This is a genomic window from Microcoleus sp. B6-A1 (assembly GCF_036705085.1).
In the GTDB taxonomy this organism is placed as follows: domain Bacteria; phylum Cyanobacteriota; class Cyanobacteriia; order Cyanobacteriales; family Microcoleaceae; genus Microcoleus.
Genome location: NZ_JAUBTU010000002.1, coordinates 57672 through 115342, shown reverse-complemented (window position 1 = coordinate 115342; position 57671 = coordinate 57672). Strand labels below are relative to the sequence as shown.

The 57671-nt window shown below is 44.3% G+C and carries 42 protein-coding genes (2 of these 42 cut by a window edge); 23 read left to right on the top strand and 19 right to left on the bottom strand.

Annotated elements, in window-relative coordinates; translation table 11 throughout:
- Nucleotides 1–578 carry the beginning of a lipid-A-disaccharide synthase-related protein gene (locus tag QUB11_RS01235; RefSeq protein ID WP_333199243.1) on the bottom strand. The gene continues 808 nt to the left of window position 1, outside the view, so 578 of the gene's 1386 nt are visible here — the first part of the coding sequence; it begins with the start codon at nt 576–578; the stop codon falls past the left edge of the window.
- Between the two features lie 208 nt (nt 579–786).
- On the opposite strand from QUB11_RS01235, the gene QUB11_RS01230 reads away from it, so the two are divergent.
- The gene (locus QUB11_RS01230; RefSeq protein ID WP_333199242.1) at nt 787–1350 is read left to right on the top strand and encodes a Uma2 family endonuclease; all 564 of its coding nucleotides are present in this window, start codon (nt 787–789) and stop codon (nt 1348–1350) included.
- A gap of 249 nt (nt 1351–1599) precedes the next feature.
- Here the strand turns inward: QUB11_RS01230 and QUB11_RS01225 are convergent, their stop codons facing one another.
- The 3 genes from QUB11_RS01225 to QUB11_RS01215 form a co-directional block, all read right to left on the bottom strand.
- Nucleotides 1600–6795, bottom strand: coding sequence for a PAS domain S-box protein (locus QUB11_RS01225; RefSeq protein ID WP_333199239.1), 5196 nt, complete (start codon nt 6793–6795; stop codon nt 1600–1602).
- 406 nt (nt 6796–7201) lie between these two features.
- A complete protein-coding gene (locus tag QUB11_RS01220) occupies nt 7202–8494 on the bottom strand; it encodes an ATP-binding protein (protein WP_333199237.1) in 1293 nt (430 codons plus the stop codon).
- A gap of 183 nt (nt 8495–8677) precedes the next feature.
- Nucleotides 8678–10996, bottom strand: coding sequence for a tetratricopeptide repeat protein (locus tag QUB11_RS01215; RefSeq protein WP_333199235.1), 2319 nt, complete (start codon nt 10994–10996; stop codon nt 8678–8680).
- Nucleotides 10997–11156: 160 nt separating this feature from the next.
- Between QUB11_RS01215 and QUB11_RS01210 the strand changes: the two genes are divergently transcribed.
- The 3 genes from QUB11_RS01210 (at nt 11157) to QUB11_RS01200 (ending at nt 18783) form a co-directional block, all read left to right on the top strand.
- Entirely contained in the window at nt 11157–13724 is a 2568-nt protein-coding gene (locus QUB11_RS01210) for a glycosyltransferase (protein WP_333199232.1), read from the top strand.
- A 150-nt stretch (nt 13725–13874) separates the two neighbouring features.
- The gene (locus QUB11_RS01205; protein ID WP_333199230.1) at nt 13875–17381 is read left to right on the top strand and encodes a glycosyltransferase; all 3507 of its coding nucleotides are present in this window, start codon (nt 13875–13877) and stop codon (nt 17379–17381) included.
- 73 nt (nt 17382–17454) lie between these two features.
- Complete coding sequence (locus QUB11_RS01200) at nt 17455–18783, top strand: GH39 family glycosyl hydrolase (protein WP_333199228.1); 1329 nt, start codon at nt 17455–17457, stop codon at nt 18781–18783.
- 125 nt (nt 18784–18908) lie between these two features.
- Here QUB11_RS01200 and QUB11_RS01195 read toward each other — a convergent pair whose 3' ends face one another.
- Nucleotides 18909–19208 (bottom strand): contact-dependent growth inhibition system immunity protein, encoded by a 300-nt coding sequence (locus tag QUB11_RS01195; protein WP_333199226.1) that lies wholly within the window; start codon nt 19206–19208, stop codon nt 18909–18911.
- Nucleotides 19205–19744: an RNase A-like domain-containing protein gene (locus QUB11_RS01190; protein ID WP_333199224.1), complete on the bottom strand. Its 540-nt coding sequence runs from the start codon at nt 19742–19744 to the stop codon at nt 19205–19207. The genes QUB11_RS01195 and QUB11_RS01190 overlap by 4 nt, the downstream gene beginning before the upstream one ends.
- A gap of 417 nt (nt 19745–20161) precedes the next feature.
- On the opposite strand from QUB11_RS01190, the gene rfbF reads away from it, so the two are divergent.
- The 6 genes from rfbF (at nt 20162) to QUB11_RS01160 (ending at nt 27188) form a co-directional block, all read left to right on the top strand.
- Nucleotides 20162–20938 carry a glucose-1-phosphate cytidylyltransferase gene (rfbF, locus tag QUB11_RS01185; protein ID WP_333154658.1) on the top strand — a complete coding sequence of 259 codons (777 nt, stop codon included), beginning with the start codon at nt 20162–20164 and terminating at the stop codon, nt 20936–20938.
- A gap of 185 nt (nt 20939–21123) precedes the next feature.
- Nucleotides 21124–22191, top strand: coding sequence for an acyl-CoA dehydrogenase family protein (locus QUB11_RS01180; RefSeq protein ID WP_333199222.1), 1068 nt, complete (start codon nt 21124–21126; stop codon nt 22189–22191).
- A 125-nt stretch (nt 22192–22316) separates the two neighbouring features.
- Nucleotides 22317–24434 (top strand): tetratricopeptide repeat protein, encoded by a 2118-nt coding sequence (locus QUB11_RS01175; protein ID WP_333199220.1) that lies wholly within the window; start codon nt 22317–22319, stop codon nt 24432–24434.
- 21 nt (nt 24435–24455) lie between these two features.
- On the top strand, nt 24456–25232 hold the full coding sequence (locus QUB11_RS01170) for a cyclase family protein (protein ID WP_333256226.1): 777 nt from the start codon (nt 24456–24458) through the stop codon (nt 25230–25232).
- Between the two features lie 109 nt (nt 25233–25341).
- A complete protein-coding gene (locus tag QUB11_RS01165) occupies nt 25342–26088 on the top strand; it encodes a DUF1995 family protein (RefSeq protein ID WP_333199215.1) in 747 nt (248 codons plus the stop codon).
- 329 nt (nt 26089–26417) lie between these two features.
- The gene (locus QUB11_RS01160; RefSeq protein ID WP_333389453.1) at nt 26418–27188 is read left to right on the top strand and encodes a metallophosphoesterase family protein; all 771 of its coding nucleotides are present in this window, start codon (nt 26418–26420) and stop codon (nt 27186–27188) included.
- 315 nt (nt 27189–27503) lie between these two features.
- Here QUB11_RS01160 and QUB11_RS01155 read toward each other — a convergent pair whose 3' ends face one another.
- Complete coding sequence (locus QUB11_RS01155; protein WP_333154653.1) at nt 27504–28355, bottom strand: M48 family metallopeptidase; 852 nt, start codon at nt 28353–28355, stop codon at nt 27504–27506.
- Between the two features lie 373 nt (nt 28356–28728).
- Between QUB11_RS01155 and QUB11_RS01150 the strand changes: the two genes are divergently transcribed.
- Complete coding sequence (locus QUB11_RS01150; protein ID WP_333154652.1) at nt 28729–29253, top strand: DUF4330 domain-containing protein; 525 nt, start codon at nt 28729–28731, stop codon at nt 29251–29253.
- Nucleotides 29254–29406: 153 nt separating this feature from the next.
- Here QUB11_RS01150 and QUB11_RS01145 read toward each other — a convergent pair whose 3' ends face one another.
- A complete protein-coding gene (locus tag QUB11_RS01145) occupies nt 29407–30312 on the bottom strand; it encodes an alpha/beta hydrolase (protein WP_333389451.1) in 906 nt (301 codons plus the stop codon).
- Nucleotides 30313–30877: 565 nt separating this feature from the next.
- Here QUB11_RS01145 and QUB11_RS01140 point away from each other — a divergent pair.
- Nucleotides 30878–31456 carry a hypothetical protein gene (locus tag QUB11_RS01140; protein ID WP_333389449.1) on the top strand — a complete coding sequence of 193 codons (579 nt, stop codon included), beginning with the start codon at nt 30878–30880 and terminating at the stop codon, nt 31454–31456.
- Here the strand turns inward: QUB11_RS01140 and QUB11_RS01135 are convergent.
- Complete coding sequence (locus QUB11_RS01135) at nt 31424–32377, bottom strand: hypothetical protein (protein ID WP_333389447.1); 954 nt, start codon at nt 32375–32377, stop codon at nt 31424–31426. The two genes, QUB11_RS01140 and QUB11_RS01135, sit on opposite strands and share 33 nt — an antisense overlap.
- A 917-nt stretch (nt 32378–33294) precedes the next feature.
- Here QUB11_RS01135 and QUB11_RS01130 point away from each other — a divergent pair.
- The 3 genes from QUB11_RS01130 (at nt 33295) to QUB11_RS01120 (ending at nt 36741) form a co-directional block, all read left to right on the top strand.
- Nucleotides 33295–34197, top strand: coding sequence for an MBL fold metallo-hydrolase (locus tag QUB11_RS01130; protein ID WP_333154648.1), 903 nt, complete (start codon nt 33295–33297; stop codon nt 34195–34197).
- A gap of 242 nt (nt 34198–34439) precedes the next feature.
- Entirely contained in the window at nt 34440–35654 is a 1215-nt protein-coding gene (locus QUB11_RS01125; protein ID WP_333154647.1) for a bifunctional riboflavin kinase/FAD synthetase, read from the top strand.
- 178 nt (nt 35655–35832) lie between these two features.
- Entirely contained in the window at nt 35833–36741 is a 909-nt protein-coding gene (locus QUB11_RS01120; protein ID WP_333154646.1) for a MoxR family ATPase, read from the top strand.
- Nucleotides 36742–37105: 364 nt separating this feature from the next.
- Here the strand turns inward: QUB11_RS01120 and QUB11_RS01115 are convergent, their stop codons facing one another.
- On the bottom strand, nt 37106–38305 hold the full coding sequence (locus QUB11_RS01115) for a glycosyltransferase (protein ID WP_333199202.1): 1200 nt from the start codon (nt 38303–38305) through the stop codon (nt 37106–37108).
- Nucleotides 38306–38503: 198 nt separating this feature from the next.
- A complete protein-coding gene (locus tag QUB11_RS01110) occupies nt 38504–43345 on the bottom strand; it encodes an nSTAND1 domain-containing NTPase (RefSeq protein WP_333199199.1) in 4842 nt (1613 codons plus the stop codon).
- A 144-nt stretch (nt 43346–43489) separates the two neighbouring features.
- Here QUB11_RS01110 and QUB11_RS01105 point away from each other — a divergent pair, with 144 nt between their 5' ends.
- Both QUB11_RS01105 and QUB11_RS01100 read left to right on the top strand, forming a co-directional pair.
- On the top strand, nt 43490–43954 hold the full coding sequence (locus QUB11_RS01105) for a hypothetical protein (protein WP_333199197.1): 465 nt from the start codon (nt 43490–43492) through the stop codon (nt 43952–43954).
- Between the two features lie 26 nt (nt 43955–43980).
- Nucleotides 43981–45381: a hypothetical protein gene (locus QUB11_RS01100; RefSeq protein WP_333256230.1), complete on the top strand. Its 1401-nt coding sequence runs from the start codon at nt 43981–43983 to the stop codon at nt 45379–45381.
- 7 nt (nt 45382–45388) lie between these two features.
- Here the strand turns inward: QUB11_RS01100 and QUB11_RS01095 are convergent, their stop codons facing one another.
- Nucleotides 45389–46009 carry a hypothetical protein gene (locus QUB11_RS01095; RefSeq protein WP_333154641.1) on the bottom strand — a complete coding sequence of 207 codons (621 nt, stop codon included), beginning with the start codon at nt 46007–46009 and terminating at the stop codon, nt 45389–45391.
- A 285-nt stretch (nt 46010–46294) separates the two neighbouring features.
- Between QUB11_RS01095 and QUB11_RS01090 the strand changes: the two genes are divergently transcribed.
- Together QUB11_RS01090 and QUB11_RS01085 are read left to right on the top strand one after the other, a co-directional pair.
- Entirely contained in the window at nt 46295–46621 is a 327-nt protein-coding gene (locus QUB11_RS01090; RefSeq protein WP_333121453.1) for an MgPME-cyclase complex family protein, read from the top strand.
- Nucleotides 46618–47355 carry a hypothetical protein gene (locus tag QUB11_RS01085; protein ID WP_333199190.1) on the top strand — a complete coding sequence of 246 codons (738 nt, stop codon included), beginning with the start codon at nt 46618–46620 and terminating at the stop codon, nt 47353–47355. The genes QUB11_RS01090 and QUB11_RS01085 overlap by 4 nt, the downstream gene beginning before the upstream one ends.
- Nucleotides 47356–47422: 67 nt before the next feature.
- Here the strand turns inward: QUB11_RS01085 and QUB11_RS01080 are convergent, their stop codons facing one another.
- The 3 genes from QUB11_RS01080 to QUB11_RS01070 all read right to left on the bottom strand — a co-directional run bounded on the left by QUB11_RS01080 (nt 47423) and on the right by QUB11_RS01070 (nt 51706).
- Nucleotides 47423–49660 (bottom strand): tetratricopeptide repeat protein, encoded by a 2238-nt coding sequence (locus QUB11_RS01080; protein ID WP_333199187.1) that lies wholly within the window; start codon nt 49658–49660, stop codon nt 47423–47425.
- 18 nt (nt 49661–49678) lie between these two features.
- The gene (locus QUB11_RS01075; protein ID WP_333199184.1) at nt 49679–50611 is read right to left on the bottom strand and encodes an Rpn family recombination-promoting nuclease/putative transposase; all 933 of its coding nucleotides are present in this window, start codon (nt 50609–50611) and stop codon (nt 49679–49681) included.
- A gap of 159 nt (nt 50612–50770) precedes the next feature.
- Nucleotides 50771–51706 carry an NAD-dependent epimerase/dehydratase family protein gene (locus QUB11_RS01070; protein ID WP_333199182.1) on the bottom strand — a complete coding sequence of 312 codons (936 nt, stop codon included), beginning with the start codon at nt 51704–51706 and terminating at the stop codon, nt 50771–50773.
- A gap of 261 nt (nt 51707–51967) precedes the next feature.
- Between QUB11_RS01070 and dnaG the strand changes: the two genes are divergently transcribed.
- Together dnaG and QUB11_RS01060 are read left to right on the top strand one after the other, a co-directional pair.
- Nucleotides 51968–53995: a DNA primase gene (dnaG, locus tag QUB11_RS01065; RefSeq protein WP_333199180.1), complete on the top strand. Its 2028-nt coding sequence runs from the start codon at nt 51968–51970 to the stop codon at nt 53993–53995.
- A gap of 90 nt (nt 53996–54085) precedes the next feature.
- On the top strand, nt 54086–54388 hold the full coding sequence (locus QUB11_RS01060) for a hypothetical protein (RefSeq protein WP_333199178.1): 303 nt from the start codon (nt 54086–54088) through the stop codon (nt 54386–54388).
- Nucleotides 54389–54406: 18 nt separating this feature from the next.
- Here QUB11_RS01060 and QUB11_RS31220 read toward each other — a convergent pair whose 3' ends face one another.
- Nucleotides 54407–54841, bottom strand: coding sequence for an SET domain-containing protein-lysine N-methyltransferase (locus QUB11_RS31220; RefSeq protein ID WP_445300821.1), 435 nt, complete (start codon nt 54839–54841; stop codon nt 54407–54409).
- Between QUB11_RS31220 and QUB11_RS01055 the strand changes: the two genes are divergently transcribed.
- Nucleotides 54797–54940 (top strand): hypothetical protein, encoded by a 144-nt coding sequence (locus QUB11_RS01055; protein WP_333389445.1) that lies wholly within the window; start codon nt 54797–54799, stop codon nt 54938–54940. The two genes, QUB11_RS31220 and QUB11_RS01055, sit on opposite strands and share 45 nt — an antisense overlap.
- A gap of 6 nt (nt 54941–54946) precedes the next feature.
- On the opposite strand, the gene QUB11_RS01050 is transcribed toward QUB11_RS01055, so the two are convergent.
- Together QUB11_RS01050 and QUB11_RS01045 are read right to left on the bottom strand one after the other, a co-directional pair.
- Nucleotides 54947–55951: a DMT family transporter gene (locus tag QUB11_RS01050; protein WP_333199172.1), complete on the bottom strand. Its 1005-nt coding sequence runs from the start codon at nt 55949–55951 to the stop codon at nt 54947–54949.
- 298 nt (nt 55952–56249) lie between these two features.
- Nucleotides 56250–56765, bottom strand: a complete 516-nt coding sequence (locus QUB11_RS01045) for a pentapeptide repeat-containing protein (protein ID WP_333199170.1) — start codon at nt 56763–56765, stop codon at nt 56250–56252.
- A gap of 14 nt (nt 56766–56779) precedes the next feature.
- Between QUB11_RS01045 and QUB11_RS01040 the strand changes: the two genes are divergently transcribed.
- Entirely contained in the window at nt 56780–57409 is a 630-nt protein-coding gene (locus tag QUB11_RS01040; protein ID WP_333199168.1) for a YraN family protein, read from the top strand.
- A gap of 198 nt (nt 57410–57607) precedes the next feature.
- Here QUB11_RS01040 and QUB11_RS01035 read toward each other — a convergent pair whose 3' ends face one another.
- Nucleotides 57608–57671: the end of a hypothetical protein gene (locus QUB11_RS01035; protein WP_333057186.1), read on the bottom strand. Its footprint extends 326 nt past the window's final position; 64 of the gene's 390 nt are visible here — the last part of the coding sequence; the start codon falls outside the window, past its right edge — the gene reads right to left on this strand; the stop codon is at nt 57608–57610.

The following is a 57671-nucleotide window of genomic DNA, read 5'->3' as shown; positions in this document are numbered from 1 at the left end:
AGCTTTTGTAAAGTCTCGGCGGTTAGCGCGTCCCTGGCAAAAATGGCTCGACAGCGCGATCGAGTCATCAACCAACGCTCCCAAGGCAAATAAACCGATCGCGACCAATTCCACCCACCGCTTACCCTGGATTTGCGAGCCAGAGGCCCGTCCTCGTCCCGCAAATAATACTCGGACTTGGCAGTACCGACAAAGGCATAGGGCGCGCCGCTGAGCCAAGCAAACAGCAGCGGTACAATATCCCCGCAGGCTAAAATAACGCCGTCTTGATTCCCAGACTGTTGTTGGCTTCGCACCCAAGCGCGGATGGCTTTAAACTGAGCGATGGTCAACTGCAGCAGGCCGCCTTTGACATCGCGCAAAAATTCCCTCCCGTCCATGTAAATAAAGCCGCCCGAAGGCATCCGCTGCACCGGGCCGATGATGCGGGCGTTTTCTAGTTGAGCGAAAGCTTGCCCTTCACCCACTAGCGGAAACACGGCTAATTCTGGCGGATGCGGGTGCTGTTGCAGTTCCTGCAAGATGCGAAGGGCGATCGCGTCTTCTCCGTGGCCGTTACTGAGGCAAAGTAATTTCAATCCCAACTCTCTCAAAAACTGTCTCTCATATTATCGGGCATTGGGCATCGGGCATGGGGCATGGGGCATGGGGCATGGGGCATTGGGCATACCTCACCACGCTTGAGAACTACTATATAGCGGAAAAAATGAAGTAAGTAGACCCGTGCGAGTCGGGGACTTTTTGGTAAAATAGCAGATTAAACTCCTATTTTATAGGTAAAATTGGATGGTACAAACCCTGCCAAAATCTTTGACACTCCAAGAGTTTCTGAAGTTGCCAGAAACCAAACCAGCCAGCGAGTACATTGACGGTGAAATCATTCAAAAACCAATGGCTCAAGGAGAACATAGTGTCATTCAAGGCGAGTTGACAGGCGCTGCTAATACTGCTCTTAAACCTCAAAAGGTGGCGCGAGCATTTCCAGAACTACGGTGCATTTTTGGCGGTCGAGCGATCGTTCCAGACGTGACTGTATTCACTTGGGAACGCATTCCCCGTAAAGAAAATGGTGGTGTGGCAAATGTGTTTGCGATCGCCCCGGATTGGACAATTGAAATCCTCTCCCCCGACCAAAGCCAAACTAAAGTTACTAAAAATATTTTACATTGTCTCAAACACGGAACTCAAATGGGTTGGTTAATCGATCCAGAGGAGCGATCGGTGTTTGTATATCTGCCGACTCAATCAACGGAGGTGTTTGACGAACCGGAACAGTTAGTGCCCATGCCATCTTTTGCCAGAGAATTGCAACTGACAGTAGGAGAATTATTTGGTTGGCTATTAGAGTGATATCATGTCCGATCGAGCGACCGCACATGATATCACTACTGACCACTGACTACTGACTACTGACCGAAAGCATCCAGGATACAAGCCCCCGGATTCATTCCTTCGCAGACTCAGGACCCAGAAATAAAAAACCTGTATCCGAGAAACTTGGCCCCCGAATTTATCCGTGGAGTCAATACTTCAATTCTTTAATCTAAAATCTAAAATCTAAAATCTAAAATCGATTGACTACTGACCACTGACTACTGACTACTGACCATCGATATATTGGTTTAAAGTAGTCCGAATGTGTTTGAGCTGAAATCCCTTAGCAAGTTGGCGCAGCTTCGAGACCAACGGCACTAAATTAGGTTCTAAACTCTCCAGCTTAGCACTCTCCTCAAAAATTTCTTCAATGTCACCCATAGCTGCGAGTTTCAAAAGTTTTGCTACTGACTCAGAAGCCGCAGGTAACAGAGAAGAATAAGCAGGAAAATCAGAGGCTGGTGACAAACTGGGAGTTTTGCGCTTTTTGTTTTCCGAAGATTCCCCATAAATCCATTCTAGTCCCAAACGCACTCGCAACTGTTCCAAAAAGTGGTTTGCTTCGATCGGTTTGGGAAGAAAAGCATCGTACCCTGCGAGGATGCTATCTTGCTGCGTAGCCTCGAAAACGCTAGCTGACATAGCGATTAACACAACATCTTTTACTTCCGGCAACTGCCGCAGTTTTCTTGCAGTTTCTAAGCCATCCATTACAGGCATCCGCAAGTCCATTAAAATCACATCCGGTTGAAATTCAACTATTTTCCAGAGGCATTCTTGCCCGTTTTGGGCCTCTGCAACCTCAAATCCCAAACGCCGCAGCAGCCTGCACAACAAATCGCGATCCAGTTGATTGTCATCCACGATTAGCACTTTCCGCTTGTTGCCGATAAAACCGACAAGCCAGCGTTTTTCCTGCAAAGGAGACACCTCCAAGTACCGTTTAGCTGCTGGTAATTCTAAATCTACCCAAAAAGTGCTGCCTTTTCCCAAAGTGCTGTGGACGCGAATTTCGGCACCCATTAGTTTCGCTAATTTCTGGCTGATCGAGAGTCCGAGACCTGTACCTTCAACAAATGTATTGCCTCCTACTTGGTGGAAAGGCAAAAATATTTCTTCTAACTTGCTTTGGTCTATGCCCGTGCCAGTATCCTCGACTTGAAAGCGGATTTTTAAAGCGTGTTTGGCTGCGATCGCATTGTGGGCGAAGCGCATATAATTTTCTTTCAGTTCCGAACTCAAAGTCGAGAACTCATAATTTTCTCCTTGCCCTCGACTCCAGGCCTCTGTGCCGACATAGCCGACTTTGAAAGTCACACCGCCACTGTTAGTAAATTTAACGGCATTGCTGAGTAAATTTATGAGAATTTGGCGCAATCTTTTTGGATCGACACGAACACGGCTAGGCAGGGGAGAGACTTGTTCGTAATTAAATAAAATTTCTTTTTGAGAGGCCCGCATCTGAAAGAGATCGGCAATGTTTTTGATAAAATTTATAAAATTTAACTCTTCCGGGTAGAGTTCCATTTTTCTAGCTTCAATTTTGGAAAGATCTAAAACATCGTCGATTAACATCAGCAGGTGTTGACCGCACTGTTGAATATTGCTGAGACTTTCTTGCTGATCTGAGCTTAAGTCTTTGTCGGTTTTGAGGATTTGAGCGTAACCTAAAACGCCGTTTAAAGGCGTGCGTAGTTCGTGGCTCATGTTGGCAAGAAATTCGCTTTTGGCGCGGTTGGCGCTTTCTGCGGCTAATGCAGCTTGTTGGAGGGCAGATTCTGCAAGTTTGCGATCGACAATTTCGGTTTGTGCTTGTTGAAATAGCGTCGATTGCTGGATCGCGATCGCCAATTGCACGCACAATTGCCGGAGGGATTCTATTTCTGAGGAATCCCAGGGACGGGGGCCGCTGCAATCCTGGGCGATCAGCAGTCCCCAGAGCTGATTTTCTGCCGTCGGTTGGACTTGGGAAATGCTTTCTCGTGCTTGTAAAATCGGCACTATTAAGTTAGCTTTTACTTCAATTCCTTCGAGAAATTTCATGTGGCATTCCGTCAAATTTTCCCGGTAAATATCTGCCATTGATCTAATACAGCCTTGCTGATAAAAATCAACAAATTTTTCTCTAAAACAGCCATCAACATTATTAAGATTTAACAGCGAAATTCTATCTTTGGCTACGGATTCGACAACTACCCGACCGCTCCAGTCGGGATTAAAGCGGTAAATAACTGTGCGGTCTGTTTGCAAAAATTGCCGCACTTCTTCGACAGCAGTTGTCAGGACTTCTTCTAAGTTTAGGGAAGAGCGAATGCGATCGAGCATGGCAACTACTAGCCGTTCTCGCCTTAATTGCTGCTGCAGGATCATCTCCGCTTGTTTGCGTTCGGTGATGTCGGTAATTACTCCCACTAACCCGATTAAATGACCAGTTTCATCTTTAATGCCGTCGGCGCGAAATAAAGTTGTTACCAGTTCGTTGTTTTTACTGTTGATTTTGAGTTCGCCTTGCCAAGATTTGCCTTGACGGATCGTTTTAAACATTTCTAGCAGCACTTTAGTTTGGGGGTAAAGTGCTGTTAATCCGCCTGCTGTGTTTAGTTCTTCTGCAGTGTAGCCGTACTGTTGAACAAAGGCTTGATTGTGGTAGAGCGATCGCCCTGTCAAGTCAGCAATGCCGATCGCATCGCTGGTGCTTTCCACCGCTTGAGTAACTCGCAGCAAATCTAATTCTGCTTGTTTGCGATCGCTAATATCAGTAATAGTGCCGATATAGCCTTTAATTTCCTGCTTGTCTCCGATTTCTGCAATTGCCTGACCTATCACCCAAATTACACGACCGTCTGGACGCTGAAAGCGGTATTCTGATTTAAAAGGAATTTTCTCAATAATTGCTCGATGCCATTCATTTTTCACCCGATCAACATCGTCGGGATGTATGGCATTCATCCAGCCAATTTCTGCTGCTAATTCTGCATTTAATCCCGTAATTTCGCTCCACCGTTGATTCACATAAAGGCAATTTCCCAAGGTGTCGGTGTGAAATATGCAAACTGGCGATGCTTCTGCTAAAGTTTGGTACCGGCGCTGGCTCGATCGCAGGGCTGATTCTACCTGTTTTCTATTAGTTATATCGCGGACTATAGAAATGATTTCGCCACCGACAAGCATTGTCAGCGACAATTCTTGAGGGAACTTAGTACCGTCACGGCGCTGACCGATTGCTTCTATATTGCAGTACCCTTTTTGCAGAAGCATCGGCATTATTTGTAATTCAAAAAATATATTTTCTGCTTTGCTGTAGAGCATTTTCCATTTCTTCCCATACATTTCGCTAGGGCTAGCCAAGCCGTACATTTTGAGATAAGCGTCGTTGGAATAAATACATTCTTTATTATTATTAAAAATAGCGATGCCGTCATAAGCAGCGGCCATTGCTACTGCTTGTCGCTGGAGTTGAGACTCTGCTTGTTTACGAGAGGTAATGTCGTGACCGACTGAGTAGATTAAACCTTCTTCGCTAAATGGCGATGCCGTCCACAGGAAGCATTTGTAAGAACCGTCTTTGCAGATGTAGCGGTTTTCAAAGGAGATACTGGACGTACCCGCTATTAGTTTTGCTCCTTCGGCTGCGGTGGCTTTTCGATCGTCTGGATGAACAAATTCGATCATTGGCTTGGCAAACAATTCACTAATACTGTAGCCTAAAGCTGTTGACCAAGCTGGGTTTAAACGTTTAAAATGGCCGTCAAAACCTACAATGCAAAGCAAGTCTAAGGAGATGGTAAAAAAACGATCGCGCTCTGTTTGGGCCTGCTTTAATTCAGTGATATCCATCACTAAACCGTCCCAGAGAATATCGCCTTCGCTGCCAGATTTGCTCTCATTATTGAGCCTTTCTGGTCTCGCAGCTCCTTGCAGCCACTTAACTTTTCCAGATGGCAAAGTCTGTCGCCACTGCTGCTGCCAAGGTTCCAGCGTAGTAGCTGAAATTGCCATCGATGCTTTTAAATCTAAGAGGTCGTCTGGGTGAATTCCATTGGAAATTAGTTCCGCATTTTCCTCTATGGCTTCGGCCTCTAATTCGTAGAGTTGCCGGCTGCCTGAAGAGATGTAGGGGAAAGACATTTTTCCAGTGGCTGACCTTCGTAATTGATAAATTGTTCCCGGCAGGTTAGCTACCAATTTTTGAAAGCGAGCTTCGCTTTGTTCCAGGGCTTTTTGTTGTTGTCTGTATTCGGTAAAATCTCTAATTGTACCCACTATTACTTTACTGCCGTCTGCTATTTGGAAGACGCTTTTTTTGGTAGAAATTATGTGTTCTTTCCCGGCCGAGTCTGTGAATTGTTCTTCGGTTTCCCAGCAGATACCCGTTGTCAATACTTCTTCATCTTTTGTCCAAAAAACAGCAGCTTCTGATTGGGGAAAAAAGTCATAATCTGATTTGCCGATCAGTTCTTGCCGCGATTTGCCGACCAACTGACAAAAAGCATCATTTAATATCATCCAGCGGTGTTGCTCGTCTTTGACAAAAATTGGGTCGGGCGTAGCATTTATGGTGTGGTTTAAAAATTCTTCTGACGCTTTCAGTTTGGCTTCGTAGCGGTAGCGATCGCTCACGTCCAACACTACTTCGATTATCCGGTCGATAGACCCGTCCATGCGGCGGATGCAGCGCCGGGAAACTCGCGTATGAACTATTTCGCCATTTTTTCTGAGCCACCTTTTGTCTGAGATGTAACCGTCGAGCCTACCTGCTAACATCTGAGAAAAATTTTCACAATTAGCCTCCAAATCCTCTGGATGAGTCAACTCTAGCCAATTCTTTTGCACGAGTTCGTAGCGCTCATACCCCAGCAAATTGCACAGGGCATCGTTAACTTCTATCCAGTGGCAATTTAGAGGAATTTCGCTGTCAATAATTGGAGCGATGATGGCAATGCCGATCAGGGAATTTTCCACCACCGATCGATATTTTTCTTCACTTTTTCGCAAAGCATCTTGACTGTTCTGGCGTTCTATGGCGTAACGGAGCGATCGAATTAACAGTTCGCTGTCGATTTTTCTTTTTACCAAATAATCCTGTACGCCGACCGAAATCAACCGCAGGGCAAGTTCTTCGTCGTTTTGGGCGGTCAGAACTACGATCGGCACATTTACCCCGTACTCTTGTACCCGAGCCACCGTCTCGATTCCCAGACTATCTGGCAGTGAAAGGTCTAATAAAATTATGTCAAAAGTTTCTTGATTCAATCGCTGCTGCGCTTCGCTAAGGCGCTCTACTTTCGTCAGCACTATACGCTGCGCGCCGCCAATTTCTGACAGCAAATCTTCAATCAGCTCAGCTTCATGAGGGTTGTCTTCTACTAACAGAACTTTAAAGCAGATAGGAGGCAAAGCTAAGTTAAAAACTGCTTTCATAATATTTATTTATCAAAAAAATGGTAAACAACCTTGAATTTTACCTTTTATTTTCAGGGCAGTTATTCAATTGCCCGTACACATATATCGATCCTAAGATTGCGGTGCGATCAAAAAGTACAAAAATTTTGTCTACTTATTATTGTATCACGCACTAAGTATACTGTCAACGCCAAACGTTTTTCCTTCTAAATAGCAATTTATACCAGTTAAAAAAAGAATCCAAATATAGCCTAAATTCTCAGCCAAAATTTCACCATAATTACCAATTTTTTACTTATTTTCTTTGCCATAAAAAATGGTGTTAACTTGTAGAGCGTACTTTCTATTCTCTGACTTAAAATATAGAAAGTAATTAAGTTTACCTACCTTATAGCTCATACCTTTTGCCGACAGGATGTCTCGACTAAGCGAGAGTAAAGTGAAAAGTTGAACCTTGCTCCGGTTCCGATTCCACCCAGATACATCCGCCGTGAAGTTCCACAATTTTTTGACAAATTGCTAAACCAATACCTGTCCCCGAATATTCTCTTTGAGTGTGCAAGCGCTGGAAAATTTGAAAGATGCGTTTTTGATGCTGGGGAGCAATCCCAATTCCATTATCTGAGACAGAAATTAACCACTTTTTCTCCTGTTTGCAAGCGGTAATATGAACCACAGGCGGTGCATCGTGGCGATATTTAATCGCATTGCTGACTAAATTTTGAAATAGCTGCACGAGTTGAGAAATATCCCCCATTACCGCGGGTAATTCGCTGTAGGTGACAACGGCTTTAGTCTCGTGGAGCGCCCCTTGCAGGTTCGCGAGTGCTTGCTCGACTGCATGATTGCAATCTGTCAGTTGAAAAGGTTTCCGACTCCGGCCCACGCGCGAATATTCGAGTAAATCGTCAATTAAAGTTTGCATTCTGGTGCAGCCCTGAACGATATTACCGATAAACTTACTACCTTGGCTGTCGAGTTGGTCTTTGTAGCGTTTTTCTAAAAGTTGAGCGTAACTGGCAATGGTTGCTAAAGGCGCTTGCAAGTCGTGAGAAGCCACATAAGCAAATTGTTCTAGTTCTGCATTTGAACGCGCCAATTCTTGGTTAGATTTTAAGAGAGCAGATTCGGCGCGCTGGCGGTGCGATATCTCTTGTTGGAGTACCAAATTTTGCTCTTGCAGAGCTTTTTCAACAGCGCGACGGGTGCTGATTTCTTGTTGCAAGATTTGGTTTTTTTCCTGAAGAGTTTTTTCGACTGCTAAGCGGCTCGTGATTTCTTCTTGCAGCAGCATATTTTGTTCTTTTAGCTGCTTTTGTAAATTCCGCAGGCTGAGGTGACTTTCGATGCGGGCAAGCACTTCTTCAAACTGAAAAGGCTTGCTGATATAGTCAACAGCTCCCACAGCAAATGCGTTTACTTTGTCGAATACTTCATCTTTAGCGCTGATAAATATTACCGGAATTTCGCGAGTTTTCGCTTCTAATTTCAAGTGCTGACAGACTTCGTAGCCGTTCATTTCTGGCATCATTATGTCGAGCAAAATCAAATCGGGTGGATTAGAATTGCAGGCTCTCAGAGCCATTTTTCCGTTAATCACGCAGCGCGGTGTGTATCCCCTCTGAGTCAACATCGTAGACAACAGACGCAGGTTTTCTGCGGTATCGTCTACTACTAAAATGTTTCCTAACGGCGTCTCTAATTGCTGATTGTTCATTGATTATTTCCCAGTTCCTGTTTTCTTCACAAAAAATGTTTGCAGCTATTTTATTTAGGACTTACGAAAAACACCCGGTTTCTAGTAGGAATATTGGGGAAAGAAAACGAGGAATCCGCTCATAAACCGGGTGTTTAGCCGTTTGTGCACAAGCAAGTCCTGTTATTATTCGTTTACAAACCCTCAAATCCCCAGCAGCAGAGTCAAAGCATTATTGTCCCAAGTCAATCCTTTGTCTAAAACGTTAAATCCCGCGACTTTGCACATAGCTTCTAAAGCAGTAGCTGTAGGTAGCCACCACCACGGCGCAAAGTCGTTGATGTCAAAAACTGCTTTTTCAGTTATCCCTATAAGTGGGTTGTTGTTGAGGTATTGCTGCCAGTATGCTGTTAAAATAGCTCGTTCTGCGTCGTCCAAAGCGGGAATAAACATTACTCCCGAAGCTGGAATTTCATAGCGTCCCAACTCATTTTCTATCACTTCTTGAGTAATAGCTGAAGTGAAAACTAAATGCTCGCGAGTTATCTGACGCAAGGCAACTAAAATCTGTAACGGATGCGGGTGATGGTACAACACTCCTGCACAGTGAACTACATCGTAAGGCTCGCCAATGTCGGCAAGCTGAATCTGAGTGATATCTTGATTGATACAGTGATAATTAGCAATATTTAAACTTGTCATGCGATGGTGAAAATCTTGCCACCAGTGCATGGATGCCGGCATGGCATCAATCATTGTCAGACAAACTGCACCGTATTTGCTAGCTACAGATACTTTTTCGCTGACAGTTCCCCACAAGCCACCGACTTCTGCAAAAGTCTTGCCTTTGGCGACTCGGGCAATGTAACGATCGCGAATATCCTTAGCTTCTAACTCTAATAATAGAGTAGATTCCCCTGTTTGACGCTGTTTTTCTAAAAGATCCTCTAATTTTTGGGATATTTGAGGATCTTTTGGTCTAATTTCTAATGCCATCAAGTACAATATTATGGCTTCGTTAAGCCGATCGCTCTCCGCAAACTTTTGGGCTATTTCGCAGTAAAATTCAGGAGCGTGCTGCGGCTGCATTTCGTGGTGATAGTAGCTAGTTGCTACATCTGAATCTACCGGAGTTCTTTTAATTAGAGCCTCACCTAACTTTATGTAAATTCCCGGTAGAGACGGCTCGATTTGAAGCGCACAAAGGTAGGCGGAAACAGCATCGTTCCATGCGTGATTTTCACTCAAAGCATCGCCTAAATTGTAATAAGACCAAGAAATACGGGGATTAAGTTCAATAGCACGTTGATAAGCGGTAGCTGCGGCTTTCCACTGTTGAGTTTTCAACAGCGCTTCTCCTAAATTGTGGTAAGTCCAAGAGAATTCTGGATTGAGTGCGATCGCCCGCCGATAAGCGAGTGTTGCTTCGGCAAACTTGTGAAGTTTAACTAAAGTCAAAGCTAAATTATAATGAGACCAAAATAAATCCGCATTTAGTGCGATCGCCCGTTCGTATGCAGCCTCAGCTTCTGACCACTTGTCGAGTTTAAAAAGAGCATCTCCTAACTGGTGAAAAGCTGCGAAAAAATTCGGGTCTACTTCAGTAGCGCGCTGGTAAGCTGCGGCGGATTCAGACCATTCTTCTAATCGATCGCAAGCTGCACCGATGCTGTAGTAAGACCAAGAATAATCCGGGTTGATTTCAACAGCCGTGCGGTAGGCGATCGCAGCTTCTTGCCATTTTTCTAAATTGAGCAGCACGCTGCCTAAGTTGTAGTATGACAAAAAAGAATTGGGATTTAAATCAATACTTTTTCGGTAGGCAGCCTCCGCTTCGCGCCAGAGTTCCTTAGCTTGCAAAACATTGCCTAATTTGTAATAAAAATCCGAAATCTCCGGCTGGAGTTGAATAGCTTTGCGGTAGTGAACAATAGCTTCGTCCCACTGTTTCAGCTCGCTAGCAGCTTCGGCTATTTTGCAATAAGCTTCGCAAAAACTAGGGTTTAAAAAAATGGTGCGATGGTAACAAACTAGCGCTTTTTCGGGCTTATTTTGTGCAAGCAATCTATTACCCAAATCTAGATATTCTTCCGATATTTCTATTGGCTCCAAGATGAGTGCTTGATACCAACAGTCTGCTGCTTCTTCAGCTTGACCGAGTTGGGTAAATATCCGGCTCAAATTACGGTAAAATCCTGCAAAGTCCGGTTGGATGGAGATGGCTTTTTGGTAACAGGCGATCGCCTCTTGCCACTGTTCCAAAGTAGCGCAGAGAGTGCCGAGGTTAGCAAAAGCTTCGGCAAAATCGGGTTGCAGGGCGATCGCAACTTTATACCAATACCTTGCGTCTTCTAGTTTACCCTGAGCTTGCAGCGCCTTCCCCAAGGTCTTGCAAGTCTCTGCAGAGTTGGGTTCAGATGCCAAAACTTGTTGGCAAAGTGCGATCGCCCGATCGAAGTTGCCTGTAGCTAAATAAAGTTCTGCCTGTTGCTGAAAATTCACCTGCGCTGTTTCTGAATTCATTTTTTCTTTTCCTTTTGAGTAATCATTACCTGTAAGATTATATGCTACAATTTGCCAAACTTCAAGTTTCTGTAAGTAGAGCTAGCGAGCTGAGAATAGTGCTGAATGTCCGTGAGATTAATATAAACTAGAGAGTAATAGGTTAACAGCGAGCTAAATAATGTCAACAGTCAATCCAACACCGCTAATCAGCGTAATTATACCTGTATATAATGGATCTCGCTACATCGTACAAGCGGTGGAGAGCGCCCTAGGTCAAACTTTTACTAATTTGGAGATTATAGTTGTAGACGATGGTTCTACCGATCGCACGCAGCAAGTATTGCAGCCTTATTTTGACAGAATTCGCTACATATACCAGGAAAATCAAGGAGCAGCAATAGCTCGTAATCGTGCTTGCCAGCTAGCCAAAGGCGAGTTTTTAGCTTTTCTAGATGCGGATGACTATTTCCTACCATCCAAGCTAGAGAAACAGGTAGCTTGCTTTGACGCTGACCCCACATTAGATATGGTGCAAACAGGTTGGCTCATGGTCGATGAAACCGGGCGAGAGATTTCTGCCGTCAAGCCTTGGCAGCAAGCGTCTAAATTAGATTTAGAAAGCTTTATTCTATATAAATGTGTGCGCCCAAGTGCCATGCTACTGCGGCGTAAGTGGTGGGAATACTTGGGCGGTTTCGATGCGGGGCTTCCGCCTACGGAAGATTTAGACTTTGCCTTGCGTTTAGCTTTAAAGGGGTGCAAAGCAGTTTGGTTAGAAGAGACACTTACCTGTTATCGCCAGCACGATACCAATCTCATGTCAAGCGGTTTTCCGCTAATGAAGAATACAGAAATTCTGATGGAAAAATTCTTTGCTAGACTTGATGTGCCTCAGTCAATCCGCCAGTTAAAAAACCAGGAACGCTATCAATGCTTGGTGTGGATGGCATGGCGGATGTATCGCGGCGGTCATCTAGCAGAGATGGCCCCGTGTTTGGAAAAGTCATTGCAATATACCCCTTTTTCGCCCACGGAAACAGTCTTGAATTGGCTGGAAACTTTTCATAGCCTTTCTGAAGAATACGGTGACAATTTTGACGGTTATTCCCTGAGTCAGTTAGGGGAATGGCAAGATATAATTTTGATGGTTATGACTAATCCGCCCCAATCCCAACAGAGTTCTATTTCCACACCTTCAAAACCACGTGAAGCGAAGCTATCCCGTAGGGAAACGCACATTTTACTCTACAACGCCGACGATCCGGGCGTGGGAGGATTAGCGCAGTACAACCATGCTATTCTCTGTCAGTTAGCCTTGTTGGGCTATCGAGTCACTTGCGTGCAAACCAAACATTCTAGCCCCTTGCTTGAGCGAGAACGAGAGTTAGGTATAGAACACTTGTGGCTCGATTTTAGCAGCCATAGAGATTTAGCGCGGGTATTAAGAAATACTGAGGATGGACAAGAGATTTTTTCTACTAATAAACCCGATCTGATTATTTTTAGCGATGGCTGGCCCTATTCCAATTTTGCAGTTAAACAGGTAGTTATTCAGATGGGAATACCATACATGATGTTAATCGGGTTAGTCATGCCAGATCACGCAAATTTTGCCTACGGGGATGTAGTGCCTTATCGAGAGGGAGTGCTGTATCAGTGCCTGCAAGCTAGAGCCGTGATTGTTTTGGCTTACGAACATTTGAATTTATTGTGCCAACATTTCAAGTTGCCAAAAGAGCGAGGACAAGTGATTTACTTGGGGCGCTCTCCTGAATATTTTGCACCTCCTAATCCTTCGGCTCGCCAACGCCTGCGGCAAGAGTTAGAAATTCCTGAAGATGCGATTGTCTGTTTCACATCTGCTCGATTGGCACCCGTTAAAGGGCATCGATATCAGATCGAAGCAATCAAACAGTTGAAGCAGTCTCCGGTGTGGTCTAAACTTTATTTTGTCTGGGCGGGAAATGGCGAGGGAAGCTATAGGGATCTAGAAAGAGAATTGAGGGAAGCTGTTAGAGAGTTAGGAGTGAGCGATCGCGTGAAGTTGATCGGACAGCGCTGGGATATCCTAGATTTACTGGATGCTAGCGACATATTCATTTTGACATCTCTCGGCGATGCAGCACCTTCTTTTGCAGTCATGGAAGCGATGGCTAAAGGATTGCCCGTAGTTGCTTCGGCAGCGGGCGGGATTCCAGAAGGACTCGGCGATACTGGGAAGTTGTTGCCCGATCCGAATACCGATCCCGAAGGCACAGCGAGGGAATTGGCGGAAACTGTAGAAGCTTGGGCGCTGAATCCAGAATTGCGCCGCCAAATCGGTCAAGCTTGCAAGCAGCGGGCCGAGAAAATGTTCAAAGAGGAGCGGATGCTCGCAGAGTCTGTTGAGGCGATCGAAAAAGCTTTACTTTCCGATCGCGAAAAAGATCAATTTGTTACTCAAAAACAGGTGCAGGAGTGGATGGCGAAGGTAGAAAGCCGGGTGCGCTACAGCTTTTTAGTGTGGAAGGGGTGGCACGCTTACTGTCAAGAAGATCTCATCGGGATGCAGAAGTGGCTTCAAGAATCTTTGCAGTGTACGCCTTTTTTGAGTACAGAAACGCTGTTAAACTGGATAGAATTTTTTGGTAATTTTTCGTCAGCTAAAGGGCATTATTTAGATACATATTCTCTAACTAATTCACCCGAATGGCAACAATTAGTCGAGGAAGTACAGGGTATTGAATCTGTATTTTATGCACGCTAAAAGACCAGATTTACATTTCAAATTCAGATGGCTGTCAGCAGTAGAATTGCATCTGTCTTCTGCCTTCTGCCTTCTGCCTTACCTCCGTTACCTCCGTTACATCCGTTTCATAATCAGTTGCCGAACCCTTCCTTATCACCGATAAAACTCATGTCAATAGCAAATCCGACACCGCGAGTAAGTGTAATTATTCCAGCATATAATGGCGATCGCTACATCGCGCAAGCGGTAGAAAGCGTCATCAGCCAAACCTATAAAAACTGGGAAATTATCGTCGTAGACGATGGCTCAACCGACGACACCCGCCAAGCATTGCAGCCTTATTTTGACAAAATTCGCTATGTTTATCAGGAAAACCAAGGAGTAGCTGCCGCCCGCAACCGAGGAATTCAGGAATCCCGATGTGAATTAATTGCTTTTTTAGATCAAGATGACTTTTTCTTGTCCGATAAGTTAGCTGGACAAGTTGCGTTATTTGACGCTCAGCCATCACTAGGAATTGTCAATAGCGGCTGGCGTTTAGTGAACGAGCAAGGAGAGACAATTTCTGATATCAAATGTTGGGAAGATTTCCCAACATTAAACTTGAAAACATGGATAGTACAGATGCCCGTACTTCCTAGCGCCATGATGTTTTGGCGAAAGTGGTTAGAAAAGGTAGGGGGATTTAACTCAGAGTTTAATTCCGTAGATGATGCCGATTTAGTATTGCGTTTAGCATTGTTAGGTTGCGAATCTGCTTGGCTACCCCAGGTGACCGTATGTTATCGCCAGCATGACAAAAATGTGTCAATTAAAAAATCGATCGAACAAGCAAATCTGTTTATTAAATTAAAACAAAACTTATTCAATAAACCCGATTTGCCACAGCACATCCGCGACTTAGAAAATCCTGCTTTCTACGAAGCACTGACATGGATGGCATGGCACTTGTACTATACCGGCTATCCGGCGTCAGCGGTTGAGTATTACCAAAAATCTTTCGCTTATACTCCTTACTCTGCTAAAAAAACCGTAAGAGATTGGATAAATCGTCTGGGTGCTATTGCTAAAGCTTACGGATTTCCCCTAACTATGCAATCATTAAGAAACTTACCAGAATGGCAAGACTTAATTTCTAATATAATTCCCCAAAAAGCAGCACGAGTCAGCGTAATTATCCCGACATATAACTGCGATTGCTATATAATTAGAGCAGTAGAAAGTGTGATAGACCAAACTTACCAAGACTGGGAAATTATTGTCGTAGATGACGGCTCGACCGACAACACTCGCCAAATCTTAGAGCCTTACGGCGATTTCATTCAGTACGTTTATCAAGAAAATCAAGGGGCAGCAATAGCTCGGAATCGGGGCTGCGAACTAGCCAAAGGCGAATTTTTAGCTTTTCTCGACAGCGACGACTTCTTCCTCCCAGAAAAACTCGAAAAACAAATTGCTTGCTTTGACGTTGACCCCACATTAGATTTGGTGCAGACAGGTTGGCTGATAGTTGACAAAAAGGACGAAGGCATCTATGGAGTAAAGCCTTGGGAAGAAGCACCCTACTTAAATTTACAAAGCTTAGTTTTGTACAAATCAGTCCGTTCCAGCGCCCTGATGCTGCGGCGAGAGTGGTGGGAACGCTTGGGGGGTTTCGATCATCGCTTGCCGCCAACCGAAGATTTAGATTTTGTCCTACGTTTAGCTTTAAAAGGCTGCAAGTCAGTTTGGTTAAAAGAGATATTAACCTGCTATCGCCAGCACGACAGTAATCTCATGTCCAGCGGATCCAAAGTAATGAAAAATATGGAAATTGTGATGGAGCAATTTTTCGCGCGGCTAGACTTACCTCAGTACCTCCGCGACTTGAAACGCGCGGAACGTTACAGGTGTTTAGTATGGGTAGCGTGGCGGATGTACCGTGATGGATATTTGGCAGAGATGGTCGAGTGTTTGGAGAAATCTCTTCATTACACTCCTTTTACAGGTACGGAAACAGTATTTAAATGGTTAGAAACTTTTAGGAGTGTTTCGCAAGAATACGGTATCGAATTTGATACTTATGCCTTAACAAATTTAAAAGAATGGCAACATGTCGTAGTGGTTGCTGCTAACAAGACTCCTCAATTTCAACCTGCAGATATTTCGATTGAGCAACCGCAAAAAGCCCGCATACTCCTGTTCGCCGAAGACCACGGAGTGGGAGGTTTGGCTCAGTTTAACCACTCGCTGATGTGTAAATTAGCAGCCGACGGCTACCAAATTATTAGTGTTCAAACTAAAAGTTTTAACCCTTTAATTGCCGAACAAAAGCAGCTAGGTATAGAACATATTTGGCTGGACTTTGACACGATTAAAGAGTTTTTGCGAGTTTCGTACAATTTAGGAGATGCTGAAAAAGTTTATGCCCGGGCTCAACCGGATTTAATTATATTTAGCGATGGCTCACCGATGGCAAATTTTGCGGCTAAACAAGTTGCTATTAAGCAGGACATACCGTACATAGTTACTCTCGGTTATATCGGCCGGAATTATGAAACTTTCGATCGGGGCGATCAAATTCCCTATTTTGAGGCTGTCTCCTATCAGTACGATTTAGCCAAAGCAGTAGTAGCAGTGTCCCAGGAAAATTTAAACTTGTTCAAAAGAATTTTTAAAGTGCCTCTAAAACGAGGCAAAGTTATTTATTATGGGAGACCGAACAGTTATTTTAAACCGCCGAATCTTTCCACTCGCCAACGCCTGCGTCAAGAACAAGGAATCCCCGAAAATGCTGTTGTTTGTTTTACGGCGGCGAGATTGACTCCAATTAAAGGATATCAGTATCAATTGCAGGCGATCGCCCAATTGAAAAATCGTCCAATTTGGCCCCAAATTTACTTTGTTTGGGCTGGGCCAGGGTCTACAACTCACGACAATCTGGAACCTGAATTAAGAGCAACTGTGAGCAAATTGGGAGTAGAAGAACAGGTTAAATTCTTAGGACAGCGCTGGGATATTGCCGATTGGCTCGATGCCAGCGACATCTTTATTTTATCTTCCCAAGCAGAAGGAATGCCGCTAGCAATTATGGAAGCAATGGCGAAAGGATTGCCCGTAATTGCCACTGCAGTCAGCGGGATTCCTGAAGAATTGGGAGATACAGGAAAGTTGCTCCCCGATCCTACAATCGACCCAGAAGGAACAGTAAAAGAGTTAGTAGAAACGGTGGAAATATGGGCAGAAAATCCCGAATTGCGCCGAGGTGCAGGACAAGCGTGCAAAGCGCGAGCCCAAGAACTATTCAAAGAAGAACGGATGCTGCGGGAATATATAGAATTAATTGAACAAGCACTTGAAAGTGACGATGAGAGCGACAGTTTCTCTATCAGTCCGAAACTCAAAAAGCAGGTACAGCAAGTCGATAGCCTGCTGAAATACTATTATTTAGTGTGGAAAGCTTGGGACGCTTACGATCGAGGAGATATGTCCGAGATGGTGAATAATTTGCAATCTGCTTGGGCCTGCACACCTTATTTTACCACAGAAAGTATCTTTGATTGGGTGAAAAATTTTGGTATTTTCGCTGTGCAAAAAGGAGTTCCGTTCGATACCAACGAGCTGATCAACTCCCGATCGTGGCAACAAGTGATACAATCAATACAGGGTTTTGAAGTGTTTTCATCGGTTCGTTAAAACTGAGTTCTTGCAGCATTCTTAGGAACGGGTTCTCCGGCCCGTTCCACAAAACATTAACCACACCAAAGATATGCAATTTACATTCAAGTTCCCACGTATTAATAAACTGCTGCCAATTTGTTTAGCTATTGTCACTGTTCTGTTAATAGCCTATTTGGGACAGCCAAGAGCGATCGCCCAACTGCGATCGAACGTTACAGTAGATTTTGGACAGCCAGCCACCGGTACAATTTCCATGAGTGGCATCCTGCACGGAATCGATGCCGCAAAGCCCCCGGATAGCTCGATAAAACCCTTGCAGCCCAAACTTTGGCGGGTGGGGAGACTCGATATTTACGATCGAGTAATCGCCAGCGGAGCCGAGTTTCAGTTACTAGTCAGCGACTTGTGGGGCTACGGTAGCAATCCCAATGGCTGGCCCTATCAAAACTACCCCGCATGGGAAGCATTCATCCGAGAGTTAGCTCAGCAAAATAAAGGCAAAAAAATAATTTGGGATGTATGGAATGAGCCAGATTTAAAAAATCCGTTTTGGAATGGAAGCAGAGAACAATTCTTTGAAACCTACAAAAGGGCTTACAAAATTTTGCGGGAAGAGTTGGGGCCGTCAGCAATGATTGGCGGGCCGAGCATTACCAACTACAACAAAGGATATATCGCCGCTTTTTTGGATTACTGCAAAGCGAACAAACTGGAAGTAAATTTCTTAGCTTGGCACGAACTCAACGATACCATGATCTTATTTGTTGACGACCATGTAATTGATGCTAAACGCAATTTTCAGCAAAGTCCCTCTTACAAGGAACTGAAATTGCAAAAAATTTACGTCAACGAAATAGTCGGGAACTTAGCGCAGTACCAGCCGGGGGAAATCTTAGGTTATTTGTATAACTTAGAGTATGCAAAAGCTGACGGTGCTTGCAGAGCTTGTTGGGATACTCAAGGGCCAAATAAAGTTAGCAATTGCTTCAACAATACGCTGAGTGGGATGGTCACGCCTAATACTTTTGAGCCGAGAGCTGCTTGGTGGACTTACAAAGCTTATGCTGACGGAGTTAATTCGCGGGTGCGGAGTTGGTCAAATAACAATCGCCTTGTCGCTTTAGCCAGCAAGTCAAATCCTGAAGGTAAAGCACAGATACTTTTAGGTTATTTCGATCCCAATTTTTCCTCAGCAACAACGGTAACATTAACCCTCGGCAATTTGGAGCAGCTAGGTATTCAAAGAGGTCAGAAAATCAATCTAAAATTAGAAAAAATTCCCAACAATCAAGAAGGAGCCGTGCCAAAGCTTGTCACTGTTAAAGAAGAAAGTTTTTCGGTGGGTAGTGGCAGCTTGGCTTATGTTATCCCTAATTTCAACGTCCACGAAGGCTACTTATTGACGGTTAGCAAGTGAGCTTGATTTGAAGAGAAATCGCGGGGTGGGGGCGGGTTTATTTAACCTATCTGTACTTTTTGAGGCTAGTGGTGAACCCGCCCCTACGGGTTTATCGATCGCGCGGTACCTGATGTCAGTAGAGTTTAGCTGGGATTATTCAAAGATTTTTGCACCGATTCCAACCACTCTCGGAGTGTTTGATTTTCGGATTGTGGGTCGTAGTAACACCCTAATTCATCGAGGATGAATGCTTCTAAATCGGCTGGGGCGATCGGCATTTCTAGCAGTTTGCTGAGCTCTTGCGATGCAGCTTCAACACTTGCGGGCGGTTCGCTGGTGCGGTAGTTGTTCACTACATCGCTGGGAGTGTCAGCTTCTAACGGCCAGTCTTGGTGAAAGTAGGAACTGAAAAATTGGGTTAAATGAGGAAATTGATCGATCATTGGGGATAGGCTGTGAGAATAAAGTATCCGGGAGGTAATTGGGCGCTGCGCTGGAGGACGATTCTCAGGCTAGTTGTCGAAGTTGCTTTGGATGCGCGGCGACGCAGAGTAATGCCAATGATTCTGTTGGCGTTGTAGTCGATCGTATAACGATTACCTCGACTTTTCACCCAAGAGTCGATCGCACTTTGATTTCTGTTCATTGCTTCTGCAATAGCCGCTTCGGCGACGGAACGGTTAGTAAAGGAAGATGCGGCAGAAATTCTCGTTTCGCTTGCGAGTCGCTGTGCTAGTTGTGCTTCGGTTTTGCCAACGTGTCTCTCTAAAGTGTGTCCTCCTGCTGCTTCGTGAAAGTCTAATCCGCTGCCCGGTATGTTGGGCACAAAAGCTATGGTGGTTTGTGGTATGGTTGAGATTTTCGGTGCAACAACCGTGGCGTAAACACCAGGTATAGCCGATTGGAATAATATAATTATTGAGGCGATCGTACAGAGGATACCTAAAAACTTTTTTAGGCGATCGAGTTGATTTTTCATTGCTGTTGAATCTATTTCTTATATTTAGTAGAGGTGTTGGCTTTTTTTGTCTATTTCCTAATCTACCATTCGTAAGTTAGAAATTGCGCGCTGCATTTTAATAGACGGTGCGCCGAGGCGCACCCTACGATTATTCATAAATACACGGTGCGCCGAGGCGCACCCTACGATTATTCATAGTAGTTCGTGATGTCTGTGGTTTACAAAGCTTCACTCACTATGAGAAAATGTTAATAATTCTTTGAAAAAATCACTAATGATTGATGATACATTAATTGATTATCTTTAGTCCTGGACGCACGGGTGGTCAGAAACCGGGTTTTTTTGCGAAATACTTCGTTACACCGGCAGAAACGGCCAAAAACCAGGTTTCTTGGGTTTTGATGCGTAAGTCCCGATCTTTAAAAAATTGAAAAAATGCAAGTAGTTATCCTAGCCGGCGGTCTCGGTACTCGTCTCAGAGAAGAAACAGAATTTCGTCCCAAACCCTTAGTTGATGTGGGGGGACATCCGATTATTTGGCACATCATGAAGATCTATGCACACTTCGGTTTCCAAAACTTTATTGTGTGCTTGGGCTATCGCGGCAACATGATTAAAGAATATTTCCTTAATTATGAAGCCATGAACAATGACTTTACTATCTGTCTGGGACGGCAAAATACCATCACTTATCACGAGGAACATCTCGAACAAGATTTTAAGGTGACACTAGCTGAAACTGGCGCGGCAAGCATGACAGGGGGGCGGGTAAAACGGATCGAAAAATATATCGATCGCGAGAATTTCATGGTGACATACGGCGATGGAGTAGCTGATGTCAACATTGAGGCTTTAGTCGATTTCCACAAATCTCATGGTAAGCTGGCAACTGTCACCACATTTCGTCCGATTTCTCGCTTTGGGATTTTGGAGGTAGACAGCGATAGCCGTGTAGTACAATTTACTGAGAAACCTCAAATCGACGGCTGGATTAGTGTTGGATATATGATATTTAACCGCCGGGTATTTGAGTATTTGGGGGAAGATGATTGTGTTTTAGAACAGGAGCCGATGCAGCGTTTAGCGGCAGACGGACAGTTGATGGCTTACCGTCATGAGGGCTTCTTCTTTGCGATGGATACTTTTCGAGAATACAAGTATTTAAACGAACTTTGGGATGAAGGGAAGGCTCCTTGGAAAGTGTGGCAATGAGTTAGTTTTGGCATTCTCAGTCAGCCTTTTATGAACAGGCAAGATGCCCGTTCCACAAGAGATAGAATTTATTTCTTGTGGAACAGGCATCTTGCCTGTTCTTGATAAGGGTGCACAATGTGAGGAAATAAGTAGGGACACGGCAGTGCCGCGTCCCTACCTCTGCTATAAAATAATTATAAAACATGGATCTTCAAGATATTCTAAACAGCACAGAAACTTACCTGCAAAAGTGCGTTTCACCCCACGCAGAAATTATCGACAGCGACTCGGAAGCCCTAAAAACAGCAGTTGCTGGATTAGAAAATCGATCGCTCTTAGCATTGCGAGTTCCCCAAAAATGGGGCGGTGCCGAAATTGCACCGGAGATTTTTTACCAATATCAGGAATTGACGGCTCGATATTCCGGCGCTTTGTCTTTCCTGCAAACTCAGCACCACAGCGCCACTGCAATGCTTGCCAACAGCGACAATGAACTGCTAAAAAGCAGATACTTGCCCGCGATCGCCCAAAAAGAGTTACGCTTGGGTATTGGGTTTTCGCATTTGAGGCGATCGGGCAATCCGGCCGTCACCGCAACTCCCACAAAAGCGGGCTATTTATTGTCAGGAAAAGTTCCTTGGGTAACAGGTTTTGGCTTGTTTCAAAAGTTTATTGTAGCGGCGGTGCTTCCTGACAAACGCGCTGTTTTTGGTTTAGTGCCTTTTGCCAATATTGAAGGCGAATATGGTAAAATAGCTTGTAGCGAAATCATGCAATTAATCGCCATGAACTCGACTAATACTGTGACAGCCACTCTCGATAATTGGTTGCTGCATGAATCGGAAATAATTTCAATTAAACCTGTCGGCTGGATTTCGGAAAACGACAGCAAAAATATACTGAATTTTGTTCCGGCTACTTTTGGCTGTATTCGAGCAGGATTGGATGTAATTGCAGCCGCCGGGGCTGCTAAGAATTCACCTTTTATAACGGCGGCTTGCCAAAAACTAGAGCAAAAGCTCGATCGGCTAAAACAGAATTTCCCACAATCTCAACATAGCTCGAAAGCACAACAATTAGCGCTGCGCGCTCAAGCTATTGATTTAGCGGTGCGTTGCGGGCACGCTGCTGTTGCAGTTTCTAGCGGTGCTGCTAACGGTATTGTTCACCCGGCCGGGAGAGTTTATCGAGAAGCTTTGGTGTATACTGTTTCCGGGCAAACAAAGGATGTGATGGAAGCTACGGTCGATCGGTTGATCGCAAGGTTGTAGTTGTGGAGCGAGCGCCCTTAAAACTGAAACAATCCCAATCACAATTAGAGCAACCGACCCTAACTTTGAGTGCATCAAATACTGATAAATTAAGTTCATTTCGCAAATATCCAATAACCCACACCATGACTAATACCTATTTTCAAACTGCTAACCAATTGAAACAGAAAGGAAAATTATTGGAAGCCATCGCTTATTACTATCAAGCCATAGAAGCAAACCCTAACTTTTATTGTTCTCACCATAATTTAGGAGAGGCTTTGACCAAATTAGGGCGCTTTGAGGAGGCGATATCCTCTTTTCAACAGGCGATAGATATTAATCCAGATAGGGCAGGTTCCTATTATTATATGGCCCAAGTCTTATTAAAAACTGGACAGATCGAGCCAGCTAATTTAGCTTATTATCGTGCCATTGAGTTAAACCCTAGTTGGGGAGTGGTTTTAGTTAAGCAAGCAGGAATCGAGCGAGTTATTGCTTGTTTTGATTATGTATTGAAGCCCGAGCCTCATCAGGCGATGGTCTATTATGATTTTAGTCTGTATTTGGCAGAAAGAGATTTAATGGATGAAGCGATCGCTTGTTTCCAGAAAGCCCCGCAATTTAGTCATAACCAGGAAGTTAATAATAAGGGTGAACAAGAAAAATTCCCTGAAACAGGAGAAATTTATGATATTTTGTGGAAAAACTTAAATCATTTAGGAAAAATTGATGATATCTCTGAGCCAATTCCCACAAAAGCTGAAGCAGAATCCTATTTTGATAAAAACAGCCACTATAAAATTATTGATATGAATAATTTAAAGGAATCTGACAAATTTTTTCTCACTAATTATGGCATATCATGGGCTAATTTACAAATAATAAAAAAAGATAATCTTAGTTTAGAAGAAATTTATATTAATACTTTCGTTTCTACACCGAAACTAAAACTTTCTAGAAAATTTGTCGAAACAGTCTCTGAAGTATTGGAACCTTATAAAAACTATGCTTGTAGCAAGGCGATAGTAGAAACAGGTTATATTTACTCAGTCTGCCCTTTTAGCGGTAAAATTCTCAGGTCTAATCAATCATTTTATATTTATTGTGAATCCGGTGTATCAATACACTTTTACCGCTTTGTTAGCCAGGAAATATTTTACTTAGCAATTGGTAATACTTGTCGCGGAAAAATGTATATTTATCTACCAGGAAAAGAACTAATTATAAAATATACTCCTCACCGGTGGCTACCTAATGAAACAATCCACAGAATTATCAATATGTTAAAAAGTAATCTAATTAGTAGTTATCCAAAGACTAAATTGTATATACAAACCGAAATTACTAAAAAACTCGTATTTGATATAGGATTTAATAAAAATTTTGGTCACTACTACTGGAATGATTTATCAGGTATTCTCTATCTTCAGCACAACAATCTTTTAGAGAAAATAGAAAGATTTTTAGTGGGGGATAAACAGTTTTTTAATGTCGGCGGTGTTTTCCCTGAAATACCCAGCCATAAAATTAGTCAATTAGCTAATAATGACGAGCTATTTCAAACTATATTAGAGAATAACTATTTTGCTGTTCAAGTCAGTGACTTATTTATGAGTCAAGAGTTAGCGGATCGCGTCACTCACTTTTCTCTAAAAAAGTGTACTGAAAATCCAGAATTTTTAGAACAAGTAGAAAATGCTAAAAAACATTTCCCTCTTTTGTGTATCCAAATTAGAAGTAGTAGAACTTGGGTATCTCAGGTGGAGGGAAATAGTAATATAATCAAAGAACTAGCGAAGGACTTTCCTAATTTGGGAGTAGTTTTTGATGGCTGGGGGCGCCACGAAGTAGAATACCCTTTAGCGGAGTCGATGATTGTAGCGGAAAAGGATATTCTGAATGAAATTCTTACTCTTTTGCCTTTTAATATTCCAATATACTCTCTAATTGGCAGCACTAATTATGAAAAGGTAGTTTTTATTAATGAAGTAGATTTATACTGCATACCCTCCGGTTCTGGAATCGCAATAGTACAATGGATTGCTAATAAGCCTGGTGTAGTCCATGCACAGCCTGGTGTTCACGGTGTGGATTGGGTTCAAGAACACTGGTCGTCTCCGCTGGTTCGAGAAAATATTATACCTGCCAGATTGGTTTCTAAGGAGCATATGGTTGGCTTCCCTAATAGGGCTCATGACTGCCATTGGTCGGCGGTTTATGATGAAGTAGTGAAGATTGTTAAAGCACTTTCGCCAAGATAGACGGGCGATATGGGATATCGAATGACTTACCCTACTCCCAGCAAAATAACGCAACTTTTTAGAGAGATGACAAACAACTTTAAGTCAAATAAATTAAAAACGATCGCCTACCGCAAAATTGTAGACTTAACCCATTCAATTCACCCAAATATTCCCATTTGGCCCGGAGATCCAGCGACCGAAATTGCCACAGTATCTCAAATAGAAACAGACGGGTATTTCCTGCGAAAATTTTCGATGGGCGAACACAGCGGCACTCACATTAACGCACCCAACAGCTTTTATGCAGAAGGCGCCAGCATTGATAATTATTCCCCGCAGTCACTCGTTGTGCCGGCAATTGCGATCGACATCCGAGAGCAAAGTCTTGCCAATCCCGACTACACTTTAACAATTGATGATATATTGACTTGGGAACGGCAGCACAAACTTATAGAACCTGGAAATCTAGTTTTATTGTATACTGGCTGGCAAGAAAAATGGGATGACGAGAAAGCATTTTTCAACCGAGACGATCGCGGAATTTTCCACTTTCCCGGATTTGGCAAAGCAGCAACTCAATTTTTGCTAGAAGAACGCTCTATCGCGGGAGTTGGAACCGACACTCACGGAGTAGATACCGGGCGAGATGAAAGTTTTGCGGTTAACACATTGGTATTGGAAAAGCAACGAATAGTGCTGGAAAATCTAGCAAATCTCGACTTGTTACCTGCGGCTGACATCACTTTAGTTATCGGAATATTGCGCCTTTTGGGAGGTTCCGGTTCGCCCGTGTCGGTGTTAGCTTTTGTTGCTTGATGCGGTAAAACTTACATCTTGCGCCCTGCTCAAGAACAGGTAATTGAGAATGGTGCAATATCTCAGGTAAAATTGGATTGAGAGAAGTAGAGTAAAAACAATTAGATTAATGACAGAACTGCCCAAGGATCTCAACGACGCGATCGCCCAATCCCGCATTGCCACCGCCGCTGCCCTCTCGGACGGCAAAACTCTACTGCAAGTCGAATTAGTATTTCCAGAAATCGCCCTACAAGCACAGTCTATCACCCTACAATTCCTCCCAGAATTTGAGGAAATCTACCCCGGAGTAAAAGTCTTTTTTCCCGACACCGGTGCGGCAGCCCTCGCGCGCCGCGACTGGGGAGAAACACCGTTTAAAGTCACTGATTTGGGTAGCAGTCGCACCCCTGTTGAAGATAAAATAGCACCGGAAGATCAACTTTTCCTTTTGATCAATCCAGCAGCAGTAGAAGTTGCCCAAGTCGAAAAAATTTATATAGCTGCGGCCGGTCGCCCAGTAATTCTACTCAACCCGCGCCTCGAAGATGTTGCCACCATAGGTATAGGCTATGCGGGCCGCCAATTGCGCGATCGATTCCTCAGCAAAATTGAATCCTGCTACTATATCAGACCCCTAGACACTGCTGCTTTATTCCGCTGCTACCCCCAATCCTGGCAAGTGTGGCTGGAAACAAACGACGAATACAAACTAATTTCTGAAACCGCCCAAAAACCAGTCGGAGACGATTTAGAGCGGATTTTAGCCGCTTCTCTCCCAAGCGCCGATCCTGACTCCACCGCACCTGCAAAACCTCTAAAAAAGAAAGGTTTTTTGGCAGAACTCCAGACATTCCTCAAAGCTTTGACTCAGTGACAATCGTTAAGGCTCGATCGTATTTTACGGTGTGTCAGCTAGGATTATTTTCGACTTAATCCGTCGGCTAATCGCTGATGCACCCTAAAGCGTGAAATAACTCAAAGCTTTGCCTCAGTAACAGCAGTTGCAGAAGCACAATTAACAGCTTGCCTGTGTTTCTACCAGTAGCTACGCAAACAGGTACTGGTGAGCTTTACAGAATCTTTATAAAAAGCACTATAATGGGTGACACCCCTCCACCGTAAAAGAGGGGAGGCACATAACAGCAAAATCAGATGCTATAAGCTAGAGATGGGGCTTTTGAGTCAGGGAAGCGGATAAACACAATGGAGCACCGGCGCATTGTTATCGGGGACGTACACGGGCATTACGACGGCTTAATGACCCTGCTAGAGGCACTTGCCCCCAGCTCGAACGATCGCGTCTATTTTTTGGGAGACTTAATCGATCGTGGCCCCAAAAGCGCTCAGGTATTAGATTTTGTGCAGCAAAGCCCCTACCAAACTCTGTTGGGCAACCACGAACAACTGATGCTGGAGGCTTTGTCGGGAACGCCGATGGATATGCGAGCGTGGCAATCTTGGCTCTACAGTGGTGGCGATGCGACAGTAGCGAGCTACAGAGATACAGGGATGATGCCGTATAAACACTTAGAGTGGCTGCGATCGCTCCCCACGCACCTGGACTTAGGGGACATCTGGCTGGTTCACGCCGGCGTTGACCCCCATCTGTCGATCGATGAACAGTCGATCGAACAACTCTGTTGGATTCGCAGGGAATTTCACACCATGTCGAAACCCTATTTTCCCAATAAATTAATTATCACCGGTCACACGATCACCTTTACCTTTCATGGCGTCAGACCGGGCGAATTAGTCAGGGGCGAAGGGTGGTTGGATATTGACACGGGTGCTTATCATCCCAAAAGCGGCTGGCTGACAGGATTTGACCTCAGCTACCGCAGAGTTTATCAAGTAAATGTATTTAACAATCAAGTCCGAATTTTGCCGTTTGACGAAGTAGTTCGGCAATTGAAGCCGCAGCCGATTGCACCCCCGCAACCTGCGATCGATTCTGTTGTTCAACAGCAGTGTTAAATCAATTTGTAGTTTTAGGGTGCGTCAGTTTAAGTTTGATCAATTAAATCGAAATTAACCTGCTTCTGACGTACCCTAGTAATATCATGTCCGGTGGAGGAACCGCGATTTTTGTAGGGGCGGGTTCACCAACAATACGTGCCAATAATTGACAATCTCAAAAACCCGCCCCGACCGGGCTATTATGGTTAATCCATGGGACATGATATAACTGGATTTATTTTTTAACGAACCGCGAAGGCGCGAAGAGCGCGAAGTAAGAAAAGAGAAGAAAATAGAAGAGAAAACAATAGAGCCCCTGACTGATTTATATTTCTACGAACCTAAAAGTCTGCGGATTTCTAGCCTGTAATCCTCATTATTCAAACCTTCACCGCTAGCGAGCTCCGGGTCTATCGCCTGCGAGATAGCAGCAATTCGATCGCCAGTTGCCGGGTGAGTGCTCAAAATGCTCGGAGGAGAAGGCTTGTTGAGCAACTTTTTCATAAAATCAACCATCCCAGATTGAGCGTAGCCTGCTCGCCCCATAGTTTGCAATCCCAACTGATCGGCTTCATACTCAGCTTGGCGACTGTGGGGACGGCGCAAAGCCAATTCCACCCCAATCTGAACCGCCTGAGATCGATCAAGCCCAGTGGCCGAAGCTACGCCTGAAGCTATGGCCATTTGACGCATTTGTTTAATCGCGTGGCGAGCATTAATGTGAGCGATTTCGTGGGCGATCACACTTGCCAATTCTGCCTCATTGTCCGCCGCCGTCATCAAACCTTTATTCACATAAACAAAACCGCCCATAGTTGCAAAAGCATTAATCGTGTCGTCGTCAATCACTTGAAAAGTATAAGGAATATTTGGGCGAGTGCTTTCTTGAGCGAGTCGTTGACCGATGCGGTTGATATATTCTGTAGTGTCCCGATCGCGGTCAATCTTAAACTCGCTGTTCGTTAACTGCTGATTAATTTGTCGGCCAATAGTCACCTCTTGGCGATCGGACATATTCGACAATTGAATAACTTGAATGCCTCGAAAAATCAGTTCGGGCAAAGAAAATGCTTGAGTCGGTTCCGGGGAAACCACCCAGATACCCGCAGCCACAATCAGGGACAGAAACAGATAAATCCCCCGGCCACAAGTACGCCGGCAAGTCAACCAAAAACTTTTTAACATGATTGATACGTGGGAGAAGTTAGATAAAATTTGAGGAAAAACTCGAAAAGTCACTCAATAGGCAGACGTAATTTGAGGCTGCTTAGTTGCTATTCTAGCTTTTTGTCAATTTTTAACCGCGCCACCAGCTTCTGGGCGATCGACCCCCAGGCTAACCAACCGCCGTCAACTGCCTTCTGGCTTAAGTGCCCCAGTCATGCGGATTTTGGGCGATCGTTGTGGTAATATCTTTTAGCTTCAGGACTTACGCATCAATAAAGTATGTCATTGCCAGCGGTAGCTCAGCAATAGCAGCATCTGTTTTTCATCGATGTCTGTGTAAGTCCTGAGCTTGTAAACATACTCCTGTCGCTATCAGTATAATAGGCGATTTATGAAAATTTTGGATTCTCAAGGCCGACTGTTCGGCAAACTCAGCATCCTAGACGTAGGTGCGGCTCTAATCGTACTGCTAGTTGCAGTCGGAATCTTTTTCTTTCCCGGCACTTCTGGCGGTTCCGTCGCCCAAGTCGGCACCAGTATCAAACCTGTAGAGATTGATGCAATTGCGATCGGTCTCAAAGGAACAAACGTTCAAGACTTGTTCAAACCAGGTGATAAAATCAATGTGGTGATCCGCAATCAACCCTCCGGTCAGATTACCATTAAATCTGCCAAAACTCTCACCAGAACCCTAGCAGTTCCTCAGCCCAACGGCACTCTGAAAGCTCTCCCCGATCCCAGAGAAGAAGAAGCATTCAGCAAAAATATGATGTTTACCTTAGAGGGAAAAGGTCAACTTACTGAAAATGGCCCGGTTTTAGGTAATACGAAAGTCAAAATTGGCACTACGCTAGAGCTTGAAGGCAACAAGTACATTTTCAACGCCAGCGTCATCGACGTGCGAGTAAAAGAATAGTCAGTAGTCAGTAGTCATTAGTCAGTAGTCAGTAGTCATTAGTCATTGCTAATGAGGAAGAGGGAATTCATATTCCTTCTTCCTTCTATCCTTTACATCCGTTACATCCGTTACATCCGTTACATCCGTTACAAAATCCGTTGCCGAACTTCTTCACCCTTCCGAAAGCAACTTTAAATATTGCCGAATTAAGCCAATCGTGACAGCGGGAAGTTCTAACTGCGGAGTCAAACCTACGTTTTCGAGAGGTTGAAAAACTTTGATTGCTTCGGGGTTGAGGTTTGCCAACCGCTGGCCGATATCGGGCCCGGTAAACTGCGATTTTTCTCCCCAAATAATCGCTGTCGGCGTTGTTAGCTGAGTGATGTACAGCGACAAATCAAAGCACAAATCTCCCCGCACAAAAGACAGGGCGGCATATTCTGCATTGGGTTCCAAAGCAGATTGGAGGTAAGCATCAACAATTTCTTGGTAAACGCGACGCGAATCGGCAAATTGGCGTTGTTCTAGGAAGCTACGGATGCCGCCGTCTGTGGCGATTCCGGTACTGTAGAGCAAGCGATCTAAAATCGGCGTGTTGACTAGCTTAGCGAAGAAACTGCTGCCGTAATCTTGTCCGAAGTCCGACAAACCGCTGGGTATGGTCAAAATGAGGGATTTGAAGAGATCCGGCCGTGCGATCGCCGCTCGAATCGCGATCGCCCCTGTTAGCGAAGAAGCTATCACATCTGTCGGACTGCCGCAAGTTTTTTCGATAAATTCGATCAAAGTTGTGATATAATCTTCAACCTGATAATTTCTTGCCGGATGTTCCGATCGCCCCCAACCGATTAAATCCGGTGCTAAAATTCGATATTCTGTCGCAAAAGCCGGATAAACTTTCGACCATTCGTAGGCACTCGACCCGCCACCAAAACCGTGAAAAAATACTAAGTTCGGCTTATTTTCCGAAGTTGAGGTCGGCAACCCCATCCAAGGCATTTTTTCAGCAGTGTAGTAAACCATTCTGCCGAGAGAAGTAACTATTGATCGCTGACCGAAGCCGAGGGGTACAAGCATAAACTAACCTTAATCGCTGTTATATTTTAGATTCTTTTGAGCCGCCCCGTCTTTGTTTAAAAAACTTGCAAAGCTGGTGGCGTTTTTGTAAAGATTGAGTAATGATTTAAATCTATTTTAGTACAGGTGAAGCGTGAAACTACAGACAGCAAGTAAGTTTTGCGATTTGGGCAATTCGGCTGTGTAGTTATCCTTACCCTTGCAAACTACCGCCGATCGGAGATAATAGCAAAATGATGGGTAAGACCCCTCAACAAAATAGAGTCGGTTCGCCAACCCCGAAAGCAAGCGCTCGGAAAGGAGGACTATTAGAACTCGCTTTCAGGCAGGCGGCAGGTTGGCCGAGGCTCGCCAATCACAAATCATTAATCACGATATTTTGCGGAGCAGTGGCTTTTGAGGTCGAAAGTCTTTGTTGGAGGGCGGGCGATGGGGTTTCGATTCCTAATTCCAGGTTTGGCAATCACGGGCCTCGCCGTTATCAATTCCAAAACACAAGAAACAACTAATCTCAGGGAGGTTTACTAAAATGCAACTGCTCAGAAAAAGGGATCGCGAGGGTTTTATGGTTGATGCGAAAAGTCTTCAATCAGACGGGTTTGCAGAATTTGATACAGCCTATCGAAGCATGGATTTAAACGGCAAAAAGTCTGTTGTCGCCACTCCAGAACGCTCAGGCGCAGGGTCAGAGGTGCGATCGCGCGCCACGGTACCTGCGATCGTCCGGGTAGCTTTAGAAGACTTGAAATGCTTTGAAGTAGTAGAACATCAGTTTGCACATTGGGGGGTGACTTTTAGCAATGCTGTCGCCATCCAACCTTCAAACCCAGCATTTTTCACTGGTTCTGGGGCAACAGTGTTAATGGGGGCCCCCAAAAGCGGACTGATAGAAGTAACTTTTAAGTATCCAGTTCGCTGGGTGTCAGGACTTGTCACCAGTTCGCGGCGAACTGTTTTATCTGCGTGTGACATTGACGGCAACCCAATTGTTCAGGATGAAATGCCGGCGCCCAATCTAGTGGGGTCTAATTCTCCGATCGACCCTAGGGCTCCCCTACGCGTAAAAGCTCCGAATATTCATAAAATTACTTTTTACGCTTTTGATGGTCAGCTAATAGTCGATGACTTGACTTTTGGATTTTAAAGCAATGCCATAAGTAGCGTCCCAAGTCTGCAAACCTTCGAGAAGGGCATTGCGGACTAAAGCTTCTGGTTCCCGACTCAGCATCAGGCGAAAGCACTCGGCAGCGCGGGAACGGGCGATCCTCTGCGAGGGCTTCGCTAACGAACTTTTGACAGAGCTCACAGGGCCAAACCCACCCTGATTCACCAAATCGGTCATTTGCCGCACAGCAATCAAACGCTTCACGGGGTCAGCATCAGTCAAATCCGCCAAGATGCGATCGAGCACCACTTCATCTTTTGCGGCCCCCAGACTCCACCCTTGCCGCAGCAACAGCCAGGGAATCGCGATCGTGCCCAAATTTTGCAAAATTAGGCTCAAAGCCATCCAGTGGCTCTCAGAGTCCGCCCAAATCGCCAAACTCATGTAAGCGCCCAAGGTAGCAATGCCGCCGGTGCCGACGGCTAAAACGAATCGGCGGTTCGGGCCCTCCCAAAATTGCTCGCCTTTTGCCCGCAGCAATTGCCAGTCCCACGACTGCCCTCGGTAAACCAGCATCATCGCTGCTATCCCCAGGCCTGTGGAAAACAGTAACTCACTGTTCCACCACCCCCAAACTGCTGCCAGGGTGACAACTGCCAGCCAACCTTTCGATCGAGTCAAACTCTCTAGCAGCCACTTGAGAAAGGCAGTAGAAACCACAGGCGATCGGGCCCACTCGCTCTTGCCATCTACCCTCTGGCGTCTGGTTTCGGCAGTCCGGCCTGTGGCTGTTGGGGTTCCCGGCGGGCGATCGTCCGAACTCAATTCTCTCAAAGCTTGGCCCTGAGTCATTTCCAAGGACAATTCGCTCAAGGAGAGCGATTCGAGTTGCAAAGTGCGATCGGACACTTTCACCGGCGATCTATTCCGCTTGGTTGTAGTTTTTTTAACTTGATTCATACTGACTTTTTTGAAAAATAACTTAAAGTTATCCAGGCTTTTTTAGCACTGATTTAGATTCTCGACAAACAAGACTCTAAGCTTCTATGATACCGGAAATTCAAACCCGTGGCGAGTACCGCAAATGCGCCGAATTCCGAGAAATCCTTACCAAAAATAGAGCAATTGAAGATTGTTGAGAAAAGCACCACAGGTTAACAGGGAATATTTCTGCATCGCTCTTGAGACAGAATGGCGATCGGAGTTGGCATGATAGCCAAAAAGCGAAATTTTTTAATTTCCGAAAATAGGGGAATTTTAAGTGATTCAATTCGTCCGCCAAGAAATGCACGACGAAAATTTAGCCTTTTGCCCGCAGGCCCGGACTCTCGCTGCTACCCGGTGTCAGATGAGGCTGGGTTCAGCTTGACCGCTAGGTTAGGGCACCGCAGCCTCCGGGCGGGCAGAGAATCCAGACACAGACAAGTATTGTTGGATAATTAGCAGGAGCATTCCTAAACTGCTAAGATTTTTGAATTAATGGGAGTTGAGGAAGCCCATCATCCGGGTTCAAACCGGTAAAGCAGCAAGGCAAGCAACCGACCGCGCAATCCGGTTCGGCAATTGCGGAGGCTGGAACAAACAGCGGCTTTTGACCAAACTCAGACAGAACTGCTGCCCCAAAGTGTGTCTGCGGAGGTTAGGCTAGTGAAGAGAGGAAAAGAATAGTTACGATCGAGACTTGATTAGTCTACCTTGTAATTTATTGCTCAGTTGTCAAGCCCAACAGTTTTGCATTCTCGCGATGAGCGAGACTCTTGGCACTTCCAACAAGTGGGGAACTCGACCGTCAAAGAACTTGGGTTTGATGGTAAAGCCCTTAGTAATATGTAAACACCTTACCGATAACTCGCCGGAACAATCTTGCAAGAAAACCCATGTCTAGTATGCAAAGCCAATTCACGGTTCACTTCTGGGGCGTTAGAGGTAGCATAGCGTCTCCCGGGGCAGAAACAGTACGTTACGGGGGCAACACGCCCTGTGTAGAAATGCGAGTGGGTGACAGTCGCCTAATTTTCGATGGCGGTACTGGATTGCGGGTTTTGGGACAAACTCTCCTGTCCCAGATGCCCGTAAAAGCTCATATGTTTTTTACTCACTCTCACTGGGATCACATTCAAGGATTCCCATTTTTTGTCCCAGCTTTTATTCCTGGGAACTGCTTTCACATCTATGGGGCTATTGCTCCTAATAAGGCTACTATCCAGCAGCGCCTCCACGACCAGATGCTGCACCCCAATTTTCCGGTACCCCTGCAAATTATGGGGGCAGACCTGAAATTTAACGATATAGAAGTGGGCAAACCGCTGGAACTCGGAGAGATTAAGGTGGAAACTGCTTTGCTGAACCATCCGGGCGAAGCTATAGGCTACCGCGTAAACTGGCGGGGGTATTCGGCTGCTTACGTGACTGATACCGAACATTTTCCCGATCGTTTAGACGAAAATGTGCTGTATTTAGCTCAAAATGCTGATGTGCTGATTTACGACGCTACTTATACCGATGAGGAGTATTATGCGGAGAAAAGCAGCAAGGTCGGCTGGGGACATTCGACTTGGCAGGAAGCGGTGAAGGTGGCAAAGGCTGCTAATGTCAAAAAGTTGGTGATTTTTCACCACGACCCGCTGCACAATGACGAGTTTTTAGACAGGGTGGGAGAAGAAGTGGCTCAAAGGTTCCCGAATAGTTTGATGGCGCGGGAAGGTTTGTCGTTACAATTGCTGCCTCCTGATAACGATTTGTCTGAAGCGTCGGTGCAAGCGCCTCAAGTGCCTGTCTGAGGGATGTGACATTGCCAGATGGTTCTGAAATCTTGAGGTCGGAAATCTCAAATTTAAGTTAGGGCTGACCTCAAAGACGGATACAAGCCCCCGGCTTAAGTCGTGGAAAACCAAAAAGTTTAGACCAAAGTTCAACCTTCCAGATTTATCTGTGGAGTCAAATCTAAAATCTAAAATCTAAAATCTAAAATCTAACATCGACTGGCGATCGCAATCTGGCTAAGTATGTCAAAATTTTAAGCGTGTGGGTAACTTCTTCTTGTACCGCTGCTCTGACTCCAACTTCTGTTGCCTTGGGAAACTTTGATGGTTTGCACCTAGGGCATCGACAAGTCGTGCAGCCAATTTTACATCGATCGCCTGGGCAAAATTCTGCGACGGTGATTGCGTCGGGGCAAAACTTGCTCTCCAACGCTGGCAAGGATCAAAATTTGGAAACAGAACATCCGGCGACCTGCGAAAATGACTCAGCAGCACCGCCCGATCGAGCCGACAGCAGCCAGAATTTCGATGGTTTGATAGGCCCTAGGGCAGAGGGCAACAGCCTCTCTGGGATAGATTCTGATGGGGTCGATCGGCTTTATAGCACTGTGGTGACATTCGATCCGCACCCGCAAGAATTTTTTACGGGTCAACCGAAAAAACTGCTGACGCCTCTGGCAGAAAAGGTAGAATTGCTCGCAGCCATGGGCGTCGAGCAACTTGTGCTGCTGCCGTTCGATCGAGAATTGGCCGCTTTGACTGCTTGTGAGTTTGTCGAGGAAATTTTGGTGCGACAACTAAAAGCGAGTCGAATTAGTGTGGGGGTTGATTTTCGGTTTGGACGGGGACGCGCAGGGACGGCTGTGGATTTGCAGTCGATCGCCTCTGGTTACGGTATTGATGTTGCTCTTGTACCGCTGCATAATTGCGGTGAGGGCGATCGGATCAGCAGTTCTGCAATCCGCGAAGGTCTGGCATCCGGCGACCTCACAAGAGCGAATCAGTTGCTGGGGCGACCTTACAGTTTAGTCGGGACTGTGGTTGGGGGACAGCGGCTGGGTAGGACGATCGGATTTCCTACTGCTAATATCGAACTGCCGCCGGAAAAATTTTTGCCACGTTTTGGCGTGTACGCGGTGCGAGTCTCGGTGAAGCATGGAGGGGAAAAGATGAAAGAGGAAAGTTCTTCCTATCAGCGGGAAAACCCCAAATCTGTAATCCCCGGCATAGCATCAAATTTATCTTTTGTCAATGGGGTGATGAATGTTGGCTGCCGCCCGACGGTAGACGGTCTGCAACCCACTGTGGAAGTTCACCTGTTAGATTGGTCTGGGGATTTGTATGGTCAAACCTTGAGTGCGAGTTTGGTAGAGTTTTTGCGACCAGAACAAAAATTCGCTTCTCTGGATGCTCTCAAAACTCAAATTCAGGCAGATTGTGATATTGCTAGAAGCCTCTTAACTGCTAAAGTCTAATAATTATGTGATCTAGAACAGGCGATCGCTTTTAAAAATGGTGCAAGATGAGTCAAACTAAATTCTAGTTGTACAAATACGAAGTCCGCAAGGCAAAGAGTCAAGAATTTGGCAATCTTGATATCTTTTCAACAATTAGCAATTAGCAATTCGCAATTAACAATTAGAAATCAGGGATATGAGACAACATATTGAGCGACTGAAACAAAATCTAGGCAAAACTATTGTTGGCAAAGGCGATGCTATTCGCTTGGTGCTGGTAGCCGTGCTTTCGGGCGGTCACGCGCTGCTGGAAGACGTGCCGGGTGTGGGAAAAACGCTGCTGGCGAAGTCTTTGGCGCGATCTATTGATGGCAAGTTTCAGCGGATTCAGTGCACTCCCGATTTGTTACCGACGGATATCACCGGTACTAATATTTGGAATCCGCGCAGCGGAGAGTTTGAGTTTTTGCCGGGACCAGTTTTTGCTAATGTTTTGCTTGCCGATGAAATCAATCGGGCGACGCCACGAACTCAGTCAGCTTTGCTGGAAGTGATGGAAGAAAAGCAGGTGACAGTAGATGGAGTTTCTCGAAATGTTCCGACGCCGTTTTTTGTGATTGCGACTCAGAACCCGATCGAATATCAAGGCACTTTTCCGCTACCGGAAGCCCAGATGGATCGGTTTACTTTGTCTTTGACTTTGGGCTATCCCGCTGCGTTGGAAGAGTTGCAAATGTTGGAACGGCTTTCTGATAGTTTTGCTGTTGAAGATTTGCAGCCTTGTATTTCTTTGGAAGAGGTGCAGGAATTGCGCCGTTTGTGCGCTGGTGTGAAGGTGGAAGGCTCTTTGAAACAGTATATTGTAGATTTGGTGCGATCGACGCGGGAAGATGAGGAGATTACTCTGGGGGTGAGTCCCCGGGGTGCGGTGGCTTTGCACCGGGCGTTGCAGGCTTTGGCGTTTATGGAGGGCCGGGATTATGGGACTCCTGATGATGTGAAATATTTGGCACCGCACGTACTTTCTCACAGGTTGATTCCGGCGGGCGGAAGGAGGGCTAAGACGATTGTTGACAAGTTGTTGCGATCAGTTCCTATTCCTTAAAAAGTTTGTAAGTAGGTTGCTTTAATTAAAGGAACAGGCAAGATGTCTGTTCCACAAACAATTACAGCTTAATTAAAGGAACAGGCTTTCCGGCCTGTTCCACAAACAATTACAGCTTAATTAAAGGAACAGGCTTTCCGGCCTGTTCCACAAACAATAAAGAATTACAGCTTAATTCAAGAAACAGGCTTTCCGGCCTGTTCCACAAACAATTACAGCTTAATTCAAGGAACAGGCTTTCCGGCCTGTTCCACAAACAATTAATTTTCCTGTGGGGAGTAGGGGTTGGGCATCCTGCCCACCCTTGAAAGACTTATTAATAATGGTGCAAAATGTCAGTTAATCCATAGGTTTTGCACCATTCTCAAGCACTCTCAAACAGCGCCACTAATTTCTTTGCCTCTAAATCGACATTGTGTTGTTGAGCAACTCTCTCTGCTCCTGTTTTTCCCATTTGTTCTAGCTTTTCTAGAGGTGCTTCCAATACCGCGCGCATCGCTACGGCTAATGCTTCGGCGGAACCGGGAGGAACTAACCAACCGCAAACACCGGGTTCTACGAGTTCCGGGATGCCAGCAACATAGGTGCTAATTACGGGCCGATTGAGAGCGAGGGCTTCCATAATTACGACGGGCAAACCTTCAGCAAAACTAGGCAATACCATTGCCCGTGAAGCTAAAATCTCTTGCTGAACTCGATCGCCACTGGCCCAACCGGTAATTTCTATATGGTTTTGCAAACCAAGTTGCTGAATCTGCTGTTCAATATCCGATCGCAGCGGCCCGTCTCCTACGAGTACCAACTTAAACTCTAAGCCTTGAACTGCTAACTTGCTAGCAGCTTCTAGCAATAATAAATGACCTTTTTGTTCGCTGAGCCGGCCAATGCAAGCTAAGCGGGGTGCTGCGGGTATGGGGACGTAGGGTGCAGTTAAAAATGCAGCATCTACGCCGCAGTGTATGACGTGAATTTTTGACCAAAAAGTGCGATCGCACCACCGAAAAAGCTGACTTTTACCGAAGGAACTAACTGCTGCTACAAAGGTCGATCGTTTAATTTTTTCGTCTAAGGAAAGAAGTGTGGCTTTATCAAATTCTTCAGGGCCGTGAACAGTGAAACTGTAAGTCGGGCCGCCAAGCACGTGGCACAGCATAGCGACTGTTGTGGAATTTGTCCCGAAGTGAGCGTGAACGTGTGCTGTACCCGATTCTGCAAACCAATTTAAAAGAATGCAAGCTTCTGCTAAATAAGCTAGATGCAGCAAAATCCCCCGTTCCGAGTGCCAGCCAACTTTGAACATTAACCGCACAGCTTCGATGAATCGAATGGGCCTAGTTGTGGCAACGCGGAGCAAACCCCACGCTAACCCCTGTACACCAACTCCTAAGATTACTTTAGTCAATTCTTGCTCTAGTTTGTCGGCTTCATCAACGAGTTCTGACTCGCAGGATCGGATCGAAAAGCGTGCGACTTTCAGGCCGCAATTTTCAACGGCTATAACTTCTCTGCGGACAAAGCTGTGGCTGACTTTGGGATAGAGGTTAACTAAATAAGCGATGTTCATGAACAGGCTGGAAAGGCTTTGCAATTTATTGAGTTTATTTTAGCATGGGGATATGGCGATCTCACAGTACCGTAGGTTGACACTATCGCAATTGATGGGATGGGGATTGGGAAAGGGCGATCGTATTCTCAAATTTACCATCAATACGAGAAGGAAAGCTATTCCGATTTGTTATGCATGAATAGGCGAAGGAATTATTTACAGCCCACATTGTTTAAGTCGCCCCATAAAACCCGACCAGTCAGCACCAGAACCTGATAATGCTGGATCTGAGGCAGGAAGGTGTCCTTTTGGAGCATTAAGATTGAAAGTGTATTCAGAGTAAGGAATCCGTCGTCCTTCTGTAAATGTTTCTTGCTCCCTGAACCATCCTATACTGACTTTTAGCTTATCAAAGTCTTGACCAACTTTTTCATAAGTTTGTTTCTGAATACTAAAACCAAAGTGTCCGTTACTCTCTTTCAGCCAAAGTTTATTAATTGTTTGAAGCTCAGTGCAAGGAAATTCCTTAATAGATTTTTCATTTATTCCTCCCTGTATTTCGTAACGTTTTTCCCATGTCAAGCCATTTTGGTTGCGATAAGCAATCCATCTCATGATATTAAGTGTTTCTTGATCTGCTGCTTTCAACTCCCTTTTTGCAAGTAAATCTCTCAACAGACTGTAGTTTGCTCCAACTTGTGATGGTAGTTCTATTTGTGCCAATGGACTGCCAGTTACTTTATTTTGTGTTGAGGATTTTTTTTCGGAGCTTATTTTATCAGTTTTTGATTTAGGATCGGGGACGCCATCACATAAATGTCTGTCTTCATTCGATACTTTCTGATTATTCTCTAAATAGCCACGAACCCATGCACACCCTCTTTTTTGTAAGTCTTCTATATCCAAATTCCATAAAATAACCGTTCCATCACTTACTGCGGTTGCCAATTCCTTTCCATCAGGACTAAAACTTAGGCTATTAATAGCTTCTGTCAAATTAAGTGTTTCAACCAAAGTACCATTGTGACTCCAAAGTTTGACTGTCCCATCTTCACTGGCTGAAGCAATCATCTGACCATCTGGACTAAAGCTGAGATCAGTAACTTTTTTACTGTGTCCACCAGTTAAGTTAGCAATTAAACTGCCATTATTTTTATAAATTCTCAAAATTCCATCTTCACCAGAGGTGACAATTTCTTTGCCGTCAGGTCTAAAACTGGCTTTATTTCCAAGAAGTTTAGTCAACAATTTACCATTGATTTCCCAGAGCTTTAAAGAAGGGCCTTCGTTATACATTCGAGACCTAGGTGTTACATATGAAGCAATTACTTGACCATCAGGGCTAAAACTTACACTATGAAAAGCACCATCAACATCTTGAATAGTACGTATAAGCTTTCCTTGATAGTCCCAAAGTTCCATACCAAACCAACCAGTCGAAGCTATTATTTGACCTTTAGGGCTAAATTTTATTGTATTATAAGAACTTGTAGAATCTTCAGCATAGGAATTGATTGGCGTACCATTTCGCTTCCAAAGCCTGAAAAATTTACCAAAATTGTCAACAGAAGCAATTATTTGATTGTCAGGACTAAAACTGACACTGTTGACTTTATCACTATGACCAATCAGAGTCTTGAACATTCTACCGTCTCGACTCCAGAGTTTAACGGTTCTGTCTTCACTAGCTGTAGCAATCATTTGTCCATCAGGGCTAAATTCTACGTCTGTCACTGAACTACTATGCCCCTTTAAGCGGGAAATATCAATAGGAGATATCTGCCATACTCTGACAGTACCATCGTCACTGGCAGTAACAAGTTTTTGCCCATCTGGAGTAAAATTTACTTTATTTATTGCACCGCTATGTCCCGTAATTGTAGTTAATAATTTGCCACTTATTTTCCAGATTTTAATAGTATTATCTTTGCTTGCCGTAGCAATTAATTTACCATTTGCACTAAAAGCAACACTTGTTACACCGTCTTTATGTCCTGAAAAATTAGTCACTAATGTACCATTCTTTTTCCATAATCTTACTATACCGTCGTCACCAGCAGAGACAAATGTTTGACTATCTGGGCTAAAAGCTACGCTAAAAACTGTTTTTCTATCGACTGGTGGTTTATTACTATGATTAATTTTTTTAAACAATTTACCATCACGGCTCCAAAGCCTAATTTCACCATCCATATCGGCTGAAGCAATCATCTGATTGTCTGAGCTAAAACTTATATTCATAATATTAGGGTCGCCAGAATCATTGGTATGTTTAAGAACAGCAATTAGTTTACCTTCTAGTGTTTGAAGTCTAATTTCGTCATCGCCACCTCCAGAAGCAATCATCTGACCATCAGGACTAAAGCTGACAGAACCGATCCCGAACTCTGCTAGCGATAGCGGCATCTCATCTTCTTGATATTTAAGAGTTCTCACGATTTTGCCACTACGATCCATCAGTAGAATATTTTGGTGATCGGCAAAAGCAATTAATTGACTATCAGGACTAAAATTAATACTAGAAATTTGACTCCAAATGCTTTTAGTTTCATTCTCAGCAAGATTTCTTGACCATGTACTTATTAATTTCCCATTTTTGTCCCAAATTTTCACAGTACCACCTTTACTAGCCGAAGCAATTAATTGACCATCCGGACTAATGCTTACGTCTTTAACCTCACCAGTATCACTTTCAAAGCGGTTTAGTTCTGCAATTCCATAAACTGACTTTTGTAAGGCTGTTATGGCTTCAATTCTAGTATCAGTTTTTGCACCTATACCTCCAAATGGTTCTTTAAGGCGTTTAGCTGCTCTCAAGCTTGCGACCAAACCTTCCAATTTTCTGTCAGCATCAATAAGAGATTTTGAAGATGCACTATCTGCTCTTATCTGAGCATCTGCATTTTCAATCAAAGCCCAGCCAGCTAATCCGGCCAGTCCCACAACTACCGCAGAAACTGCAAGAGCTAAATTACGACGGTTCTTTTTTCTATTTTTAATACTTTTCTGAACAAATTCCTGAGTAGATCCAGACAGTGGCACTAGATCAGAATAACGCTTAATATATTCCTCTGCCACTGCCAATTTTGTGCCTTGCAGCAGATAAGCTGATTCTCGCTGCTTACCTTTATCTCGCCATTCCTTAGCTGCATCTTCAATTGGCTGTTTAATTATCAACGCTTCTCCGTATTCCTTCAGCCAACCATCTAACAACCCCCAATTGCGAATCAGCGTTTCATGGACGATATTCACTACCGCTACACGCTGTGCCTCTAACTCTTGCTCACTGGTGACAACTAATTTCGCATCAGCCAAATACTGCACTACCTTATTTATCAATTCTTCAGACTGCTGAGAATTAACTAAATCTTTTAGCCAAACTTGCTGACGAGTATTCGGAGTATTTTTATCTTCACTCAACCGAGTTAATTCTTGAAAAATCCGCCTAGCCGCTTTCTGTTCCTCTGGCAAAAGGGAACTATAAACTGTATCAGCATGGTTTCCCAGTGCCTTTTGCACTCCACCCAAACGGCTATAATCGGAAATTGTCAAAAGATTAAAACTACTGTTTTCCCACAATTGATTCAGTGTGTACTGCAACAAAGCTAAATCGCCTGGGGAATCTGTTACATCAGCAATCATCCGCTGGACTAAATTTCCATCAATTTCTAACTCCACTAACTCAGCAGGTTTGAGGATAACTTCTTGCAACTCTGGGCGGTTCATCCGTTGAACTCTCACCAAATTATTGTCAATTTTGTTAGCTAATCCAGCATACTCCTGTTCGGCACACTTGTGTTGAAAATCATCCCGCATTACCAACACCAAGCAGAGTTTATTTCCTAAATGTTCTACTGCACCCATTAAGTATTCAAAAAATTTTTGTCTTTTTTCTTGATTCGGAGGAGCAAACACTTCTTCAAATTGGTCTACTACTAGCACCACTCGCTCACTAGGAATACGCTTGATAAAAAGCACTAAATCATCGGTTGTTTTAACGCTTATACCCAGCACTTCCTGTAGATTTCCGAGCGGATCAGTACCAGGCGTAAATGGCGGATAAAATGTCCATCCGTCGCTACCTGGTATCTTATTTTTTAGGGGTGATTGATTACCTAGATATAGCTGATACAGTAACCCAGCCCTAACAACCGAAGATTTACCACTCCCAGATGCACCCAGTACCGCGATAAAATTACTAGAGCCTACCTTCTCCAAAAGCTGATTTGTTAGTTGTGTGCGTCCGTAGAAATATCTGTGATCGTTAGCTTTTTGAGGATTGGTGGGATTGAAATCAAAATATTCTAGTCCTTTGTAGGGACAAATATTACCTCGAACTCCTCCTTTATATGTAAGGATTATTTGACTACCTATATTCCTGACAACTGAGTGCTGGGGTGCATTTTGCAGTGCTGCTTCCAATAATGGCTTTAATGATAGATTAGTGACCGTGCTCTCTTCTTTGTTAGTCGGATCAAGTGCTTTTAACAAAGCAGGAGTCAGCACTCCTCCGTAAGCTACCTGAAATTCGCGACAAGCAGCAATAAAACAACGATCGAAATCTCGCTGTTGCTCAAATTCTGCTAAATTCTGCTCTATAAAATTGAATAACTCTCCGCTATGACAGCAATCCAACCACACAATCTGCTGCCGCACCAGACTATCTTTTAATATTTGATGTAAGCGTTTCAGTGAAAACAGGCCATCTTCGCTGTCATGTTCAAAAAGAGCATCACTGGTCATTAAAAAGCCTTCAGGTTGTCCATCTTTCTCGCTTCGCCAACCATGACCTGCAAAAAACAACAGCGCCGTTTCTGGAATTATACCGCTTTTAGGTTGAAAAAGCTGGGTAATTGCATCCTCCAATTCTTTTAAATCCAAGTTTTTCTCTGAATCTACTTCCCGGACATCTTCCTTACTGGGAAGCCTATGCACCTCAAAGCTACCGTATTTCTCTAAAAGTTGGGCAATCTTCTCGGCATCCTGTGCTGCTGTAGGGAGATTGCCTCCAAATGGATATTCATTGATGCCAATTACCAAGGCTTGTCGCTTCGTCATGTTCACCCACTCATGCAGTAGTGTCTTTTCTGACTATACACAAGCAAATTAGTTTCTTCCGGATTTAATGTTTTTCTTTGTGTAGACTACATTACAGCGATTTTGACTTGCTGTATATACTGGTAATATCCACAAAATATTTTTATGACTGCATCCATTGACACCACTTTACTAGCGTTGTTGATAGCTCTGAGCAACTTAGATGAACCCCTGAGTCCGACTGAACAAGCGGCCCTAAATAAGGTAGGTAAACAGTTAGATGCTAATCCTAAAGCTTGGGATACCATCGAAAAAGGATTGAGGAAGGTGGTTGAGGCGAATGATTCTTTAAATCAGCAATATCAAGTGGCAATAGCTTTAGTAGAAGCCGTAGATGGTAAAATACCCTCTGGACTACTACCCACTGAAGCTGAACTAGAACAGATATTAACAGTTGGGAATAAACTGGAAAAACGTGCTGGTAAACCCAAGCCAGTTCAAGACTCTCAAAGTAACGAAATTCTCAACATGAGTACCGAAGTTCTGAAAACTTTGAACCCAGTAGAAGCCAGCAAAAAATTGCCTTTGGAAAAACTCAAAGATTTCGTTAAAACAACTTTCAATAAATGATAAACCTCGTCTACCCTAACTTATTTATGTTTCTTTATGACCTGCGGGAAGGATTGGGTGAAGATGCCCAATCCTTAACAGCAAATCAGAAAAGTTTTGCGGCTAAACTACCGACAAATATTCGCTCGTCCCTATTTGGCAACGATTCTGTTTTTGAATCCGAATACCTGGAACTGCTGACAAATAGGTTTGAGGGTTTTACTGACGGCGACAAACCATTTGAAGGCTATTATTTACCCGTCCGCTTGAACGATACCTATGGATTACTTTTGGGTTGTTCTTTTAAGGAAGATAGGACTCCTCACCCAGTCAGTTGTCTTGCCCAATTTCAAGCTAAAATCAAGGAAAAGCTAAATAATCAGGACCCAAATATCGGGCAAACCTGGCTGATTGTAACTGAGATGGACAACCAAAACATTAGTCCAGAAGAAGTTGCTAAAAAATGCTGTGAATCCTTAAATATCGGCTTGCAATGGGAACGAGATTTCCCAGGTAAAGGGTCTTTTCTGGGAGGGAGTATATTTGAGCTTTCACGGTACCAACTGCTGATGCAGGAGTCAACACAGGATTCTACACCACGCACTATTCAACAACTACAAGAGAATATCCATCTCATCATTGCCGTAATGCCGAGCAGTGATGCTGCCAAAACAGTTTGGGAAGATTTTAACACTAAACTGCTGCCCTTATTTTGCTATCGCCATAAAGTTTTCTGGGCTTATGCTCAAAGTCGCTATCTGAAACAACAACTAAAAAAAGATTTCAGAGATATTAACCAACTCGTAGGAAACATCTACAGTCAAAATCTCAAAAAACTCCGCAAAACCGTTGTTGATGCCCAAAATCTATTACCTAAGTATACCACAAAATTACATTATCTAGATGCTCAAATTCGCACTATTGAAATTAACGCCATCAACTATAGTAGACGGATCGGTACTATTGGCGATCGCCTAAATCAAATCCCAACCCCAAACTTACAAAACACGATCGCTCAAATCCTCCCCTGCGATCTAAAATTCCTGGAAAAATTCAGCGAAGATGTAGAGAAAAAATACCAGTTACAAGTGCAAAAAGACTATGCTTCTTTCAGTCTAGGCTCACAATTACTGCAAGACTTAATCAACTCAAGTCGGGCAATTACAGAGATAGAACAAGCTGAGCGCGATCGCACTTTCCAAAACACTGTTGGGATTATTGGTGCTGGACTAGCAGTGGGCTCCATCGTCGCCTCAATCGAAATACCGACTGAGCCAAATGACAACTTCTTAAATCCCCCGCTCGATTTGGCGCTTTCTACTCTACATATTCCATGCGCTTGGTTGCCTTTTGCCATTAAGATTACCTTTAGCTTGAGTGCCGCACTCGCCGCTGGGTTATTTACTGCTATACTAATTTGGTTAGGACAGCTTTGGCGGAAAAAGTAACAACAAATCAAACAGCTACCAATTGATTTAGCTGCGATTCACACTGTTGAAAGATGTAATTAACAGCACCAAAAAGTTGATCTAGTTCCTGAATGCTGTAAAAATTGATATTTCTGGTAAAAACATTTCCTTCTAGCTTGCCAAATTGCCAGGTTTTGCCATTAGACACAATACCCAAAATAATAACTTGAAGTTCATCGTTAAGTCGCTGGGCTGCAATCATTTCTGCTATACACTGCGCCCAGCCTTCTTCAAATTTATCTTGCTTAGCTTCAACTAAAAGCAAATACGGTTTGTCAAACACAACTTTGCCGAGAGGAGAACGTTTTGCCAAAATATACTCAGGAAAACCTGACAACTTAGTGTCATAGTTGAGAGCTTCATGGCTCCACAAAACAAATTTACTGCGATAGCACTTCCAAACTTCTTTTAGCACGGGATAAATCAAATTTTCGCAAACTGCAAATTCTGAGTTATCGACTACTCCTTCCATCATCATGATTTGCAAGTCTTCGCGAAAGTAGTCAGGGACACTGAAAGCAATTTCAATCACAAAATTAGCTTCAGTATAAATTGTCTGAAATTCTTTGATAACTGCCCCGATCGTTTTATAATTGCTAAAAGCCATATTTACCTCACTGTGTTTGAGTTAAGTAAGTGGGTACTAACAAATATAACATGGGGAGAGCGCTGGTTTTGCAGCAGTAACTGGCTATTTGGGTAAATTTTGCAACATTTATCCTTTACGTAGCTCTACACCTACCCAAAATGACAGCAAATAAGGTAAAGTAAACGGCACAAGAGTCTAGAACTCTCCAACGACCGCAACTCGGCAAACCCGCCCCTGACCAGCAAAACTGGTCGGTACAGGCGGCATTAACCGCTAATCGTCAACCCCTAACAACCGAGAAAAATGCAAACCTACTACTACGTTTTAGCCAGCCAACGCTTTTTGTTAGAAGAAGAAGCCCTAGATGAAGTGTTTAAAGAAAGAACTCGCAACTACAACGAACAAGAAAAACAAATAGACTTCTGGTTGGTCAAACAGCCCGCTTTCCTAGAAGCACCGACAATGGCAGAAGTTAAAGCAAAATGCCCTCAGCCATCAGCCGCTATTATTTCTACCGATCCAGTCTTCATCACCTGGTTGAAACTGCGATTAGAATATGTACTGACAGGTGAATTTCAAGCACCATCACCAACTATTCCAGATGCCCTTGCATCCCTACAGACAGCATGAATAAAATAGCCAAATATCAGACCCAACAACTAACAACAATTAGGGGTAAACTGTACAAAATAATTTTGTCTCTACCCCTATTTTCTGCTACTTCGGTCGCCCTTTTGGTCTTGACAGTTTTATCGAGTTCTGTTAAAGCTCAGTCGAGCTGTCAACCGCCCCAGTCCGATGAATATCTACTGTTAATTGTCACCCCAACACCCGAACAGCAAGAAAGAGCAAAACGCTCATTCCCTGGAAATACTAACAACACAGTTTGTCAGTACATCAATGACACGGTGACGCGAGTGGGTGGCTTTCGCGACTCGCAAATCGCCAGCGATTGGGTTAAATACATCGAAGATGTTGTCGGATTGCAAGCTTACGTAGTACGATCGCCCGCAGCGGCACTACCCCAAAATTTGCCAGTCTACAACCCTCAGCCAGCGCCGGATTCTGAACCAATCACCAATTCTCCCAGTGGCAATCTTGCCTTCAATCCCCAACCCCTGGGCCCTGGTTATGCAGTGTTAGTCGATTACTTCAACCAACCCGAATTAGCTGGCCAAGTCAGGCAAGCATTAGGCACGCAAGTAGGCTTAGCTTCCTACGGCCAGCGTCCCTTTTTATTCGTTGCTTATACAACGGATCAAAACGCCGCTACTGCTGCGGTAAAAACATTGAGCGATCGAGGTTTTTGGCCGATGTTAGTAGACAGCCGCCGAGTTACCGTAATTGCTCCCGCTGTTCGCTAAAAGATAAAACTTGGCAATTCAAATTGCTTCTTTTCAAACAAAGTCCGCTTAAGGGAACTAATAACAATTATTGTTGTTGTTCGGATTCTAGCGGGCTGCTTCCTAGCTGACTTTCTGCCCGCTTTTTTGCTTCCATTGCCGCTCCGTAATCGGGTTTGTAGCGAATTGCTTTGTCATAGGAGGCGATCGCATCTTCGTATCTTTTTACTGCCACCAGTGCATTGCCTCGGCTGTACCAGGCTTCCGAGTAGTCAGGCTTGACATAGACGGCTTCATTGTAAGAGACTAGCGCATCTTCGTACCGCTTTAAATTGGACTGAGCATTGCCTCTATTGTACCACGCTTGATATTCTTTCGGGTTTAAATCTAAGGCTCTGCTGTAACACTCAATTGCTTGTTCGTACCTGCGTAATTCGTGATATGACCAACCTAAATTGTACCATGCTTGATAATAATCAGGTTTTAATTTGACAGCTTTTTCATAAGCTTCTACTGCTTCTTCATGCCTCCGCATTTTCAGCAAAGCGATGCCTTTACTGTACCAGCCTTGATAAAACTTGGGCTGAAACCGCACGGCTTTTTCGTAGGCTTCAAAAGCTTCTTGGTTTTTGTTAACTTCTAGGAAGACATTGCCTAAATTGTACCAAGCTTCATAATTATCGAATTTGATTTCAACTGCTTTTTGATATGATTCAACGGCTCGATCGTACTGTTTTAATTTTTGGTGAGCTTGTCCCCGATTGTACCAAGCACCGTACAAATTGGGCTGAAATTTTACAGCTTTTTCATAGGAGACGATCGCTTCTTCGTACCGCTGCGAATCTAAGAGAACATCGCCTCTGCCTTCCCACGCTGCGGCATAGTCGGGCTGGATTTTCAAAGCGTTATCAAAAGATGCGATCGCCTCTTGAGACTGTTGCAACTTCTCCAAAGCATAACCGCGTCCCGTCCAAGCTTCCAAGTATTCCGGCTTTAATTCTATGGCTTTATCATAAGCTGACTGCGATTCTCGATATTTTTTCAATTCATATAAAGTTTTGGCTTTTTCCTGCCAAACTTCCGCGTAGTCCGGCCTGAGATTTATAGCTCGCTCGTAAGCTGCCAGAGCTTCTTCAAATCGGCTTAAATTGTAAAGAGTATTACCTCGGTTGTACAGGTCAGTTGCATTGGCCGCATTAAAAGTATTTACACCATAAATAGATGCTATAATACTGATGCCAATTAAACTGGCGATCGACAATATTTTTAAATACAGTTTTTTTCGGGATTTGAGCGGCCCCTTCGCAGCAGCAACCGGAGGCAATACAGGAACTGTACCGCTGAAAGAATTTTTCAATTCTTTAATAGCTTGCAGCGTTTCGCCGGCACTAGAATAACGTTGGCGAAAATCGTACTTTACCATCTTATCTAAAATCTTCGCAAATTCAGGACTGACTGATGTTTTGTCCTGCCAAATAATTTCCTCTGTATCGGGGTTTTTTGGCATTTGGTGAGGATTTATGCCAGTGAGGAACTGAATTGCGATCGCACCGACGGCATAGATATCGCTGCTGAGTTTCGGGTTGCCGTGAGCTTGTTCGCTGGGCATATAACCGGGCGTACCGATGCTCACACTCAAGCTATTCTTGGGCTGAGGATTGGTGATTTGAGTAGTAATTTCTTTGACTGCGCCGAAGTCAATTAAAACTAATTTTCCGTCTCTATCTCTGCGGAGGATATTGCGGGGATTGACATCGCGGTGAATCACATTTTGCTGGTGTACAAAGTCTAAAATTTCTAGAAGTTCTTGCAATATACAAATGACTGCATCTTCCTGCATGACTCCCGCAGTTCCTCCTTGGTAAGGGGAACCTCCCGCAGGCCCTCCTTGGTAAGAGGAACCCCCCCCAGCCCCCCCTTGGTAAGGGGGGGAGCCAAGTCCAGCCCCCCCTTGGTAAGGGGGGGAGCCAAGTCCAGCCCCCCCTTGGTAAGGGGGGGTTTGGGGGGGTATAATTTCTTGACTTAAATCGTGGCCTTCTATAAATTCTTGAACTAGATAAAATTCTTGATTTTCTTCAAAGTAAGCAAAAAGTCGGGGAATGCGATCGTGATTTCCCAACTTGTACAAAACTTGTGCTTCAGTATCAAATAAACGTCTTGCTACCTGTAGAGTTTCCGGATCAGTTGCGTGAGGTTTAAGCTGCTTGACGACGCAGAGGTGATTGCCAGGTAGCTGCTTATCTTCAGCTAAATAAGTTTGAGCAAATCCGCCGCCTCCCAAGTGACGGATAATACTGTAGCGATTGCCGAGTGTTATTCCAAGCATGAGATTTACCTAATATTCCTAGTCTTTTGGAGAATTAGCTTCCAACCAAGCTGTTAAATCTTCGGCATTAGAAAAATCTAACATGGCTTCTGCAAGATTCTCTAATTTGTCGATCGGCAATTTGCTAACTTTGGTTTGACTGTCGGGGTCTAGTTGACCTAAACAGCGACTCAGCAAACGCATAATTAACCCTACTTGTCCTTCTTGTCTGCCTTCTTGTCTGCCTTCTTGTCTGCCTTCTTCCCGACCTAAAGCCACTGAACCCTCTTGATCTTGAGCAAAAAACTCTTGCTGTTGTAATATGTTAAATTCCTCCTGTGTCAAACTAACTTGATTGGCAATTTCAAAAGCTTTCTGAATTTCCGGGACTGTGACCATTGTTTGAGGTACTTCATCCAAAGTGCCAGTAGTTTTGATAAAGTAAATCCACTTGTCCGTAAGAGTTTCCAGTCGATCCAATTCTTTCTTAAATTTTGGCAACTCTACAAATACTAACTCAATGTCATTTTGTAGATAATCAGACAGGCGAGTTCTTTCTTTGAAGACAAAATGCGAAATCACATCTTGCTCGCCACGAAACATTTCAAAATCAGTGATAGTCAAAGCAATCACAGGTCGCAGTTGCTTGTATAGTTCTCCCCTTGTTAATTGGAGTGCATAGGTTTTTGCTGCATTGTACAAAACTCGCTTGCCAAAAGCCTGTACCTTCAAAACTTGCATTTCGATAATCACATATGTGCCGTCATTAAGTAGCGCTTTGACATCTAAGTAGCTGTTTTTTACTCCCGCTATTTGAGGGCCAAGATAAGGGTCAAGGATTTCTAAACTTTCAATTATCGATCGCCCTTCATAGAGTAGGGCATTCAAAAAACTAATCAGAATGTCGGTACTCTGGGCGGAGCCAAATATTTTTTTGAAGGCAAAATCAATTTTGGGATTGATAAATCTCATGTTATTTTTCTCCTTCGACATTTGTACTTAACACGGCTGCCAACCTTACTGTGACAGTCTGTTTGCTTTCTTTCTTGTTCCCTCCCCTTACTAAGGGGAGGGTTAGGGTGGGGTTCTAGATTTTTTCGGACATTAAGATGCTCCCACTATAACTTAACTTTAAACGGCTTTCAAAATCTCGTCATCGACTGAAAAATCTATCTCAGCTTTGTCCCGCCCCGAAACTACATAATCATTCTGAAAAGAATCTTTTAATCCCGAAACTAAGTCAAATTCCGGCTGCCAGTTAAGATCGGTGACAGCTTTATTAACTGAAGCGAAAAAGTGCTGCAATCTCATTGGAAAAGCTTTCTTTTTGCCGAAGTCAAATTGTTTCGGATCGTAGTGTACAATCTTAATAGCATCAGGGGATTTGCCGGCCGCTTGAATGCAGGCGCGGGCTAAACCGTCAAAGGTGACAAATCGATCGCCCGAAACGTTGTAAATTTGCCCGATCGCCCTAGAGTTGCCCAAAACCGCCGCCATTGCTTTAGCCAAATCCTGACAGTGCCCCAACTGCGTGAAGTGCATTCCGTTACCGGGAATCGGAATCGGTCGATCGCGCACAATGCGATCGAAAAACCAAGCCTCTAAATCGTTATAATTTTGAGGGCCGTAAATGTAAGTCGGGCGAATCGAAGTCCAAGGCAAACCGGACTCTGCCAAGTAAGTTTCGGTTTCGCATTTACCCAAATGTCGGCTTTTAGGATCGGTAGCGTCCCCTTCAATATGAGGCATTTGATCCGATTTCAAATAAACCCCCGCAGAGCTCATGTAAACAAAGTGCTGCACCCGCCCTTTAAATATTTCAGCTAAAGGCTTTGTATCGCTGAGTTCACGGCCGTTGTTGTCAAAAACCGCGTCAAACTCGACCGTCGATAACTTGTCGTGCAATTGTTCAACATTTGTGCGATCGCCCTGAATCTGTTTCACGCCCGAAACCGGTACAGGCTTGTTGCCCCGGTTAAACAACACCACTTCATGTCCTTGTGCTGCTAAAATCTTAGTAAGATAAACCCCGATAAACCGAGTACCGCCCATCATTAAAATTCGCATTATTTTCGATGCTCCTTACAGTTAGTGTAAATATCTTACAATAAAGTTATGCCCTAGGGCGTGTTTTCTATCCCCGGAGATCCCCCTAAATCCCCCTTAAAAAGGGTGACTTTGACAATGATTATTTCACCTTTTTAAGGGGGCTGGGATTTTGAATCTCATGAGAAATCACTCAGACTAGATAATTCATCCGTGTATCCGTGTCCTCATCCGTGTAGTGCTTTCCTTCTCCAATAATTTCAATTTGCCTAAAATAGCCCTATGCAAGTTCCCCGGCTGCATCCAGAAACAATCGAAGAAGTAAAACAAAGAGCCGACATAGTAGACGTTATTTCCGGTCGCGTCGTCTTGCGGAAACGCGGGAAAGAATTCGTAGGTTTGTGTCCCTTTCACGACGAAAAATCTCCCAGCTTTACTGTCAGTCCCGGCAAACAAATGTATTATTGTTTCGGCTGCGGTGCAGGCGGCAATGCTTTTAAGTTCCTCATGGAATTGGAGAAACGCCCTTTCAGCGAAGTAGTATTAGAATTAGCTAAAAATTATCAAGTCCCGGTCAAAACAGTCGAACCAGAACACCGACAAGAATTGCAGCGGCAAATTTCTCTGCGGGAACAACTCTATGAAATCTCAGCACTAACAGCCAACTTTTACGAACACGCTTTGCGACAAACCCAAGGAGAAGAACCCTTAGCATATCTCAAATCAGAGCGCCAGCTAAGCGAAGAAACTATCCAACAATTTCAATTAGGTTATGCACCCCAAGGTTGGGAAGCACTTTACAGTTATTTAGTAGAACAGAAAAACTATCCGGCGCAATTAGTAGAACAAGCTGGATTAATTGTACCCCGAAAAAATGGCGGCAGCGGTTATTACGATCGCTTCCGCAATCGCATTATGATTCCCATTCGCGATACCCAAGGCAGAGTCATCGGTTTCGGCGGCAGAGCTCTCGGCGACGAACAGCCGAAATACCTCAATTCTCCCGAAACAGAACTCTTCGATAAAGGCAAAACTTTATTCGCCTTAGATACGGCGAAAACAGCCATTAGCAAAGCCGATCGCGCAGTGGTTGTAGAGGGGTACTTTGATGCGATCGCACTTCAGGCCGCCGGCATCTCCAACGCCGTCGCTTCCCTCGGCACAGCCTTAAGTTTAAACCAAGTGCGGCAGTTATTGCGGTACACGGACTCCAAACAAATTATCCTCAACTTCGACGCCGACAAAGCAGGAACTCAAGCAGCAGAACGCGCGATTGGAGAAATAGAAAAACTCGCTTATCAAGGAGAAGTCCAACTGCGGGTGCTCAATATTCCCGACGGCAAAGATGCCGACGAATATCTCAAAACCTACTCCCCAGAACAATATCGAGAATTGCTGGAAAATGCTCCGTTGTGGCTCGACTGGCAACTGCAACAAATGCTCGTAAATCAAGATTTGAAGCAAGCCGATACTTCCCAGCAAGTCACCAAAAAAATTATTAATTTATTAACCAATATCACTGACGACAATCAGCTAGCACATTACCTGCAAAAGTGCGCCGAAATTCTCAGTAAAGGAGATTTTAGACTCACAAAGATGATTGCTGAAAACTTGCTCAATCAAGTAGTCAGCGATTGGGCAAAGCGGCAGAGTCAAGACGAATCTTTAACAATGCCCCTGTTAATTAGAAACAAGCTGAAGCCGAACAAACAATATAAAAAGCAGCGTGCAAGCGGCGAAAACAAAAGCTCAAAATCAAGCTTATCTGCCGTAGCCCGCAGTCTTTTAGAAGAAGCAGAAGCGCAATTATTGCAGATTTATTTGCACTGTCCCGAATATCGCCAAGATGTCAGAGAGGCAATAGAAGCTAGAGACGTGCAGTTTAGCCTTTCTCACCACAGATTTTTGTGGCACCAGATTGTGAATGCTGAAATATTGCACAAAATGTCTTTACAAGTAGCGCCTTCAGAGTTAATATTGAAATTGCAAGATAGCTTCATTGAATATCCCAATCAACTAAATCAAATATCGCATTTATTTCACTTAAATGAGTTCTCAGAAAGAAACGTTTATCGTGCACCTCTAGTAATTAGATCGGCCCTCGCCTGTATCGAGCAAATTATCAGCATGAAGCGCCGCCGAATTGCACTCAATATGTGGGAAAAAGCCAAGGCAGCTAGCAGTGGCGAAGAGGCTATAGAATATCACCAACTATTCTGTGCCGAACAAGAATGGCTCAAGGAATTAGAGCGGCTGCGTCAAGTTAATTTTTACGATTTAACCTCCGTACCTTGGGGGGGAAATTTCTAGAATTTCAGGACTTTAGTCCCTACTACGAACCAAAATCAGCTACCAACGAAACAGCCAGAAGATGGAAATGGAAGCAAACTTAGATGGGATATGCGATCGCCATTAGCACCGTTGTTGTTCGAGGATGACGAGTGGTTAGATCCTTGGGAGTCTGGTTTGGTGGTTGTCCAGGTTTTGTCTGCCACTCCGGCGAAACGGAAAGCTTCAACAAAGCGTACTTTGGAGAAGTTTCCCATTCAAAGTTTTGGGACGTTAGTGACTAATTTATCGGCGATCGCTAAAAATCGAGTGCAGCCTAAACTAGCGCGTGTTTCAGTTAGTTTCGACCTGACGACGGCAACTCCTTTACAGCAGAAAGCCTTCGATTTGCTGGCGGTTTCGCTGACATTCTAGTCATGTATCCGGCGGGGGCTAAAGCCCGATCGCCCTACTGATGGGGGGAATACTAGGAACTTTAAGAGGACGCGGGAGAAGTTCCGTTTCAGGTGGCGTTACTCTGAGGTAATCGGCGATAAACTCACCATACGTTTTCCTGATTTCGTCAGGGAGAAATTTATATCCAAGGAGCTTCGATCGACATTCGGTGGAGCCACAACAACATTTGGGAATGTCAATGAAACTGTACTCTGTTGTAGAGTAATCCCATGTAATCTCGCTTCCCGAAGGAATATCAACCAATGCCACGAAATCGTATGCTCCGAATTGATTATTCCGAACCCCTGTGTTTGGGCTACAAGAATGATTAATCAATACTCCCGGTTCATCTATTTCTATATGCAGGTCCAAGTCCATCTGAATCGAGTGAGTAGTTCTTTCGGGCAAGATATCGACTCGCCGTCCAACCACCACGGTCTCACCTTTACGGAAGCCTCGGCTGGCAAAAACGCCTCTACCTTTCTCTGTTTGCTGGATGAAATTATCGAAACCCATTTTCCTCACTCTTAATACAAATTACAAATCTAATTCTAATTCCACGAGGTTAGGGCTCGGAAGCGACACGGGAGCGTTAATGGGCTCAGTATCCGAATCTGACAGCGCTGCGACAATCGACTCGTTAACCTGGATTTCGCCATTGTGATCAGTGTCCTGAGATTTGCTTTGACCAAAAACCATTGCCACCACTACAAGAGCTGCGCCAATCACACCGCGTATTCCAAGTTTCTCTCCTAGTAGTAGAAACGAGAAAATCGCTGCGAAAATCGGATCTAGCGTATAAATTAGCGCCGTCTGGTAAGCGTTAACCCATCGTTGGGCCAATACTTGAAGCACAATCGTAGCAGCAGTATCAAATAAGCCAATATATAAAAGAATACCAAGATTCGCGCCAATTGCTTCCTGTTGTGTAAGCAGATCGGGAGCGGCCCAGATTACAGAAAATATTGTTATCACCCAAAGCTGGATCGCAGCGAGTGGCAAAATGGGGTGCCGCAACGTGGTGGACTCAAGCTTAAGAGTGTAGATCGAGTAGAGGAAGGCGTTGCCCAAGATCAACAGATCGCCGAGCACTAGCTGTTCACTCTCCCAACACATCACTCCAATGCCAAAGATGGCAATTCCTGCGGCGAGGAAAGTTTTTGGGAACACCTGCCTACCTAGCAGTTGCCCTAGCAGAGGAACTAGGATGACGTTGAAACTGGCAATGAATGCAGCACGATCGGCAGAAGTCGTCTCAAGGGCAAGGGTTTGGAGGACTGATGCAGGAAACAGTATGAGTGATAAGAAGACTCCATCCCGTAGCAGGGAAAAATTCAGGAAGCGCAAATAGGGGGTAAACGGCAACGCTGCTATTACGTAGCGGGTTGCAAATATTGCAGAAGGAGAAAGACTGCTGAGAGCTCCCTTGATAACCGGATAGCTTGTACCCCAGATTAGGGTGACAAGGATCAACACTGCTATACCCCAAGCATGGAGAGTGTTTGGCGATCTTTGAGAACCAATATTTAATTCTGTAGTCATTGAGTAGCCTAATCGATTAGCAATGTAACTAAATTCAGTTAGTTAACCGTAAAGAGGTTGACTAGAGTAAGAAATATCAATATTTTAAAGTCGAATTCAGCCTAAACTAGCGGGTGTTGCAGTTAGTTTCGACCTGACGACGCCGACTCGTTTACAGCATAAAATCTTCGATTTCCTGGGGGTTCCGCTGATATTGCAGTCATGTACCGGGCAGTGGCTCAAGCCCGATCGCCCTACTGCCACAGAGTTTACATGAAACTTACCCCGCCCGCGGGGTAAGTTTTGTTTAATTAGCCTTTTAATAATCGCAAAAAAGAGTTTCGCGAGTATCTCTACCCGTCACCGGATTAGTACCTTTTGCCACTTTACAAAGTTTTTCTATCATATCGTCTCGCAGCAGTGTCTCTGTAAAATCAGCACCGTCAATGACCGCTCCTTCGAGTCTGGTATTATAAGCGAAAGCACCCTCAAGGATAGCATTAGTTAAATTTGCTTTCATCATGCGAGCTAAATCTAAAGTAGCACCCGTGAAATTAGCGCCTTCAAAATTTGCCTCTTCCATATTGGCAGCAAAAAAGCTGACACCCCGCAAATCTGCATTAGTAAAATTGCTGTTGCGAAGATTAGCTTTATTAAAACTGTCGTCAGTCAGAACTTGTCCACTAAAATCAGCGCCGACTAGGATTTCTTTGTCGTGATCCAAAGCGAAAGCAGGTGCGGGATTAATGCCGATCGCCCCAGCGGCAATTACTGCTAAAATAACAAAACTCAGCAAGAAAGTATAAATATGTTGGCGAATTCGAGAAATCATCATACAAGTTCAAGCTAATGGGCAGTCGTGACAGTTCAGAATTGAATTCTACCAGAAAGCGCGTCAAGCGTAGCTATCCCGTAGGGAATCGCCCGCTCGCCACCGCTGACTCCAATTCCCCCCAATCCCCAAACTCTAGGGATATCGGCACATTGGGAGAAAACTTAGTCGCCGAGTGGTTGCAGCAGCAAGGCTGGGAAATTTTGCACCGCCAGTGGCACTGTCGCTGGGGAGAGATTGACATCATCGCACTCGGAAGAGATGAAGAAAGCGAAATCAACAGAGGTAACGAAAATTCCCCATTCCCCATTCCCCATTCCCCATTCCCCATTCCCCATTCCCAAACATTAGCATTTGTAGAGGTGAAAACTCGCCGCCGGGGAAATTGGGATGCGGGTGGAATGTTGGCTATTAATACCACAAAACAAGCCAAACTTTGGCAAACAGCCGAAATATTTTTAAGCACTCATGCAGATTTAGCCAATAATTATTGTCGCTTTGATGTCGCTTTAGTCAGGTGCGAACCTTTACAACAAAACACTAAGCAAATATTACCACCATTAACTGCAGCGCATTCTCAATCCGCCGTTGCAGGTAACTACCGACTCACCCTGCAAGAATACATTCGCTCGGCTTTTAGCATTTAAAAATATATAATTAAAATTTAGAGGGTAAAATCTCAAACCAATGCCCCTAGGTCATTTTTAATTGTTAACTTGCCTAGGCTGTGGCGCATTTCTGTCTTGAGCTTTAACGGAGCTGAAAAAAGCGTTAAATCTTCTCCCGCTTTCCCCTTCTCTCCCTCTCCTGTTCTGTCATCACAGTTAATGTATATGCGTAGCAATCTAGGCCAGAGTTTCCGGGCAATATCCCAGACCCTTGACAAACTGCTGGCGAAACGCTTCAATT

Coding starts and splice junctions, on each gene's coding strand:
- QUB11_RS01230 (WP_333199242.1), top strand. CDS start 787: ATGGTACAAACCCTGCCAAAATCTTTGACACTCCAAGAGTTTCTGAAG.
- QUB11_RS01225 (WP_333199239.1), bottom strand. CDS start 6,795: ATGAAAGCAGTTTTTAACTTAGCTTTGCCTCCTATCTGCTTTAAAGTT.
- QUB11_RS01220 (WP_333199237.1), bottom strand. CDS start 8,494: ATGAACAATCAGCAATTAGAGACGCCGTTAGGAAACATTTTAGTAGTA.
- QUB11_RS01215 (WP_333199235.1), bottom strand. CDS start 10,996: ATGAATTCAGAAACAGCGCAGGTGAATTTTCAGCAACAGGCAGAACTT.
- QUB11_RS01210 (WP_333199232.1), top strand. CDS start 11,157: ATGTCAACAGTCAATCCAACACCGCTAATCAGCGTAATTATACCTGTA.
- QUB11_RS01205 (WP_333199230.1), top strand. CDS start 13,875: ATGTCAATAGCAAATCCGACACCGCGAGTAAGTGTAATTATTCCAGCA.
- QUB11_RS01200 (WP_333199228.1), top strand. CDS start 17,455: ATGCAATTTACATTCAAGTTCCCACGTATTAATAAACTGCTGCCAATT.
- QUB11_RS01195 (WP_333199226.1), bottom strand. CDS start 19,208: ATGATCGATCAATTTCCTCATTTAACCCAATTTTTCAGTTCCTACTTT.
- QUB11_RS01190 (WP_333199224.1), bottom strand. CDS start 19,744: ATGAAAAATCAACTCGATCGCCTAAAAAAGTTTTTAGGTATCCTCTGT.
- rfbF (WP_333154658.1), top strand. CDS start 20,162: ATGCAAGTAGTTATCCTAGCCGGCGGTCTCGGTACTCGTCTCAGAGAA.
- QUB11_RS01180 (WP_333199222.1), top strand. CDS start 21,124: ATGGATCTTCAAGATATTCTAAACAGCACAGAAACTTACCTGCAAAAG.
- QUB11_RS01175 (WP_333199220.1), top strand. CDS start 22,317: ATGACTAATACCTATTTTCAAACTGCTAACCAATTGAAACAGAAAGGA.
- QUB11_RS01170 (WP_333256226.1), top strand. CDS start 24,456: ATGACTTACCCTACTCCCAGCAAAATAACGCAACTTTTTAGAGAGATG.
- QUB11_RS01165 (WP_333199215.1), top strand. CDS start 25,342: ATGACAGAACTGCCCAAGGATCTCAACGACGCGATCGCCCAATCCCGC.
- QUB11_RS01160 (WP_333389453.1), top strand. CDS start 26,418: ATGGAGCACCGGCGCATTGTTATCGGGGACGTACACGGGCATTACGAC.
- QUB11_RS01155 (WP_333154653.1), bottom strand. CDS start 28,355: ATGTTAAAAAGTTTTTGGTTGACTTGCCGGCGTACTTGTGGCCGGGGG.
- QUB11_RS01150 (WP_333154652.1), top strand. CDS start 28,729: ATGAAAATTTTGGATTCTCAAGGCCGACTGTTCGGCAAACTCAGCATC.
- QUB11_RS01145 (WP_333389451.1), bottom strand. CDS start 30,312: ATGCTTGTACCCCTCGGCTTCGGTCAGCGATCAATAGTTACTTCTCTC.
- QUB11_RS01140 (WP_333389449.1), top strand. CDS start 30,878: ATGGTTGATGCGAAAAGTCTTCAATCAGACGGGTTTGCAGAATTTGAT.
- QUB11_RS01135 (WP_333389447.1), bottom strand. CDS start 32,377: ATGAATCAAGTTAAAAAAACTACAACCAAGCGGAATAGATCGCCGGTG.
- QUB11_RS01130 (WP_333154648.1), top strand. CDS start 33,295: ATGTCTAGTATGCAAAGCCAATTCACGGTTCACTTCTGGGGCGTTAGA.
- QUB11_RS01120 (WP_333154646.1), top strand. CDS start 35,833: ATGAGACAACATATTGAGCGACTGAAACAAAATCTAGGCAAAACTATT.
- QUB11_RS01115 (WP_333199202.1), bottom strand. CDS start 38,305: ATGAACATCGCTTATTTAGTTAACCTCTATCCCAAAGTCAGCCACAGC.
- QUB11_RS01110 (WP_333199199.1), bottom strand. CDS start 43,345: ATGACGAAGCGACAAGCCTTGGTAATTGGCATCAATGAATATCCATTT.
- QUB11_RS01105 (WP_333199197.1), top strand. CDS start 43,490: ATGACTGCATCCATTGACACCACTTTACTAGCGTTGTTGATAGCTCTG.
- QUB11_RS01100 (WP_333256230.1), top strand. CDS start 43,981: ATGTTTCTTTATGACCTGCGGGAAGGATTGGGTGAAGATGCCCAATCC.
- QUB11_RS01095 (WP_333154641.1), bottom strand. CDS start 46,009: ATGGCTTTTAGCAATTATAAAACGATCGGGGCAGTTATCAAAGAATTT.
- QUB11_RS01090 (WP_333121453.1), top strand. CDS start 46,295: ATGCAAACCTACTACTACGTTTTAGCCAGCCAACGCTTTTTGTTAGAA.
- QUB11_RS01085 (WP_333199190.1), top strand. CDS start 46,618: ATGAATAAAATAGCCAAATATCAGACCCAACAACTAACAACAATTAGG.
- QUB11_RS01080 (WP_333199187.1), bottom strand. CDS start 49,660: ATGCTTGGAATAACACTCGGCAATCGCTACAGTATTATCCGTCACTTG.
- QUB11_RS01075 (WP_333199184.1), bottom strand. CDS start 50,611: ATGAGATTTATCAATCCCAAAATTGATTTTGCCTTCAAAAAAATATTT.
- QUB11_RS01070 (WP_333199182.1), bottom strand. CDS start 51,706: ATGCGAATTTTAATGATGGGCGGTACTCGGTTTATCGGGGTTTATCTT.
- dnaG (WP_333199180.1), top strand. CDS start 51,968: ATGCAAGTTCCCCGGCTGCATCCAGAAACAATCGAAGAAGTAAAACAA.
- QUB11_RS01060 (WP_333199178.1), top strand. CDS start 54,086: ATGCGATCGCCATTAGCACCGTTGTTGTTCGAGGATGACGAGTGGTTA.
- QUB11_RS01050 (WP_333199172.1), bottom strand. CDS start 55,951: ATGACTACAGAATTAAATATTGGTTCTCAAAGATCGCCAAACACTCTC.
- QUB11_RS01045 (WP_333199170.1), bottom strand. CDS start 56,765: ATGATGATTTCTCGAATTCGCCAACATATTTATACTTTCTTGCTGAGT.
- QUB11_RS01040 (WP_333199168.1), top strand. CDS start 56,780: ATGGGCAGTCGTGACAGTTCAGAATTGAATTCTACCAGAAAGCGCGTC.